Source organism: Listeria sp. MAN/IMW/UF555 (assembly GCF_058684075.1).
The window spans coordinates 748,661-806,331 of record NZ_JBZWZS010000001.1 but is presented as its reverse complement, the minus strand read 5'-3'; the positions used below and the strand labels follow the sequence as shown (position 1 = coordinate 806,331).

The 57,671-nt window shown below is 36.6% G+C and carries 60 protein-coding genes, 3 tRNA genes and 2 pseudogenes (1 of these 65 cut by a window edge); 59 read left to right on the top strand and 6 right to left on the bottom strand.

Features of this window, described 5'->3' with window-relative positions; all coding sequences use genetic code 11:
- The first annotated feature begins 144 nt into the window (after positions 1-144).
- The 7 genes from AC4PG8_RS04080 to AC4PG8_RS04050 all read left to right on the top strand — a co-directional run bounded on the left by AC4PG8_RS04080 (position 145) and on the right by AC4PG8_RS04050 (position 5,700).
- Positions 145-903: a hypothetical protein gene (locus AC4PG8_RS04080; RefSeq protein ID WP_003766067.1), complete on the top strand. Its 759-nt coding sequence runs from the start codon at positions 145-147 to the stop codon at positions 901-903.
- An 81-nt stretch (positions 904-984) separates the two neighbouring features.
- Positions 985-1,539 carry a TetR/AcrR family transcriptional regulator gene (locus AC4PG8_RS04075; protein ID WP_160464058.1) on the top strand — a complete coding sequence of 185 codons (555 nt, stop codon included), beginning with the start codon at positions 985-987 and terminating at the stop codon, positions 1,537-1,539.
- 16 nt (positions 1,540-1,555) lie between these two features.
- Positions 1,556-1,897 carry a quaternary ammonium compound efflux SMR transporter SugE1 gene (sugE1, locus tag AC4PG8_RS04070; RefSeq protein WP_003736027.1) on the top strand — a complete coding sequence of 114 codons (342 nt, stop codon included), beginning with the start codon at positions 1,556-1,558 and terminating at the stop codon, positions 1,895-1,897.
- 2 nt (positions 1,898-1,899) lie between these two features.
- Complete coding sequence (sugE2, locus tag AC4PG8_RS04065) at positions 1,900-2,220, top strand: quaternary ammonium compound efflux SMR transporter SugE2 (protein WP_003771065.1); 321 nt, start codon at positions 1,900-1,902, stop codon at positions 2,218-2,220.
- 150 nt (positions 2,221-2,370) lie between these two features.
- Positions 2,371-3,483, top strand: coding sequence for a D-alanine--D-alanine ligase (locus AC4PG8_RS04060; protein WP_003771067.1), 1,113 nt, complete (start codon positions 2,371-2,373; stop codon positions 3,481-3,483).
- Between the two features lie 63 nt (positions 3,484-3,546).
- Positions 3,547-4,920 (top strand): UDP-N-acetylmuramoyl-tripeptide--D-alanyl-D-alanine ligase, encoded by a 1,374-nt coding sequence (locus AC4PG8_RS04055; protein WP_492170054.1) that lies wholly within the window; start codon positions 3,547-3,549, stop codon positions 4,918-4,920.
- 66 nt (positions 4,921-4,986) lie between these two features.
- Entirely contained in the window at positions 4,987-5,700 is a 714-nt protein-coding gene (locus AC4PG8_RS04050; protein WP_003761230.1) for an alpha/beta hydrolase, read from the top strand.
- A 10-nt stretch (positions 5,701-5,710) separates the two neighbouring features.
- On the opposite strand, the gene AC4PG8_RS04045 is transcribed toward AC4PG8_RS04050, so the two are convergent.
- Positions 5,711-6,736: a substrate-binding domain-containing protein gene (locus AC4PG8_RS04045; RefSeq protein ID WP_492170053.1), complete on the bottom strand. Its 1,026-nt coding sequence runs from the start codon at positions 6,734-6,736 to the stop codon at positions 5,711-5,713.
- 244 nt (positions 6,737-6,980) lie between these two features.
- Here AC4PG8_RS04045 and AC4PG8_RS04040 point away from each other — a divergent pair, with 244 nt between their 5' ends.
- The 10 genes from AC4PG8_RS04040 to AC4PG8_RS03995 all read left to right on the top strand — a co-directional run bounded on the left by AC4PG8_RS04040 (position 6,981) and on the right by AC4PG8_RS03995 (position 18,153).
- Positions 6,981-8,303, top strand: coding sequence for an ABC transporter substrate-binding protein (locus AC4PG8_RS04040; RefSeq protein WP_160465227.1), 1,323 nt, complete (start codon positions 6,981-6,983; stop codon positions 8,301-8,303).
- Complete coding sequence (locus AC4PG8_RS04035) at positions 8,300-9,178, top strand: carbohydrate ABC transporter permease (RefSeq protein ID WP_033533234.1); 879 nt, start codon at positions 8,300-8,302, stop codon at positions 9,176-9,178. Before AC4PG8_RS04040 ends, AC4PG8_RS04035 begins: the two co-directional genes overlap by 4 nt.
- Entirely contained in the window at positions 9,165-9,998 is an 834-nt protein-coding gene (locus AC4PG8_RS04030) for a carbohydrate ABC transporter permease (RefSeq protein WP_003724791.1), read from the top strand. The genes AC4PG8_RS04035 and AC4PG8_RS04030 overlap by 14 nt, the downstream gene beginning before the upstream one ends.
- Positions 9,999-10,013: 15 nt before the next feature.
- Entirely contained in the window at positions 10,014-11,546 is a 1,533-nt protein-coding gene (locus tag AC4PG8_RS04025) for an alpha-glucosidase (protein WP_185512771.1), read from the top strand.
- A 1-nt stretch (position 11,547) separates the two neighbouring features.
- Positions 11,548-12,462, top strand: a complete 915-nt coding sequence (locus AC4PG8_RS04020; RefSeq protein ID WP_492170052.1) for an MTP-1 family protein — start codon at positions 11,548-11,550, stop codon at positions 12,460-12,462.
- Positions 12,463-12,483: 21 nt separating this feature from the next.
- The gene (locus tag AC4PG8_RS04015) at positions 12,484-13,551 is read left to right on the top strand and encodes a BtaManbiosPhlase (RefSeq protein WP_185547140.1); all 1,068 of its coding nucleotides are present in this window, start codon (positions 12,484-12,486) and stop codon (positions 13,549-13,551) included.
- Entirely contained in the window at positions 13,548-15,221 is a 1,674-nt protein-coding gene (locus AC4PG8_RS04010) for a phospho-sugar mutase (protein ID WP_492170051.1), read from the top strand. Before AC4PG8_RS04015 ends, AC4PG8_RS04010 begins: the two co-directional genes overlap by 4 nt.
- 451 nt (positions 15,222-15,672) lie before the next feature.
- A complete protein-coding gene (cshA, locus tag AC4PG8_RS04005; RefSeq protein WP_003729443.1) occupies positions 15,673-17,223 on the top strand; it encodes a degradosome RNA helicase CshA in 1,551 nt (516 codons plus the stop codon).
- Positions 17,224-17,340: 117 nt separating this feature from the next.
- Positions 17,341-17,517, top strand: coding sequence for a hypothetical protein (locus AC4PG8_RS04000; RefSeq protein WP_492170050.1), 177 nt, complete (start codon positions 17,341-17,343; stop codon positions 17,515-17,517).
- Between the two features lie 147 nt (positions 17,518-17,664).
- Positions 17,665-18,153 (top strand): QueT transporter family protein, encoded by a 489-nt coding sequence (locus AC4PG8_RS03995; protein WP_003724800.1) that lies wholly within the window; start codon positions 17,665-17,667, stop codon positions 18,151-18,153.
- A gap of 31 nt (positions 18,154-18,184) precedes the next feature.
- Here AC4PG8_RS03995 and AC4PG8_RS03990 read toward each other — a convergent pair whose 3' ends face one another.
- The gene (locus AC4PG8_RS03990) at positions 18,185-18,742 is read right to left on the bottom strand and encodes a TetR/AcrR family transcriptional regulator (protein WP_185562507.1); all 558 of its coding nucleotides are present in this window, start codon (positions 18,740-18,742) and stop codon (positions 18,185-18,187) included.
- Positions 18,743-18,843: 101 nt separating this feature from the next.
- On the opposite strand from AC4PG8_RS03990, the gene AC4PG8_RS03985 reads away from it, so the two are divergent.
- A complete protein-coding gene (locus AC4PG8_RS03985; protein ID WP_185561170.1) occupies positions 18,844-19,842 on the top strand; it encodes an amidohydrolase family protein in 999 nt (332 codons plus the stop codon).
- A 16-nt stretch (positions 19,843-19,858) separates the two neighbouring features.
- The gene (locus AC4PG8_RS03980) at positions 19,859-20,170 is read left to right on the top strand and encodes a DUF2316 family protein (RefSeq protein WP_112119704.1); all 312 of its coding nucleotides are present in this window, start codon (positions 19,859-19,861) and stop codon (positions 20,168-20,170) included.
- A gap of 235 nt (positions 20,171-20,405) precedes the next feature.
- Here the strand turns inward: AC4PG8_RS03980 and AC4PG8_RS03975 are convergent, their stop codons facing one another.
- Positions 20,406-20,894, bottom strand: a complete 489-nt coding sequence (locus AC4PG8_RS03975) for an Rgg family transcriptional regulator (protein ID WP_041918369.1) — start codon at positions 20,892-20,894, stop codon at positions 20,406-20,408.
- Between the two features lie 180 nt (positions 20,895-21,074).
- A pseudogene (locus AC4PG8_RS03970) lies at positions 21,075-21,215 on the bottom strand (helix-turn-helix domain-containing protein); the annotation flags it as partial.
- Positions 21,216-21,701: 486 nt separating this feature from the next.
- Here AC4PG8_RS03970 and AC4PG8_RS03965 point away from each other — a divergent pair.
- The 4 genes from AC4PG8_RS03965 to AC4PG8_RS03950 are packed head-to-tail and all read left to right on the top strand — an operon-like array spanning position 21,702 to position 25,221.
- A complete protein-coding gene (locus AC4PG8_RS03965; protein ID WP_010990652.1) occupies positions 21,702-22,097 on the top strand; it encodes a hypothetical protein in 396 nt (131 codons plus the stop codon).
- Positions 22,098-22,140: 43 nt separating this feature from the next.
- Positions 22,141-22,812, top strand: a complete 672-nt coding sequence (locus AC4PG8_RS03960; RefSeq protein ID WP_492170049.1) for an ABC transporter ATP-binding protein — start codon at positions 22,141-22,143, stop codon at positions 22,810-22,812.
- Positions 22,805-24,070 carry an FtsX-like permease family protein gene (locus AC4PG8_RS03955; protein ID WP_112119705.1) on the top strand — a complete coding sequence of 422 codons (1,266 nt, stop codon included), beginning with the start codon at positions 22,805-22,807 and terminating at the stop codon, positions 24,068-24,070. The genes AC4PG8_RS03960 and AC4PG8_RS03955 overlap by 8 nt, the downstream gene beginning before the upstream one ends.
- A gap of 14 nt (positions 24,071-24,084) precedes the next feature.
- Entirely contained in the window at positions 24,085-25,221 is a 1,137-nt protein-coding gene (locus AC4PG8_RS03950) for a hypothetical protein (protein WP_492170048.1), read from the top strand.
- 107 nt (positions 25,222-25,328) lie between these two features.
- Here the strand turns inward: AC4PG8_RS03950 and AC4PG8_RS03945 are convergent, their stop codons facing one another.
- Complete coding sequence (locus AC4PG8_RS03945) at positions 25,329-25,682, bottom strand: winged helix-turn-helix transcriptional regulator (protein WP_003727117.1); 354 nt, start codon at positions 25,680-25,682, stop codon at positions 25,329-25,331.
- A gap of 127 nt (positions 25,683-25,809) precedes the next feature.
- Here AC4PG8_RS03945 and AC4PG8_RS03940 point away from each other — a divergent pair, with 127 nt between their 5' ends.
- From AC4PG8_RS03940 to AC4PG8_RS03900, 9 genes are all read left to right on the top strand, one after another.
- Positions 25,810-26,976 carry an MFS transporter gene (locus AC4PG8_RS03940; protein WP_492170047.1) on the top strand — a complete coding sequence of 389 codons (1,167 nt, stop codon included), beginning with the start codon at positions 25,810-25,812 and terminating at the stop codon, positions 26,974-26,976.
- Between the two features lie 207 nt (positions 26,977-27,183).
- The gene (locus AC4PG8_RS03935; protein ID WP_492170046.1) at positions 27,184-29,202 is read left to right on the top strand and encodes a BglG family transcription antiterminator; all 2,019 of its coding nucleotides are present in this window, start codon (positions 27,184-27,186) and stop codon (positions 29,200-29,202) included.
- Between the two features lie 14 nt (positions 29,203-29,216).
- Positions 29,217-29,546, top strand: coding sequence for a PTS lactose/cellobiose transporter subunit IIA (locus tag AC4PG8_RS03930; RefSeq protein WP_003766105.1), 330 nt, complete (start codon positions 29,217-29,219; stop codon positions 29,544-29,546).
- Positions 29,547-29,882, top strand: coding sequence for a PTS sugar transporter subunit IIB (locus AC4PG8_RS03925; RefSeq protein WP_003766106.1), 336 nt, complete (start codon positions 29,547-29,549; stop codon positions 29,880-29,882). It begins immediately after the preceding gene.
- A gap of 19 nt (positions 29,883-29,901) precedes the next feature.
- Positions 29,902-31,227 carry a PTS sugar transporter subunit IIC gene (locus tag AC4PG8_RS03920; RefSeq protein ID WP_003771099.1) on the top strand — a complete coding sequence of 442 codons (1,326 nt, stop codon included), beginning with the start codon at positions 29,902-29,904 and terminating at the stop codon, positions 31,225-31,227.
- A gap of 22 nt (positions 31,228-31,249) precedes the next feature.
- Entirely contained in the window at positions 31,250-31,978 is a 729-nt protein-coding gene (locus tag AC4PG8_RS03915; protein ID WP_185504727.1) for a glucosamine-6-phosphate deaminase, read from the top strand.
- A complete protein-coding gene (locus tag AC4PG8_RS03910; protein ID WP_492170045.1) occupies positions 31,978-32,931 on the top strand; it encodes an aldo/keto reductase in 954 nt (317 codons plus the stop codon). Before AC4PG8_RS03915 ends, AC4PG8_RS03910 begins: the two co-directional genes overlap by 1 nt.
- A gap of 17 nt (positions 32,932-32,948) precedes the next feature.
- Complete coding sequence (locus AC4PG8_RS03905) at positions 32,949-33,716, top strand: sugar phosphate isomerase/epimerase family protein (RefSeq protein ID WP_492170044.1); 768 nt, start codon at positions 32,949-32,951, stop codon at positions 33,714-33,716.
- A gap of 113 nt (positions 33,717-33,829) precedes the next feature.
- Positions 33,830-35,221 carry a collagen binding domain-containing protein gene (locus tag AC4PG8_RS03900; protein WP_160464036.1) on the top strand — a complete coding sequence of 464 codons (1,392 nt, stop codon included), beginning with the start codon at positions 33,830-33,832 and terminating at the stop codon, positions 35,219-35,221.
- A 40-nt stretch (positions 35,222-35,261) separates the two neighbouring features.
- Here AC4PG8_RS03900 and AC4PG8_RS03895 read toward each other — a convergent pair whose 3' ends face one another.
- Positions 35,262-35,738 carry a hypothetical protein gene (locus tag AC4PG8_RS03895; RefSeq protein ID WP_492170204.1) on the bottom strand — a complete coding sequence of 159 codons (477 nt, stop codon included), beginning with the start codon at positions 35,736-35,738 and terminating at the stop codon, positions 35,262-35,264.
- Between the two features lie 133 nt (positions 35,739-35,871).
- Between AC4PG8_RS03895 and AC4PG8_RS03890 the strand changes: the two genes are divergently transcribed.
- From AC4PG8_RS03890 to AC4PG8_RS03760, 27 genes and pseudogenes are all read left to right on the top strand, one after another.
- Positions 35,872-36,354, top strand: coding sequence for a PH domain-containing protein (locus tag AC4PG8_RS03890; RefSeq protein WP_003761286.1), 483 nt, complete (start codon positions 35,872-35,874; stop codon positions 36,352-36,354).
- The gene (locus AC4PG8_RS03885; protein WP_492170043.1) at positions 36,347-37,831 is read left to right on the top strand and encodes a PH domain-containing protein; all 1,485 of its coding nucleotides are present in this window, start codon (positions 36,347-36,349) and stop codon (positions 37,829-37,831) included. Before AC4PG8_RS03890 ends, AC4PG8_RS03885 begins: the two co-directional genes overlap by 8 nt.
- Positions 37,832-37,981: 150 nt before the next feature.
- A complete protein-coding gene (gene hemG, locus AC4PG8_RS03880; RefSeq protein WP_070753404.1) occupies positions 37,982-39,361 on the top strand; it encodes a protoporphyrinogen oxidase in 1,380 nt (459 codons plus the stop codon).
- 1 nt (position 39,362) lies between these two features.
- Positions 39,363-39,719, top strand: coding sequence for a holo-ACP synthase (gene acpS, locus AC4PG8_RS03875; RefSeq protein WP_003761296.1), 357 nt, complete (start codon positions 39,363-39,365; stop codon positions 39,717-39,719).
- A gap of 18 nt (positions 39,720-39,737) precedes the next feature.
- Positions 39,738-40,844 carry an alanine racemase gene (gene alr, locus AC4PG8_RS03870; protein ID WP_492170042.1) on the top strand — a complete coding sequence of 369 codons (1,107 nt, stop codon included), beginning with the start codon at positions 39,738-39,740 and terminating at the stop codon, positions 40,842-40,844.
- A gap of 205 nt (positions 40,845-41,049) precedes the next feature.
- Positions 41,050-41,328 (top strand): CopG family ribbon-helix-helix protein, encoded by a 279-nt coding sequence (locus AC4PG8_RS03865; protein ID WP_003761302.1) that lies wholly within the window; start codon positions 41,050-41,052, stop codon positions 41,326-41,328.
- 3 nt (positions 41,329-41,331) lie between these two features.
- Complete coding sequence (locus tag AC4PG8_RS03860; protein ID WP_010990666.1) at positions 41,332-41,679, top strand: type II toxin-antitoxin system PemK/MazF family toxin; 348 nt, start codon at positions 41,332-41,334, stop codon at positions 41,677-41,679.
- A gap of 251 nt (positions 41,680-41,930) precedes the next feature.
- Complete coding sequence (locus AC4PG8_RS03855) at positions 41,931-42,767, top strand: RsbT co-antagonist protein RsbRA (protein WP_003771126.1); 837 nt, start codon at positions 41,931-41,933, stop codon at positions 42,765-42,767.
- Between the two features lie 5 nt (positions 42,768-42,772).
- A complete protein-coding gene (locus AC4PG8_RS03850; RefSeq protein WP_003721457.1) occupies positions 42,773-43,129 on the top strand; it encodes an STAS domain-containing protein in 357 nt (118 codons plus the stop codon).
- Between the two features lie 2 nt (positions 43,130-43,131).
- The gene (locus tag AC4PG8_RS03845) at positions 43,132-43,542 is read left to right on the top strand and encodes an anti-sigma regulatory factor (RefSeq protein ID WP_010990667.1); all 411 of its coding nucleotides are present in this window, start codon (positions 43,132-43,134) and stop codon (positions 43,540-43,542) included.
- A gap of 16 nt (positions 43,543-43,558) precedes the next feature.
- Positions 43,559-44,562 (top strand): annotated as a pseudogene (locus AC4PG8_RS03840) (PP2C family protein-serine/threonine phosphatase).
- Between the two features lie 149 nt (positions 44,563-44,711).
- Positions 44,712-45,056, top strand: a complete 345-nt coding sequence (gene rsbV / locus AC4PG8_RS03835; RefSeq protein ID WP_003721460.1) for an anti sigma b factor antagonist RsbV — start codon at positions 44,712-44,714, stop codon at positions 45,054-45,056.
- Positions 45,040-45,513 carry an anti-sigma B factor RsbW gene (rsbW, locus tag AC4PG8_RS03830; RefSeq protein WP_003761314.1) on the top strand — a complete coding sequence of 158 codons (474 nt, stop codon included), beginning with the start codon at positions 45,040-45,042 and terminating at the stop codon, positions 45,511-45,513. The genes rsbV and rsbW overlap by 17 nt, the downstream gene beginning before the upstream one ends.
- On the top strand, positions 45,491-46,270 hold the full coding sequence (gene sigB / locus AC4PG8_RS03825) for an RNA polymerase sigma factor SigB (RefSeq protein ID WP_003761316.1): 780 nt from the start codon (positions 45,491-45,493) through the stop codon (positions 46,268-46,270). The genes rsbW and sigB overlap by 23 nt, the downstream gene beginning before the upstream one ends.
- Complete coding sequence (locus tag AC4PG8_RS03820) at positions 46,271-46,870, top strand: PP2C family serine/threonine-protein phosphatase (RefSeq protein ID WP_070753400.1); 600 nt, start codon at positions 46,271-46,273, stop codon at positions 46,868-46,870.
- 204 nt (positions 46,871-47,074) lie between these two features.
- Positions 47,075-48,709 carry a SulP family inorganic anion transporter gene (locus AC4PG8_RS03815; protein WP_492170041.1) on the top strand — a complete coding sequence of 545 codons (1,635 nt, stop codon included), beginning with the start codon at positions 47,075-47,077 and terminating at the stop codon, positions 48,707-48,709.
- 67 nt (positions 48,710-48,776) lie between these two features.
- Complete coding sequence (locus AC4PG8_RS03810) at positions 48,777-50,954, top strand: Tex family protein (RefSeq protein ID WP_070753398.1); 2,178 nt, start codon at positions 48,777-48,779, stop codon at positions 50,952-50,954.
- Entirely contained in the window at positions 50,954-51,421 is a 468-nt protein-coding gene (locus AC4PG8_RS03805) for a SprT family protein (RefSeq protein WP_003761323.1), read from the top strand. The genes AC4PG8_RS03810 and AC4PG8_RS03805 overlap by 1 nt, the downstream gene beginning before the upstream one ends.
- Before the next feature lie 130 nt (positions 51,422-51,551).
- Positions 51,552-51,639 (top strand) — tRNA-Ser (locus AC4PG8_RS03800).
- Between the two features lie 113 nt (positions 51,640-51,752).
- Positions 51,753-52,145: an iron chaperone gene (locus AC4PG8_RS03795; RefSeq protein WP_003761325.1), complete on the top strand. Its 393-nt coding sequence runs from the start codon at positions 51,753-51,755 to the stop codon at positions 52,143-52,145.
- A gap of 142 nt (positions 52,146-52,287) precedes the next feature.
- Positions 52,288-53,574, top strand: coding sequence for a PTS cellobiose transporter subunit IIC (gene celB / locus AC4PG8_RS03790; RefSeq protein ID WP_010990670.1), 1,287 nt, complete (start codon positions 52,288-52,290; stop codon positions 53,572-53,574).
- 80 nt (positions 53,575-53,654) lie between these two features.
- On the top strand, positions 53,655-54,368 hold the full coding sequence (locus AC4PG8_RS03785) for a GntR family transcriptional regulator (protein ID WP_185482538.1): 714 nt from the start codon (positions 53,655-53,657) through the stop codon (positions 54,366-54,368).
- Positions 54,369-54,568: 200 nt separating this feature from the next.
- Positions 54,569-54,640: transfer RNA gene (locus tag AC4PG8_RS03780), tRNA-Glu, on the top strand.
- Positions 54,641-54,666: 26 nt separating this feature from the next.
- Positions 54,667-54,739: transfer RNA gene (locus AC4PG8_RS03775), tRNA-Asp, on the top strand.
- A 127-nt stretch (positions 54,740-54,866) separates the two neighbouring features.
- Positions 54,867-55,247 (top strand): OsmC family protein, encoded by a 381-nt coding sequence (locus AC4PG8_RS03770; RefSeq protein ID WP_033533221.1) that lies wholly within the window; start codon positions 54,867-54,869, stop codon positions 55,245-55,247.
- Between the two features lie 379 nt (positions 55,248-55,626).
- A complete protein-coding gene (locus AC4PG8_RS03765) occupies positions 55,627-56,829 on the top strand; it encodes a DUF4238 domain-containing protein (RefSeq protein ID WP_492170040.1) in 1,203 nt (400 codons plus the stop codon).
- A gap of 420 nt (positions 56,830-57,249) precedes the next feature.
- Positions 57,250-57,671 carry the 5' portion of a YdeI/OmpD-associated family protein gene (locus tag AC4PG8_RS03760; RefSeq protein WP_185547157.1) on the top strand. Its footprint extends 253 nt past the window's final position, so the window shows 422 of its 675 coding nt (coding positions 1-422); its start codon is at positions 57,250-57,252; the stop codon falls past the right edge of the window.

Genomic DNA, 57,671 nt, shown 5'->3' with positions numbered 1-57,671 from the left:
GTAAAATTACTCCACTTTTTTTCTTTGTCATAAATTAGTCATTAAGTTTTGATGTTTCTGTTATCCTTTTTAAGCGAAAATGTTGTATGATGGTATGGAAGACTTCTGTGAATGAAGAAAATAGAAATAGAGTGAGGCAAATACATGAAAAAAGAAGCAGTTAATCAACAATCTATTTATGTTCATATTGATCATGTTATTAACAATGTGGCGACAAGCGGCATTTCTTTTTGTGATTTTTTAAATGGCGTTGGGCAACCGCCTGAAAATATATTGTTAATCAAACATAATATGGAAGATGCGTCTTATAATGCACACACGGCTTTTCATTACTTAGAGCCAGGCGATTTGGCAAATATATCTAAAGAAAATTTCAGTCCACTTTGTTGGATTGATTTTGAAGATGTGGAACTTTTAAACCAACTTACACCGCAAGAAGTGGCTGAGATGCTTTATCTTGCGCATACGGGACGCCACCTTCGTTCTCCTTTTTACTATAAATTACAAAATAATTTTGTTTATTTAACGAGAGAAGACGGTCGCTACAATAAAGTATATTATCGAAATTTAAATCATTTTTATATGTTGCTAAGTTATGTCATTGCCCGGAAAACATCGGAACTCGTTAATGAGAAGGGCATTTTTTCGTTTGGAAAGAAAAAATATGTTTCTGAACCACCAGTTGAGCTACTCAAAAAAATGTCCGATCATTTCAAAGACGGTGCTTGTATCGCAATGGATGATGTCGTTAGAACTAGAACCCAAATCGAAGTACCAATTGGCCTCGGTCTTACGGAAGAAATGACTGAACTAGAAATAACTTCAAAAATTTACTACGAAGAAGAAGTTGCAAAATTGGTCTATGATTTAAAACAAAATGAATGGAAATATATCGAAAAATAAAAAATCAAACCTTTTCCTTTACGTTTGGTTTTTTATTTGATAGAATTTAACTAATGAACGTTAGTTAGGAGGATTGTTCTAATGACGAAAAAACTTATTAAAGAAGTAGCATTAACCCTTTTTGCAGAAAAAGGATATGATGGGACGGCTCTTTCTGAAATTGCAAAAGCTGTAGGGATTAAAACACCTTCGTTATATGCGCACTTCCCATCTAAAGAAGCGCTTTTTATGGAAGTGTATCAAGATAGCATTCACACAGAACTAAGCGAATTAAGTAAAGTAGCTGATGAAGAGACGCTAGTAGGAGAAGAAAAACTGCGGACAATCTTTTTTGTTGCGACTGATTTTTCAAGAAGTCCTGATGAGAAGAAATTTTTCCAACGAGCGGTATTTTATCCACCAAAGTCTCTTTTTGAAGAGTTAAAAGAAGAGACGAGAACTTATGAGCAGTTAACAAATGATATTTTACGAAAAACGCTTGAGCCGGCTCTCTCTGAAGATGCTTTAATAAGATGGATGCATGTGTTCTATGCGTTACTCGATGGGCTTAGCGTGGAGCACGGAATCTATGATGAAACGGAATTTGAGTTGCGTAGAAAATCCGCTTGGGAAGTTCTCGCAAGTTTACTCGGATAAATTGGAGGTAAGGAAAATGGCTTGGTTTTATTTAATAATGGCAGGATTATCAGAAATTGTTTGGGCTTTTGGGCTGAAAGAATCTCATGGCTTTACGATGTTAGGGTGGAGCCTTTTAACGATAGCGTTTCTAATAGTTAGTTTCGGTTTGTTTTCGATTTCCATGAAGTCGATTCCAATTGGGACGGCGTATGCAGTGTTTACCGGAATTGGGGCTGCTGGTACGGCGATTATTGGAATGATATTTCTTTCAGAAGGTGTTTCTTTTTGGAAAATTGTTTCCCTAATCGTACTATTAACAGGAATTATTGGCCTTAAGTTAGTGGATGGCAATGAGTCTGAGAAGGAGGCTAAATAACGATGGATTGGATATTTTTACTCGTAGCAGGTTTGTGTGAAATGGTCTTTGTTGTCATGCTGAAATTATCAGACGGATTTAAACGTCTCGGATTTGCGATACTCACCGTTATCTTTATGTCAGCGAGCTTCTTCTTATTATCTCTCGCACTTAAAACAATTCCGATTGGTACGGGTTATGCGATTTGGACCGGAATTGGGGCTGTTGGTAGTGTCACACTCGGAATGATTGTCTTCAAAGAGCGTAAGAGTGTTGGGAAACTGCTCTTCATTACGATGATTATTGCAGGCGTTGTCGGTCTAAAATTAACATCTGGTGTTTAAATAAAATAGGTTGAAAAAGATCTTTTTGGAATAAGAGCACGTCATTCTTATTCGAAAATGAAGATTTTTTCAACCTATTTTTTAGTTATGTCTTTTCATCTTGCTAAAACATGGTAAAATAGATAAAGCGAATAATGACGGAGGGGTATTATGAAAACCAAGTTAATTTTATTATACGGTGGAAAATCTGCTGAACACGAGGTTTCCTTACAAACAGCATTTTCAGTAATCAATGCTTTAGATTTAGAAAAATTTGAAGCTGAACCAATATATATTACAAACGAAGGTGAGTGGGTTCAAGGACCGCTACTTTCTGGAAAATTAGATTTTGTCGAGCAATTACGTTTCTCGGCTACAGATAGAGTGAAACTTGCTACAGCTGAATCAGAAAAATCAGAAGGGGAAGCAATTAGCCCAGCTGTTTTAGAAGCTGACGGACAAGAAACAGTCGTATTCCCACTTTTACATGGTCCAAACGGAGAAGATGGAACTGTTCAAGGCTTGTTCGAAGTTTTAAATATTCCTTACGTTGGCAATGGTGTCCTAGCTTCATCAGCAGCAATGGATAAAATCGTAATGAAGAAAATTTTTGCAGATGCTGGTATTCCACAAGTTCCAGCAGTTGCGGTGCGTTTAATTGATTGGAAAAACTATCAAGAGGAAATGGTTACTGAAATGGAAGAAGTACTTACATATCCAGTCTTCGTAAAACCAGCTAATCTTGGTTCGAGTGTTGGTATTAGTAAAGCAACGAACAAAACAGAGTTAATTGAAGCGATGACTGAAGCATTTTTATACGACCGTCGTGTTGTCGTTGAACAAGGTGTGGTTGCTCGTGAGATCGAAATGGGCGTGCTTGGAAATGATACGCCGGTGTGCTCGGTTCCCGGTGAGATCTTGCCAGAAGGTGCAGTTGCTAAGTTCTATGATTACAAAGCAAAATATCAAGACAACAACACGGCATTAATTATTCCAACAGAAGTAGAACCGGAAATTTTAGAACAAATGAAAGAATATGCAGTTCAAGCTTTCTTAGGACTTGATGCAAGCGGGCTCGTGCGTGCTGACTTTTTCTTAACAGAAGATAATCAGTTGTTCTTAAATGAAGTAAATACAATGCCTGGTTTCACACCATATAGCATGTATCCACTACTTTGGCAGGAAACTGGCTTACCATACGGAGCGCTAATTGAACGATTAGTTGATTTGGCAAAAGAACGCCACGCAGCTAAAAATGCACTTAAATATAAATTAGAAGACTAAAATAAACAAGAAAGCAGTTTTCAGATGCGGAAGCTGCTTTTTTATGGAAGAGAGCGATTTAATTTGAAAAAAACAGTAGGCGAAGTAGTAGCAATGTTAGATAGTTCCATCCATGTAGATACATTTCGCGATGTCGTCATTACTGGCATTTGTTTTGACACAAGGCAAATAAAGTCAGGAGATTTATTTGTTCCGTTTGTAGGGAATTTACGCGATGGGCACGAATTCGTAAGTCAGGCACGAGAAATGGGAGCGGTAGCGACTTTTTGGCAAAAAGATGTACCCAATCCACCAACTGATTTCCCGGTTATTTTAGTAGAAAATACTTTGCTGGCACTTCAAGAGCTGGCAGCGAAATATATTCAGCAAGTAAAACCTAAAGTAATTGCAATCACTGGCAGCAATGGGAAAACGACCACAAAAGATATTATGGCAGCAATTGTTGAAACGACTTATAAAGTGCACTATACGGGCGGGAATTTTAATAATCATATTGGTTTACCTTATACTATTTTAACGATGCCGGAAGATACAGAAGTGGCTGTACTTGAAATGGGGATGAATCATCGTCATGAAATCGAAGTGCTGTCAAAAATTGCAAAACCTGATATTGCGATTATTACTAATATCGGCGAGGCTCATATTGAATACCTTGGTTCGCGTGAAGAAATCGCCAAAGCAAAACTCGAAATTACAGCAGGCTTAAATCCAAGCGGTATTTTAATTTATCCACATGAAGAAAACCTTCTTTTAGGAAACGTAGATGGCGACTTTAGACAACTGACTTTTGGTAAATCAGATGCAGCGGAAATTTATCCGTTAGAAATTCGCGCTGAAGCAGAAGGGACCTCTTTTATAACAAACTGGGAGCCAGATTTAGAAATTTTTGTTCCGATTATTGGCGAGCATAATGTTTTCAATACAATGGCGGCGATGCTTGCGGCAAGAGAAATTGGTATTGAAGGAGAAAAAATACAATCAGCGCTTAAAAATATGGAACGTTCTAAAAGTCGTTTAGAATGGATAACGACCAAAAGCGGCGCACGTATTTTAAATGATGCTTACAATTCCAGCCCAACAGCGTTAAAAACAGTTTTAAAAACTTTTATGCATATGGACTCAAAAGGTAAACCAAAATATTTAGTACTTGCAGATATGCTTGAATTAGGCGATTTGTCGACAAAACTACACCAAGAATCTGCTGAAGTACTAGAAAATGATACGATTGAGAAGATTTTCTTATACGGTGAAGCGATGAAAGCTTTCAAATCAGTCTCTGAGGCAAAAATTGGTCAGGGAAAAGTTCAACATTTTGACACAAAGGAATCGCTTGAGACGGCGCTTCTTTCAGAAATAAATGGAAATGAATGGATACTGGTCAAAGGTTCTTACGGAATGGGCTTGAAAGATGTGGTAGAAAATCTTATTATTAAGTAACGAATAAAATTGGACATATGATATTACCGATTAATTGGTAATAATTTGGACAGGAGGAAAGGCATAATGGTTGCTTGTTTGTGTATTCATGGTTTTACTGGTTCGCCGTCCGAGGTGAAGCCGCTCGCTGATTATTTGCGAGAGCATACAGATTGGGATGTTTTAGCACCCACATTACCTGGCCATGATCACCTGCGCCACTTAAAAAATGTGACGTATAAAGATTGGATTGTTTTTGTAGATAGCATTTTAAGTCAAATGTTAAAAGAAGACGATGAAGTATATATTATTGGTTTTTCTATGGGCGGTTTGCTCGCGGGATGGCTAGCTAGGCATTATCCGGAAGTGAAAAAGCTGGTACTTCTAAGCACTGCTGTAAATGCGATGGAATGGCCGCAAATTATCGAAAATTCCAAGCAAGTAATTACCGAAGCAAAAGAAGTCACACTTAAAAACAGCCCGATGTTCAAACGCTATCAAAAGAAAGTAACTGAAACCCCGTGGACATCCACGCTTCAATTTAAAAAAATGGTCGCTCTTGCAAAACCAGTATTTGAACATATTGAAATTCCAACTTTTATTGCACAAGGCAGTGCCGATCCTATTGTTCCTGCTGAAAAAAGTGTCAATTTTTTAATGGAAAGTATACCAGGACCGAAAGAATTATTTATTCTAGAAGGTTCAAAACATGTGATTTGTCAGGATGAACAAGCAGATAAATTATTTGCAGCTGTTTTAACATTTTTACAAAAAGATGTAGCTGTACTAAATGCAAATTAAAAAAACCGATTCAGCTCTCAGTTGCTGAATCGGTTTTTTTGTTTTCGCCAACAGAATCTCGGGCTATTAAATTAGTCGCAAGTGCCAGATGAACAAAGCCTTCATCTGGTTTTCTTACGCGATTATACATAAGTTCCACTGCTTTTTCGCCCATAAACGAAAGATTGGTACACATTGTCGTAAGCGGGGGATTGCTAAGTACCGTAAATTCGGTGTTATCAAAACAAATAATCGATAAGTCTTTCGGAATATTGTATCCTTTTGATTGCAAATAAGTATTTAAAATAAATCCAAGACCTGAATTGACGCAAAACCAAGCAGTTGGAAGTTCATCTAGCTCGTCTAACGTCCGGTATAGTGTCGTTTGTTCTTCTTTAATTCGTGTAATGGCATATTTTTCATTAAAAGGAATCTGATGATACTGCAATGCTTTTTTGTATCCTTCAAAGCGTTCCTCATAACTTGGAGAAAAAGTAGTATCACCAAGAAAACCGATTTTTTGATGTTTATTTTCGATTAAAAATTCGACTGCCGTGAAAGCACCGTCTTTATTTTGGCTAATAACGGCATCGGCTTTTAAATGTGGATCGTGATGATCAATTAGTACCACTGGCATACCAAGTTCAATCACTTTCTTACTGTAAGCTGTATTAATATGCGATAGCAAGAAAATCCCTGTCCAGTTTTCCTTTGTTAGTTGCTCAGGAAGTTGATTCTTTTCTGCCTCCGCATCCGTCACTGGAAAAATAATTAATTCCGCTTGATGAGCAATGATGCTTTGTTTCATATTATCAATAATTTCACCAAAAAAACTACGTTGTGATAAGGCGAATGAAGTTGCTAAAAGTGCGAATTTTTCTTTCACGACTTCTCGTGCGATTTCTTTTTTATATTTATAACCTAATTCATCAGCCATTTTAAAAACAGCCAATTTAGTTTGCTCGCTGACCCCGTTTTTATTACCTAAAGCTTGTGAAACTGAATTTTTCGTTATATTTAGCCTGTCAGCAATATCTTGCATTGTAACTTTCTTCATGCTTCCCCCTCCGTTTTCCTCTGTTTATTCTATTATAGAAGTTAATTCACAAAATAGCAAAAATTTTATAATTAAAAAGTAATGTTAAAAGTAATTTTTATGATTTTTGATAGTAAATGCTTAAAACGTTTATAATAAAAGAATTTATAAAAGTAATTATTGACATTACAAAAATGTAATGTGATAATGTAATCGTAATCAAGCGCTTACAATTACAAAAAGTGGAATTAGGAGGATTATTGATATGAAGATTAGAAAAATTGCTATTGCGGCTCTTAGTGTTGCGGTTGCTGGCTCATTACTAACTGCTTGTGGCGGTGGAGGAAACAAAAGTGGAGACGATAACGGTAAAACAAAAGTAACGTTTTGGGCAGCTCCAAATCCAACTCAAGTAAAATATTGGGATGAAATGGCAAAAGCATATGAAAAAGAAAACCCAGATGTAACGGTTGAAGTTTCCCAAATGAAAGAAAGCCCATCATCAGAAGCGACAATTCAATCAGCTATCGCCTCTAAAACGGCACCAACTATGTCTGAAAATATCAATCGTAGTTTCGCTGCACAATTAGCAGATAGTAAAGCTATTGTACCTTTGAACGATGTAAAAGGTCTTGATGATGTTGTAAAAGAAAGAAAAATGAGCGAAACAATGGATTCTTGGAAATTCTCTGATGGCAATCAATATGTGCTACCTGTATACTCCAATCCAATTCTTTTTGCTTGGCGTTTAGATACATTAAAAGAACTTGGCTATGATGCTCCACCAAAAACATATAGTGAAGCACTTGAAGTTGGTAAAAAATTAAAAGCGAAATATCCAGATAAAGTACTTTGGGCTAAAGGTGATTTATCTGACCCAACAGCATGGATGCGCTGGTTTGATTTCTTCCCACTGTATGATGCAGCTTCAAAAGGAAATGCATTTGTAGAAGATGGCAAATTAGTTGCAGATGATAAAGCTGGAACAGAACTATTAACCTTCATGTCCGAATTGCAAAAAAATAAATTACTCCTTGCAAGTAAAGCAACAGATCCATTTGAAACAGGAACAAGTATCATGGCAGACAATGGCCCGTGGACTTTCCCTAACTGGGACGAAAAATTCCCAGAACTTAAATATAACGAAAACTACGCGATAACTGCACCACTTGTACCAGACAGCATGGCAAATGAAAAAAATATTGCTACTTATGCTGATTCAAAAGGGGTTGTAATGTACGCTCAAGCAACAGATAAAGAAAAAGAAGCGGCAATGGACTTCTTGAAATTCGTTTATAACGACGATAAAAATGATTTGAAATTCCTTGAAACTACTAATTTAATTCCAGCACGTGACGATGCAACTGAAAATGAAGCTTTCACAGCATTCTTTAAAGAAAATCCAGAATTAGAAGTGTACGCAGCAAATGTACCTTATAGCATTCCAGCGATGGACGATGCGAAATACAATGATATTCAACAAGTTCTTGGAGAAGAAGCTTGGAATCCGATTGTGCGCGGGGAGAAAAAACCTGCTAAAGCTTGGTCTGACATGAAGAAAGCTGAGGACGGGGTGCTTCAAAAATGAAGCGGCGAAATAACAAATTGGGCTGGTCATTTACCAGCCCGTATCTCATATTCACAGCGGTATTTTTCTTAGTACCGCTAATTTGGTCAATTTGGTTATCCGTGACTGATTGGAACATGATGAGCCCAGAAATCAATTTTGTTGGTTTTGATAATTTTATTAAAGCTTTTACTAGTCCGGCAGTTCGAGCGGCATTTTTCGTCACTTATAAATTTTTAATTGTGTTTGTTCCGATGGCGTTAATTATTTCGATGATTGTCGCAGTACTTGTGAATGGGCTACCGAAGTTTAAAGGACTATATTTAGTGGCGTTTTTCCTACCATACTTGTCCTCAGGTGTTGTTACTTCACTAATTGTGCAAGGTTTACTTTCGTATAACAGTGCTCTAAATGTGTTTTTACGTGGGCATTTTGGTTGGGATATTGATTGGCTTGGGACGCCGATGTCGGCACTTGTCATTATTTCGCTAATGATTGCATGGAAAATGTCTGGTTATTATGCGCTTATTTTAATTTCTGGACTCGCTAGTATTAACCATGAAATTTATGAAGCAGCAGCGATGGACGGTTCTGGTCGCTTTAGAACTTTTTGGAAAGTTACCGTTCCGATGCTCTATCCAGCTTTATTTACCGTAATTGTTTTAGCGGTCGGTGTTAGTTTTGGGATTTTCACCGAAGTATACCAACTAACTGGCGGTGGTCCAAATTTTGCAACGAACACATGGCAAATGGAGATTTTCAACCAAGCATTCGTTAACTTGAATTCTGGTTATGCTTCAGCGATTTCTCTAATGGCTGCTACTGTAACGTTCGCATCAATTGGTGTTATTAAGAAAATGCTTGAGAAATGGGGTCAAAGAAATGGTTGGACATAATAGTAAAGCAGGAAAAATTGTTCGCTATATACTGACAACATTGCTCATGTTAGTTATGATTTATCCGTTTATTTATCTCGTATTAAATTCATTTGCAGCTTGGGATCAAGTAGATAAAAAGCTCATTCCGACTGAATTTACCACTCGTTCTTGGGATTGGCTGTTTGGGAATTCAGTGGTTGCGGCGCCTGCTCCGTGGATTCACGCCTTTATTAATACCATCATTGTGTCCACGATTGCGACAGGGTTAATGTTACTTTTTGGCTTAATGGTCGGCTATGCACTCGCAAAAGTTGATTTTAAGGGTAAAAAAATTGTTAATAATGCGATTTTATTCCAAATGTTTTTCCCGGCGATTATTTTGCTGATTCCGCAATTTTTAATGATTACGGACTTTGGGTTACTTGATACGTACGCTGGAATGATTATTCCGACCATGCTTAGTTTATGGGCTGTATTTATGTATACCAACTTTTTTAAAGCGATTCCAGATACTTTAATTGAAGCGGCCAAATTGGATGGTGCGAGTGATTTGAAAATTCTATTTCGGGTTGTACTTCCGATGTCCAAATCAATCACAACAGTTATCTTTTTATTCCTGTTCACAGACAGATGGACGAATTTACTTTGGGATATGCTTGTAACGAAGAGTGATGGAACGGTAACGCTGAATGTACTAATTTCGCAAATGTTCGGACCGTATGCAACTTATCCAGGTCCAATGTATGCAGCTTCTGTACTACTCACACTACCACTAATTATTCTATTCTTATTCTTCTCAAAGAAATTCCAAGAAGGAATGCAATTTACTTTGAAATAAAAGGAGCGACTGAACTTGGAATTTTGGCGAGGTAGTGTTTTTTATGAAATTTATATGAAATCATTTCAAGATAGTGATGGTGATGGTTTAGGTGATTTTAAAGGATTGACTAGTAGGTTAGATTATTTGGTAGATTTAGGGGTTGATGGCATTTGGCTCACTCCATTTTATCCTTCACCACAAGTGGATAATGGCTACGATGTTTCGGATTACTGTGATATAAATCCAGATTACGGCAGCATGGCTGATTTTCGAGAATTTATGAAAGCAGCAGATGCGCGAGGCATAAAAGTGATTATTGACTTAGTTTTAAATCATTCTTCGACGGAGCACGCGTGGTTTAAGGAGTCGCGGAGTAGCAACACAAATCCTAAACGAGATTATTATATTTGGCGTCAAAAACCAAATAATTGGGAGTCGTTTTTTGGTGGCTCAGCTTGGGAGCTCGATAAACTTACTGGTGAATATTATTATCATAGTTTTGCAAAGGAACAAGCTGATCTTAACTGGGCGAATCCGGCTGTTCGCGCTGAAATCGAGCAAGTTTTAGCATTTTGGTTAAATGAAGGCGTGGCAGGATTCAGGTTAGACGTGATTAATAATTTAACGCTTGTACTTGAGTTCCCAGATAATCCAGTTGTAGATAATGAAATGGAGCATGTTTATGATCGAAATCAACAAGGACTCGAACAAGCTTTAGAGCAGATTGCTGCTTTTTGTCGCAAAGAGCGAGAGGTATTTTTAGTAGGTGAAATTAGTTCTGATAAATTGCCAGAAATTGCGAAATATAGTTCGAAAACAATGCTTGATGTTACCTTTAATTTTAACTTTGGAAGTGTCGAACTGCTTGATGCGCAATCGGTATTTACCACTTTAAATGAAATGGAAACGGCATTACAAGAGGGACAATGGCCAACGCTTTTCTTTGGTAGCCACGATATGAGTCGATTTACAACACGACTTTCAAACGGAAACTTGTCCAAAACGAAACTGTTAGCGTTTTTAATGTTAACTGCTAAAGGGATACCGTTTATTTATTATGGTGAGGAAGTGGGGATGCCAGATTTAACCTTTTCCTCTGTGGAAGAAATGCGTGATATTCAAGGGACTGCAGCTTATTATCAAGCGTTACAAGCAGGTTCAGATGAACAAAGTGCACTTGAACTTGCGATAAATAAAACGCGCGATAAAGCACGTGGCCCGATGGTGTTTCCGGATGGGAAGCCGTTTACGACCGGGCAACCATGGATTAAAATGGCTAGTTTAAATGAGGAAGAAGCATTATCAATGTGGCATTTTTACCAAGCTTTACTCGCTTTTCGAAAAGGTCATGATTTTAAAGAAAAAGAATACGCGTCATTAACGTTAGATGGTGAAACACTTAGCTATCAGCGCGGGGAATTCTTATTTTTACTGCATTTTGGTGAGACAGAGGTGACATATCCACTTCAAGAGAAATCAGAGCTTGTTTTTGGAGAAGCTGTGATGTTAGAAGCTGGCATTAAGATGGGAGCGTATACTGGAATTGCGCTCAGAGTGGAGGATTAACATGAAATCAATTGAAACCATATTGCAAGTTTATCGTGAAACAAAGACTGCTTCTTACACCCGTCTTGAGTTAAGTGGCGCTTTTGACAAGGATGTCTATAACATTACTGCGCCTTTTACGTGGTTTGGAAAAGAATATATTGCTGGGCGAGTGGAAGCACGGGATAGTGAGTTTGCAGAAGTGCGCTTTTTTGAAAATACGGCAAAGGATACGTATCAATTAGTTGAAAATACGACTATCCTAGCCCTGCAAGATCCATTTGTAACGTTTGTACAAGGAGAACTTATTATCGGTGGCGTGGAAGTTTTTCCTAAAGAAACGGACCAGACAATGTTAGATTGGCGCACTAATTTATATCGCGCAACTTCGCTTACCGACTTTGAGCAAATTTTTACAGGTCCAATTGGAATGAAAGATTTACGAGTGAAGGAGCTAACAGACGGCCGGATTTTAGTACTAACAAGACCACAAGGCGAAAAAGGCGGTCGTGGGAAAATTGGCGCAATCGTCATTAATTCACTAGCGGATTTAACAATTGAACAAATTGAGAAAGCGCCCCTTTTAAAACGAAACTTTTCAGGTGATGAATGGGGCGGTGGCAATGAGATTCATTTGCTAGAAGATGGTCGAATTGGCGTTCTTGGTCATATTGCTTGTTTTGATGAATCTGGTGATCGTCATTATTACGCGTGCTCTTTTTGTTTAAATGAAGATTTTACACAAATCGACCAAGAAAAAATTATTGCAGAACGTGCTGATTTTGCTCCAAGTGAGCCGAAAAGACCTGATTTAGCAGATGTTGTATTTAGCGGCGGTTTAATCAGAAATTCGGACGGTACTGCTGAACTTTATGCAGGAATTGGTGATTCTGATGCACAAAAATTAACCATTCCTGATCCATTTAAAAATAACTAATAGTAGGAGTTTTGAATAGAAATGAACATTTATCGTTATGAAGAAAACCCATTAATTACACCTTTAGACGTGAAACCAATCCATAAAGGTTTTGAAGTGATTGGCGCTTTCAACGGCGGTGTTGCCGAGTATAATGGCGAAGTGCTTTTACTTCTTCGTGTGGCAGAAAAACCAGTTAGTGAAGATCCAGAAATAGTTCTTGCACCAGTTTATAATGCGAAAAACAAAGAATTAGAATTACAATCTTTCCGTTTAGATGATGAAAATTATGATTTTGAAGATCCGCGAATGATTCGCAGTAAAGCAAAACTAGAAGGATTTTCTTATTTAACTTCTCTTTCTTATATTCGAATCGCTCGCAGTAAAGATGGTCATCATTTTACCTTAGATGAAAAGCCGTTTTTATACCCATTTAATGAATATCAGACATTTGGGATTGAAGATGCTCGCGTGACACAAATTGGAGATACTTATCATGTGAATTTCAGTGCGGTATCTGAGTTTGGTGTAGCAGACGCATTAGTTACAACAAAAGACTTTGAAAATTTGGAGTATCAAGGCAATATTTTTGCTCCTGAAAATAAAGATGTACTTATTTTCCCGGAAAAAATTAATGGGAAATATTATGCACTACATCGCCCAAGTTTAAAAAGTATCGGTAACTTAGATATTTGGATTGCTTCTTCACCGGATTTGCGTAGTTTTGGAGATCATCGTCATTTACTTGGCATCCGTCCTGGTGAATATGACAGTGGTCGCGTTGGTGGCGGTTGTGTGCCAATCAAAACAGAAGAAGGCTGGCTGATTTTATATCACGGTGCAACTGAAGAGAATCGTTACGTAATGGGCGCGGCTTTGCTTGATTTAAATGACCCAACAATTGTACTGAAAAGAACGAAAACCCCGATTTTAGAACCAGTGGCTGATTATGAAAAAAATGGTTTCTTTGGCGATGTTGTTTTTGCTTGTGGAGCCATTCAAGAAGGCGACACGTTACACATGTATTACGGGGTAGCTGATACTTCCATGGCAGGTTGCGATATGAAAATCAGTGAAATTTTACATCAGTTAGAAGTGGAAGCTAAATGACTTGGCAAAACTATTTGAATGCTTGGAAAAATGCCGATTTATCTGATGAGTGGCGAAGTGAATTAAAGCGAGTGGAACATGAACAGGAGCGTTTTGAAGGATACTTAACATTTGGAACAGGCGGAATGCGTGGCAAAATGGGGCTTGGCTCGAATCGCATCAACCTTTTTACAATCAGACGGGTGGCAAGTGGATTAGGCGAGTATGTGGCAGCAAATGGAGGTAAAGAGAAGGGTGTCGCGATCTTTTACGATTCTAGAAATAATTCAGACGTTTTTGCAGCTGAAACAGCAAAAGTATTATCAGCACTGGGCATTCGAGTTTATTTATCAGATACGATTCGTCCAACGCCAGCACTTTCTTTTTGCGTTCGGGAAACGAAATCCTTTGCTGGAGTAGTGATTACCGCGAGCCATAATCCTTCTATTTATAATGGATTTAAAGTGTATGATGAAAATGGATGCCAAATCACATTAGGTGCGGCACAGGAAATTACCAGCTATTTAAATAAAATAACGGATATTTTTCGTATACCAGTACGAGAATTACCGAATTTGCTCGTTACTACCATTGGAAAAGAAATGGACGATGCCTATTTACAGGTTTTAACAAAAGTAATTTCTCGTCCGGAATTGGTTGCTGATTATGGAAATGAATTAGGGATTTGCTACACACCACTTCACGGAGCTGGTAAAGAACTAGTTATGCGAGGCTTAGTGGAAAATGGCTTTGCAAATACTTTACTTGTTCAAGAGCAAAGTGAGCCAGACGGAGATTTTCCAACGGTTGTTTCACCTAATCCAGAAGAAGAAAATAGTTTTGAATTAGCCAAATTGCAAGCGAAAAAAATGCGAGCAGATATAATTTTGGCAACTGATCCTGATGCTGACAGACTCGGAGTAGCAGTTTTAACCAATCAAAACGAGTATCAAATTTTAACAGGAAATCAACTTGGTGCTTTGTTATTAGATTATATTTTGTCTGCAAAAGAGCGTGTAACGAAAGAGGACACAATGATTAATACGATTGTCACCGGAGATTTAGGTGGCAAAATAGCAAGTCAATTTGGTATTCGTCACGTCCAAACACTCACAGGTTTCAAATTTATTGGTGAAAAAATAGCCGAAATGGAAGGGACGCAAGCTAATTTTATTTTTGGCTACGAGGAGAGTTACGGTTACTTAATAGCACCTTTTGTACGCGATAAAGATGCGGTACAAGCGGCATTACTTACAGCAGAAATGGCTCTTTTCTATAAAAAAGAAGGAACTACCCTGCTTGGAAAACTAACTTCTTTATATGAACAATTTGGCTATCATAAAGAATATTTGCACACTATTACCCTCGAAAACAACGATGGCGCTGCAAAAATGAACCAAATGATAGGTAATTTACGAAAAGCACCCCATTTTTTACCAGAAATAGTGATTGTAGAAGATTTTCTCACTAGCGAACGAACAAATCTTCTCACAAAAGAAATAACAAACATCAAGCTACCTCAAGAAAATGTATTGAAATTTTACTTAAAAGACAAATCATGGTTCGCTGTCCGACCTTCTGGGACTGAACCAAAATGCAAAATCTATCTCCAAACCATTGCTGAAACAGAAGAAAACGCAGAAAAAGCAATGAATGACTTAAAAGAACGCGTATTAGCTGTATGGGACTAATAAAAAGCTGGAAATCGTTTTCGGATGATTTCCAGCTTTTTTAAAATTAAAAATAACTAAAAACAGCTGATAAACGTACATTTAAAACGAAATAACTTTTTTTATTCGATAATAGCATGGAAAGATAAGGTTTTGACATTGAAAAGAAATTGTTATTGTGTTATGATGTTAGATGGAAGTTTATTAGGTTTATATTTAGCCTAGTGATTAATGAGGGCTTTTTTATTTGATGCGTTAGAACTGCTATAATGGCAGAGAAATTTTCTGATGCCGTGAATCATTTTGCTTGGTGCGCCCAGGCTTTTCTATTGCAGAAAAATGAAAATGAAAGATAGCAGTTTTCATAAAAACAACTGCAAATGAACAGACAAACAATCGTAATAAGCGTATTGTGATGAATTATAAAAGTAGCTCTCCTACCAAACTTTAAACAGGTAAAGGAGAAATGACATTGACAAAATTTTCGGAGTTCGGACTGGACGAAAAAATTGTAAAATCAGTAAATCGGATGGGGTTTGAAGAAGCAACGCCAATCCAAGAAAAAACAATTCCACTAGGACTAGCAGGTAAAGACTTAATCGGACAAGCACAAACAGGTACTGGTAAAACAGCCGCTTTTGGTCTTCCAATGATCCACAAAATCGACCAAAAGAGCAACAACGTACAAGCTTTAATTATTGCTCCAACACGTGAACTTGCAATCCAAGTTTCAGAAGAGCTTTATAAACTTAGCTATGACAAACATGTGCGTGTGCTAGCGGTTTACGGTGGTAGTGATATTAGCCGTCAAATCCGTTCACTTAAGAAAAACCCACAAATCGTAGTTGGTACGCCAGGACGTATTTTGGATCATATTAACCGTCGCACACTCAAACTAGACCACGTGGAAACACTTGTACTAGATGAAGCAGACGAAATGCTAAACATGGGCTTCATTGATGATATTGAAACTATCTTAAAAGAAGTACCAGCAGAACGTCAAACATTACTATTTTCTGCAACAATGCCTGATCCGATTCGCCGTATTGGTGAACGTTTCATGCACAGCCCAGAACTTATTCGTATTAAAGCGAAAGAAATGACTGCACTATTAATCGAACAATTCTTCGTAAAAGTGCACGAAAAAGAAAAATTTGACGTATTATCTCGTTTATTAGACGTTCAAGCACCAGAACTAGCAATTGTTTTTGGTCGTACGAAACGTCGTGTAGACGAACTATCTCGCGCGCTTGATATGCGTGGTTACGTGGCTGAAGGTATCCACGGTGACTTAACGCAAGCAAAACGTATGAGCGTACTACGCAAATTTAAAGAAGGAAAAATTGATGTTCTAGTTGCAACAGACGTAGCAGCACGTGGACTTGATATTTCCGGCGTAACACATGTATATAACTATGATATTCCACAAGATCCAGAAAGCTATGTTCACCGTATCGGTCGTACTGGTCGTGCTGGTAAAGAAGGTATGGCGATTACTTTCGTACAACCTCGTGAAATGGGTTATCTACGTATTGTTGAAGAAACTACGAAAAAACGTATGCAACCACTTCAAGCTCCTACTTGGGACGAAGCATTTGCAGGCCAATTACGCGTAGCAACTGAAAAAATTCAAGAAGCAATTACAGAAGAAAACTTAGCTGACTATAAAACGTTTGCTAACGAACTTCTTGAAAAATACGATGCAACTGACATCGCAGCAGCAATGCTTAAAATGTTAGCGAAAGAGCCAGACAAAACTCCTGTCCATATTACTGAAGAGCGTCCATTACCATCCCGTGGTGGCGGTGGCTACAAAGGTAAAAATGGTAAAGGCGGTAAAGGTGGCGGCTATCGCGGCGGAAGCGGTAAAGGCGGAAGCTACCGTGATCGTAACAACAGCGGCAAAGGTCGTCGTAGCGGCGGCGGAAGCGGTTCTGGCGGTGGCGGCAATCGTGATCGTCGTGGCGGCGGAGAACAACGCAGCGGCGGCAACAAAGGCAACTACTCACAAAAATCTAAATAAGATTATTAGACAAATAGTTACCATATAGATAGACTGTAGATAAAGAAGTTTTAACTTTATCTACAGTCTATTTTTTTATAAATACTAATGTTAGGGAACGGGTGTGTGGCGCTAGTCATGAAGATAAATAAAATTGTCGAATATATTATAGTAGCAATCATCGTTTTAGTGTGGACTTACTTCATTGTCATTAAAGAAATTCTTCCTAAAAATATAGGATTTATTTCATTAGTAATTCTATCAATAGTTCTTTATTTTGTAGGTAAAAGGTTGAATGGGGAACATAGCAGATAAAAAACGGCTATACTCTAAGTAGCCGTTTTTTTATGTGCAATAATTCATTTACATTAACTTCCAAATATGAGAAAATAGCATGTTGGCAAAATTGCCACACGTGGTTCATTCATACCATCCCACGTAAAAAAACTAGGAGGAAAAATAATGAAAATGAAAATTTTGACGGTGAATGCAATTATCGCCGCACTGTATGTAGTGCTCGGGATGATTGTCGCACCAATTGGGTTTATGGCATTACAATTTAGAATACCAGAAATCTTTAACCACCTAATCGTCTTTAATAAAAAATACTTCTGGGGCATTATCGTAGGTGTTTTTATTACGAATTTATTCTTTTCCGGATTAGGTTGGATTGATTTAGTTTTTGGCGTAGCACAATCGGCTATTTCCCTTTTACTAATGATTGGAATTTCTAAATACGTTAAAGGAATTATTCCGCGGATGATTATTAATACGATTCTTTTCTCGCTAACGATGGCAATTATCGCTTGGGAGCTAGTGATTGTTTTTGACTTACCGTTCCTAATTACTTGGGCAACAACTGCGGCAAGTGAATTCATCGTAATGGGTGTCGGGATTCCGCTAATGTATCTATTAAATAAACGGTTGAATTTCCGTAAAATGATTGATTAAATGAGAGAGTCTAAGGGAACTTAGGCTCTTTTTATTTTTGTAAATAGCGGGCTGCCTCCTGTATCAATTCAACTAATTGGTCATTCGTATAGTCTTTATTCGATTGTTGAATTTCTGCTGCTAAACTTAAAATCATCCTAGCAAAACAATTAGGCATAAATTTACTATCTGAAAAGGAAACTTCTTTTAACAAACTAATTCGAAGTATTTCTCCAGACACTACATCAATAAAAATATTTTCTGCGCGGCTCCAAAAAATCACTTGAAATAAAAACGGATTTTTTTGAATAGTTCGGAGGATTAAGCGTTGGATATTTTCTTTTGTTAAAATAATTTGGTCGAATTCCAAAGAGAAGTACTGCATGGTTCGCAAAATCTGGACTTCAATCACTTGAATAATCTCCTCATGATGACGATAAAAAGTGGCTCGTGATACTCGCGCTTGTTCGCATAAATCTTTTATAGATATTGATTCAAATGTTCTATCTTCCACATAAAACCTCTCCAAAATAGTATATAGTTTAGTTTGTGTTTTTTGTGTACGCAAATCAACATTCAACGGTTGATGCACTTTTACGTAGTTATTCATAAAACTCTCCTTTTTATGATACATAATTGTTATTAGTGTATCGAAATGTGGCTATTTTAGCAACTTAAAAAGGGGTATTGTTTACTTAAGGAGGAATGAACATGAAAATTATAACAATAGAAGAACATTTTGAATCCGAAGTCATTACGAATGAAATCAACAAAGCCACTGGAAATTTAGTAAGTGGACAGGTTAGTCCGGAAATGTTTCAATATATGCAAAAGGAACTTCCTTCAGCAACGGAAATGCAAGATACAGAAAAACGTTTAGCATTTATGGATCAACATGGTATTGATATGCAAGTACTTTCTTATGGAAATAGTTCTCCGCAAAACTTAGGTCCAAAAATTTCGGTAGCTCTGTGTAAGCGAGCAAATGATGAACTAGCGAAGGTGATTCAACAAAATCCTACCCGATTTGCTGGTTTTGCTGTCTTACCAGTAGGCTCACCAGAAGATGCTGCTATTGAATTAAAAAGAGCCGTAGAAGAACTTGGTTTCAAAGGTGCACTTGTAAAAGGGCAGTTTGAAAATAAATATTTTGATAATAGCTTTTATTATCCGATTTTCGAAATGGCGGAAAAACTAGATGTACCGATTTCGTTTCATCCATCGTTTATCCCAGAACCTATTACAGAACAATATTTTGCCAGTGATGCTTGGTCTGATGTGGTGACCGGGGTATTTTCATCTGCTGGTTTTGGCTGGCATATGGATGTTGGTATTCAAGTCGTGCGGATGATTCTTTCAGGTATATTTGATAAATTACCGAATTTAAAAATCATTACAGGGCATTTAGGGGAAATGGTGCCAATGTTTTTAAACAGAATGGACGATACACTCGGCCACTGGACAACGTTAGAACGGAAAATCTCTGACTACTACCGGACAAATGTGTATGTGACACCAAGCGGTTTATTGTATAAAAACGAATGGAAATTTTTATTAAATGAATTAGATGAAAATCATCTTATTTATGCGCTAGATTATCCTTTTGTAAAACCAGAAAATGCTGGGACTTTCCTAGATACGCTTGATTTAACGGATGAAGTAAAAGCAAAAATCGCTCACGAAAATGCTGAAAAATTATTACATTTATAAAAGGTGGAATTCAAAAATGACTTTATCAAAAGAACAAATCAAAGCAACGAAAAGTGAGTTTGCAGAGAATTTGGCGCTTGCGAATTTAACGATTGCCGAAGTAGCGAAAGAACTAAATACAAGTGAAGTAAAAATAGAACGGATTTTGAATTTAAAGCAGCGTTCTTTAAATGATGGTTGGATATTGCGAAATTACTTACTTAGAAAGGTAGCGGAAGTAGGGAAGACACCAGTTCCATTTACAGCGCTCAGTGGGGATTATCATGGGTATTGGTTTTTAGATGGAGAAGAAATTGATTCTGGGGTGTTAAGTGAAGGAGCTTGTTAAATAATGCATTTTTAAAGAAAAAAATTCATTTGGAGAAGGTATGTTTGCATCAATTGAAGAATAAGAAATAAGTATAAAAAGTTAGAAGGTACAGGCATTAATGTACTTTCTAACTTTTTTTAGTTTAAATAATGACTACTATTAATAGCAAATATATTTTCGCAGAGAAACACTAGTGTTACCATAATACTATAGTGATTATTGAATAATAAAATCAAATTAATCTAGGATTTCCTCAACGTAAATCTGGGAAATATTCTTTTTCAAATTGTAATAGAATAGCTTCTTTATCGATAGTAAGGAGAATATTTTTCGCCTTAGTTATTAAGCTATAATCATTAGTGTTAACACCTTGTAAATAATATGCGCTAGCTAATAAATCAAAGCGGTTAATTTCTTTAGCAATAATAATAGCAGCGTTTAAACTACTTGTTGTAATGGTAGAATTATGTTGCATAAAAATAGTGGCAGTATTGATAAGCAGAGCTAATTTTAGCGGATTTAAAGATTTATCTAAAGCATTATATTTATCAATCATTGTTAATAATCGGGGGACAAATTTTTCGATTACATCCAGCGGGAAATAAAATAGAATATTACACACGAGGCGTATCTCAATCAGTGAGAAATTATCAATTTTTTCTAATCGCTTCCAGATTGGCTTAACAAGCTTTTGTGCTTTTTCAACTTCATTGTTTGTTAAAAGAAGTGATGCCTTTAACACGATTCTAATATCTTCTAATAAATTGTCTTTAAAATGATTATCTAAATAATTATCGCATCTATTTATAATTTTCAATATTAGTTCTGTTTGTGTATTAGAAACGAGTTTGAAAAAGTCTGCAATAATATCTTCTCGAGTGTTTAATTTATAATCATTTTTAATATACCGAAGTTCATCTATGGTTACATCTAATTTAATGACGATATTCTCTATTGTAGTGATGGTTGGTATAATATTGTTATTTTCGATTTTCGAGATAGTAGTGCGAGCAAGAATGTTATTAGATACATACGATTGAGAAAGTGATTTATTTTTTCTGATTTGACGAATAGCAGCTCCATATGTTTTTATAATAGCTCTCCTCCAATGTAGTAAAATAATTATAATGTTTTTTGGGGGTGAATATAGTGAACATAAAACTGAAATTATGTATTTTCATTGTAACATAGTGAATATACAAATAATAGAATTTGTGAAAGGAGTATCAAATTATGATGCAAATGATTAATTGGTTTTTTGGTTCATCAAATTATTTAAGATAGTTTTAGTCAATTTAAATAATACTAAGAAAGGAAACTAATTTAGCCAGAAGATAGAAATATTTAGTTCGCTTTGATGCGAGATTAATATTTTGATTAATCTGAAAATAAAGAATTAATGTAAGGTGGTGATTAAAATATAAGTTAGTATTAGAAAGAAGTATATGAACTTTATGCAATATGGCGCTGAAGTATATATTGTTGAAGATTATATAAACAAGTGGGGTGCTTGTTTGGTTTATACTTTTAAAATTTAGGAGGAAATTAAATGATGAAAAAAATTGTAATTGCGATTGCTATAATCTTTGGTGTACTAGGAGCAAGTGGCGCTACAGAGCAAAGTGTAGAAGCCGCTTCAACATATAATGCGACAGGAATGTATAACGGATTGCTCAAGGCGGAGTTGAGCTTAAATTATGGATCATGGTCTTCAGCAGCTAGGTATACCGGAACCAAGCCATATAATCTTCCTAGAATAGCTATCCAAACTCGAATTCAAAGAAAAGATGGTGTAGTAAGGACATATTGGGAAGAAACAAGTAATAATTATGTGAAATATGATGGTGGATCTAATACAGTTGGTCCAAATGGAAATAATTATGCTCGTGCATATGGATATTATTATGGTGGTGGTGAAACTCGAGTAGCCACTAGATGGATGTAATACATTAACTTTAACAAGCACCCCAAATATAGGAGGAACTTCAATGTCTGTATTAATGTGTTGTGAAAATGTATCTAAAACTTATTCAGGAAATTTACAGCCTACATTAGTTAATATTAATTTAACAATTAAAAAAAATAATTTATATTTTATAAAAGGACCATCTGGAAGTGGAAAATCAACATTACTTAATATGCTGAGTCTTATAGATGCACACTCTTCTGGAATAATGAAGTTCAATAATTTTGATATTAGTTCTATGAATGCAAAAGAAAAAAACCAAATACATTTAAATGACATAGGAATGATTTTTCAGAAATACAATTTATTATCACCGTTAAATGTGATTGAAAATATCATGATGTCCAGACTATATGCAGATTTTTCTAAAAAAGATTGTATTATAAGTAAAGCAAAGCAAGTGATAAAGTTATTACATTTAGACGGTTTAGAGAAACGAAAAATCAATCAACTATCTGGTGGACAACAACAACGTGTGGCAATAGCTCGAGTTTTAATGCAAGAGCCAGAACTCTTGCTAGCCGATGAACCGACAGCAAATGTTGACAAGGAAACAGAAGCAATCATAATGGATATTTTTAGTCAGTATCGAGAAAAGGGAGCGTTAATAATAGTTTCTCATAATGATAGTTATGCTGATATTGTGGATGCATCCTACGAGTTAAATAAAGGTAGGATATCGAGCTATGAATAATAACAAATTCGTTTTTTGGAATTTTTGGAAAAATTATAAAAAAACTAGTAAGCAATGGTTGTCAACGGGAGTTGTTACTTTTTGCGGGCTTTTACTAATAAACGTGACTATTTTAATTGTTTTTATTGGAAATACATATATTAATGTAAATTTTACTGAAAATAATTCTCTAAAATGGATAGAGGTTCAGAGTGATGGGCCTTCGATTCCATTAAGACAAATATCAAGAAATAGAGATAATACGATTACACTATTACCAAAGTATGAACCCTTTATGAGTGGTGTAACGTTCGAAAATTATGATGAAAAAGGAAATGTTAAAATGTCTATGGATGTTAATAGTATTTTTGTTCCTTATGAATCTCTTGAATTTTTTGGCATAAACATAAAAGATATTGATAAAATACAGTGGGATGAGGGAAAAGTAATTTTAGTTTCCCCAATTGATGCAAAAAGTAATGGGCTGTTAGATGGACAGAAATTGTCTGTTCCGTTTGATAAAACAGCATTCAATAATGAATTTGATTTAAGTGATACTGAATTAGAAGATTATATAGCTAAAATAAATGAAAATAAAATTGAGGTGACAGTTAAAATTCGAGAAATTACAACTTTGCCTCAATATGAAAATTATTCTTTACTTCCTATTCAATTATTAGTCAACCAACACAGTAAGGTTAATTCTATAAGTGAAGACGAATTTATTTCGAATGCTAAATTAACAGATGGGTTTTACATCATAGTAAAGAAGTTCGAAGATGTAGATAAAATTGCTAATGAATACAAAGCAAGAGGTTATTCTCTTAAATATGCATTAGAGTCGTTTCAAAATCTATCCGAAATATTATCCAATGTAAAGTTAGTAAGTAATTATTTTATATTACTAGTGACAATTATAATTAGTATAACTTTTATTAATAATTGCTCTCAAATATTATATCATCGAAAACATGAAATAGGATTACAGCAAGCGCTAGGAATTAGTAAAAGGAGTTTGATTTGGAGTACTCTAATAGAATTCGTTTTTCAAAGTATTATAGTAATGATTATCATTCTTCCAACGATTGTTTTTGAATGGTTTGTTGTTAAAAGTATGTTAACTAATAACATAGTGGAGATTAATGGTTTAGAAACAGTACTTGTTGTTTGGGGAATAAATTGGATTATTATATTAGCAATTTCTTTAATAGGAGCTACGTTCCCATTAATGGGAACGTTTAAATTAAAAATTGTAAATCTATTGAATTCCATAGACTAGTTTGGAGGAAAAATATGAAAAAATATTATTGTATGTATTTGATTGTTTTAGTATTGCTATCTGGCTGTACAACAATTCCAGTAAAGGAAAATACGAGTAATCAATCAATCAGTAATATAAAAGTAGAAAATATAAAAGACATTATTCCAATCAGCAAAGAAATAGTCAAGGATCAAAAAATTAAAGTAAAGTCCTATATTCTTAATGCCCAAACTGGAGAGCGTATTAATACAGATATTTTATTTGATGAAGTTCCGAATCTTTTCCAAATGCATGGATATGATATTTACTCTTCAGCATATCAATATTATAAAGATCGTCTTGTTATTGGCTGTCAATCTGGCGGAGGGAAAAGTTATGTTTATAAAATATCTGACGACGGGCAGTTGACTGTAGATACAGTCAGCTATAATATACTTTATTATGATGAAAATAAAAGATTATATATAGCACAAACAGATGAAGGATATGTAACATTAAATGAAAAATATGCAGTGAATGAAGAATTTCCAGTACTGAAAGATAGCAATATTACTACTAAAGACCAGAGGTTTATATTGCAAGCCTATGGTGTTAATGAAATTTACTATTTAGGAAGATATGGTGAAAAGACTTACCAATTAATGAAATATAATTCAAATGAAAAGAAGTTAGTTAAAGTTTATGATTTGGTAGAAGAATTAAAACAACAGGGCATTGATTTTAAGGAAGGATCAGAAATTAATCCAAAAATGACTCTGTATAAAGAAGGTCAAAAATCATATATTTCTATCTCAGTAGATCGAATATGGAATGGAAAAGATGACTTTAAAGAAATTAATAAAAATATCCTAATAAATACTACTAATAATGTAGCCATATTTGATAATGCTTTTGAGGAGAATGATTCTGCATATCCTGAACTAGATTTTTCAAGAAATGTAATGCAAAGTTCTGATAAAATATCTATTTTCAAATTAAATGAAGGAAAAATAATAAGAGTGAATGACTACAATGCAGAAGATATAATTAATGATGGAGATAATCATATTAACTATATCTATCGTATGGATGATAAGGAAATTATAATGAATGTCCCATCAGGAGTTGTTAAATATAATATTGCTGAAGATAAAAGTGAACAGCTATATGTAGATAGGCTTGAAGAATGATTCTATTATATTTTAGTCTTAAGATTAAATTGTGTTTGTGACTGACTATCCTCAAAATCACTAGTAACTTTAGAGTTCTAATTCTAAGGTTGCTAGTGATTTGTTGCCTAATCTCGTTTCAACAAAACAATATCTTCATTCTTAGTGAGCAAAAGATCAACATGATTCTCGCCCCATAAGCAAAGTTTGTTCAAAATCTCCGACAACGATTCGCCGTATTCACTCAATGAATACTCGACTTTTGGTGGGATTTGCTCATATACTTTACGAACAATAACTCCAGATTTTTCCAGCTCGCGCAATTGTTGTGTGAGCATTTTTTGTGTGATGTTGGGGATGAGTCGTTTTAATTCGCCAGTTCGTTTTTTGCCTTCGCGTAAATGGCAAAGGATGACTGGCTTCCACTTACCGCCTATAACTTCAAGTGTAGCTTCGACACCAATATTATATACTTTGGTCATAATTATCCTCCTATAGGCACTTTTTAGTATCTATATGACTTTTAAGTACCTTCTTGTTATTTTGTACGGTATATAAGATACTGTATAACAGAACGAAACAATTTGCAATTTTTTAGGGGGAAATAACGTGGATATGAAAAAAGTAAATCCTAATTTGACACTTTTGGCGCTGGCGATTAGTGCGTTTGGGATTGGTTCAACAGAATTTATTAGTGTAGGGCTTCTTCCACTGATTTCTTCTAGTATGGGTGTGTCGATTAGTTCAGCGGGATTAACTGTATCTATTTATGCGCTTGGTGTGATGGTTGGAGCGCCGGTTTTAACAACTATGACGACGAAGATGAATCGTAAAAATTTGTTATTATTAGTCATGCTCGTTTTTCTGATAGGGAATCTTGTCTCGGCATTTGCTGTGAGTTTTGGAATGCTCCTTACTGGGCGGGTAGTTGCGGCGTTTGCGCATGGGGTGTTTATGTCGATTGCTTCGGTTATCGCGGCAGATGTCGTTCATCCGAGTAAACGAGCTAGTGCGATTGCGGTGATGTTTACGGGGCTAACAGTGGCAACAGTGACTGGGGTGCCACTTGGAACCTTTATCGGGCAACTATTTGGCTGGCGGATGTCGTTTCTGTTTATTGTTGTGATAGGCGTGATTGCGATTATTGCCAACTTCTTTTTAGTTCCAAAAAATTTATCTAATGCAAGTAGTATTTCATTTAAATCGATTGGGCAATTATTAGTTAATAAAAAAATCGTGATGGTATTACTCATGACGGCGTTTGGTTACGGGGGCACATTTGTTGTTTATACGTATTTATCGCCAATGTTTAGCAATATGGGTTATTCGACAAGTATGATAGTTATTTTACTGATTATTTATGGTGTGATGGTTGCGATTGGGAATACGATTGGTGGGCATTTTGCGAATGAGCGCCCAGCTAAAGCACTTTTCGTGATGTTTAGTTTGCAAGGGATTACGTTATTATTGCTTCAATTTACATCGACCAATGCTATTTTAGGTTTAATTACTATTATGCTAATGGGATTTTTCGCGTTTATGAATGTGTCTGGATTGCAGCTTTATGTGGTGCAATTAGCAGAACGGTATTTGCCAGAAACGGTGAGCATGGCTTCTGCGCTTAATATTTCTGCGTTTAATATTGGAATCGCGCTCGGAGCATTTATTGGTGGATTAGTAACGGAATATATTGGTTTAAGTTATACACCAATTGTCGGATTTTTGATGGTTTTCATCGCAATTATTTTAACTTTCTATATGAAAAAAGATAAATAGTTCAAATAATAGGCCTTTTACAGTGAATGTAGAGGGCTTTTTTTGTGCTTTCGGTAGGTCTGACCTATTCCGGCAAGGTTTTTTTCCAGTTATAGTAAAATGGATAGTTTTTTTGTCCCGACAGGTCTGACAAAAATAGCTATATAGCTTATTGTAAGCCCTATCATGAAAATGATAAATTGAATTTAGAAAGAGGAGTGATACCTGATGAAACTAAATCAGCAGTGTATTCAAATTTTAGATTTTCTTATGGAGCAGGAAGATTTTAAAAATATTGGTTATATTTCTAACGCGCTTGGTTGTTCGGAGCGCAGTGTTCGTTATAGTTTGGAAAAAATCGATGTTTTTCTCCATGAGCAAACGTTGCCAGCTCTTATCAGACATACGAGGAAAGGGGTGCTACTTCCAGAAAAGAACATCATAAATCCGGTGGTGAGTAAGTTCAAACAGCAAATCACGCCGAAAAAATATCGTTACAGCCAAGAAGAAGTACAGCAATTTTTACTATTAAAGCTTCTTTTAAGTGAAGAAGTGCTCCCAGTTACATATTTTGAAGAAGTTCTTTTTATTTCAAGATCTTCTGTGCTAAATCATCTACGCGCAATTGAAGGTGAACTTTTTTTAAATAACTTGGATTTGTCTCACCAACCGCGTCATGGATTTCTAGTGACTGGAAATTTAATTACGAAAACATCCCTTTTTGCGAGGAGTTTCTTGCGTTTTATTAACATCCGAGAATTTTATCAGTTTTTAGATTCAGAAAATAGCTTATCTAAAAAAGGAGAGTTATTTTTTTATAACCTTTTTGAGATGGAAGTTTTGCAGGAAGTGAATCGTGAGGCGCATTCGGTTGAAGAGAATATGACGCGTGCGATGGATGAACAACTTTATTTAACCTTAATTGCTATTTTACTAAAACAACATGAAACGAAAGTAGATTTTAAGTTTACAGCGGATTTTGTGGTGACAGATGAGCTAGATAAAGCGCTAGAAACGATTATTGGCTCGCTCAAGCAGTACCAATATGGGAGTGAAGATGAAGCTATCATTGAAGCTTTTGTAAGAGGTATTTGCGAAAAAATGGGTGAAATTTATCAAGTGGATTTTGTGCATGGAGATACGGATTTTTTTACACAAATGAAGGCGCATATTAAGTTAATGATTCGGCGCGTTCGAGCAGGGGTTATTATTGAAAATCCGATTTTTAATGAATTTATGCGTGATAATCGCGAAATTTTTATGCGGGTGAAGGAAAGTTTGGAAGCATTAAAGCCGGTGTTGCCGATTTCTGTTAGTTCTCAAGAAATTTCATTTTTAGCGATTTACTTTGCATCTGAGGTACAGCGAAATAAACAAACCGTTGAAATGAAGCCAAACTTATTGATTATTTGTCCAGAAGGGGTCGCGGTGTCAAATATGATTGCGATTCAGTTAAAACGAATGTTTGAGTTTGAATCGGTTCAGACGATTGGTCTTAGAAAATTTAAGCGTGATATGATGAAAGATTTTGACTTTGTTATTAGTACAGTGGATTTACCAGATATGCAAGATGCTAAAGTGCTCAGAATTAATAGCTATTTGCAAAAAGAAGATATGGAATTACTGCAAAAGCATTTACGAATGAAGTTGGTTAAAAGTGATAAGCAGATTATTAACAAATTTAGTAAGATTTTAGCGATTATAGCGGAAAATACGCAAATTAATAATTTAAGTAAGTTAGAATTCGACTTATTGGAAGCGCTTATATCTGATGAAGGAGAGGCGCCAAGGAAAATTATCCCGCCATTTCAATTTACAGAAGAGGCCATCATTATGGAAGAAAATTGTCCTACTTGGCGAAAAGCAATTAAACTCGGAACAAAATGTATGGAGCAGCTTGGGGTAATTGAGCCTAGTTATCATGAAAAAATCATCCATAATTTAAAAGTTTATGGGCCGTATATGGTTGTTGCGCCAGGTGTTGCGATTGCGCACGCGGGAGCAAGTGATGGTGTTTTGATGGATGGTATCGGGGTGACGATAATTGAGGACGGGATTATGTTTTTTGATAGATACGAAAAGCCGGTTCATGTCATTTTCACCTTGGCCTTAAAAACAAAAGAGGCACATTTAATCGTCGAACAATTAATGAAATTAGCGCTGAATGAAGAAAAAATGCAAAAAATTAAAATGGCTAGCTCAAAACGTGATATTTATCATTACGTTAAGTCAGCTATCTTTGAATGAGAGAGGGTTTCATAATGGACATAGAAAAAATATCGTTTTCACTAATATCGCTAGCGGGGGATTCATTTTCTAAATTAATTGAAGCATTACAAGCCGCAAAAGAATCGAACACAGAACTAGTAGATCAGCTTTTGAAAGAGGCGGATGATTTAATGATTGAAGCGCACAAAGTACAAACTGAAATGCTTATTCAAGAAACGAGAGGCGAACAAGCCAGTTTTTCTGTTTTACTCGTACATGCGCAAGATACCTTGATGAATACTATTTTAGCATCGACGTTAATTCGTGAAATGATTGAAATGCATCAAGAAATGAAAGCATTAAAAAAAGAGGAGGAAAAGTAAATGGAAATAAATCAATTACATGTACTTCTAGTGTGTAATCTAGGTGCATCAACCGGAGTAATGGTAACAAAAATGAAAGAAATTGCTCAAAATAGTGAAAAACTAAAGAATACAGATGTGAAAATCGAGGCACATCCTGCTGGAGAATTACGGGAGCATATTGAAGACTTCGATGTTATTTTAGTCGGGCCACAAATTAAACACCAACTAAAACATTTAAGTGAAATCGCAGCTGAATATAATAAACCAATCCAAGTCATCGATACGAAAGATTACGGCACAGTCAACGGCGCAAACATTTTAAAAGACGCGATTATCCTTAAAATGAACAAATAAAAAAGTGGAGGGAAACAACATGTCGAGTAAAAACAAACAATCTTTTATGAACCGTTTTATCGCTTTTATGGAGAAGTATTTTGAGCCAGTTGCAGCTAGAATTGAAAAACAACGCCATATTTCCTCAATAAAAAATGGGATGATTGCTTTGATCTCGGTTTTAATTATTGGATCATTTTCGCTGATTATTTCAGCAATCGGAAATATGTTTCCAGCGGGTTCTGTTGTGAAAGAATTCTTTGTTCAAAACGCAGCAGCACTTAACTTACCGTTTCAATTTACGTTTGGATTACTATCGATTTATGCTGCCATAACTATTTCCTACAGCCATGCAAAACAAATGAAAGTACCCGTGTTACATAGTGTGATGGCCGCTGTCATGGTAACACTCATCCTCAATACGAAAATGGTTGACGGGGTTCTAAATACAGAATTTCTAGATTCAAGAGGACTCTTTATCGCAATATTTGCAGCACTTATTTCTGTTGAACTTATTGGTTTGTTTATTAGAAAAAATATTACGATTCAAATTAAAGGATTACCAGCGGGGATTGCGACTACTTTTGAAGCGATTATTCCACTCGTAGTACTGCTATTCAGTGCTGTTGGACTTAGTATTCTAATGCAAAGTGTGACGAGCGGGCAAATTATTCCAGAAGCTTTCACGACGATGCTAGCTCCGGCGATTAATAGCATTGATACACCTTATGCAGTGTTCCTTATCTGTTTCCTTGAAATGCTATTTTGGTTTATCGGTCTAAATGGTTATGCGATTTTGATTGGTTTTGTGCTTCCATTTATGACACAATATTTAGGAGCGAACGCAGCTGCTTATGCGGCAGGAGAACCAATTCCGTACGTATTTGCGCCAAACTTCTGGGATTACTTCATGGGATTCTCAGGTTCTGGTATTACAGGAGCATTAGTTATTCTGGCTTTATTTAGTAAATCAAGAGAATTAAAAGCAGTCGGAAAAGTGTCTGTCGTTCCAGCGATTTTTACAATTTCCGAGCCAGTGGTATTTGGACTTCCAATCTGTTTTAACCCATATTTATTTATCCCATTCGTACTTGGAACACCTATTTTAGCAGTAGGTCAGTGGTTTGTGTTCCACTTTGGTTGGGTTCGTCCACCGATTGCAAATGTAGGCGGGACACCGATTCCACTCGCACAGTATTTAGCGACCATGGACTGGCGCGCGATTATTTTAATCATCTTCGTTCTCGCAGTAGCAGTTTGTATGTATTATCCATTCTTTAAAATGTATGAAAAGAGCTTAATCAAAGAAGAAACAGTGGTATCAGAACGTCAAGCGGCGCACGATGCACTGGACTTAGATTTCTAATACAGGAAGGTTGATTTAAAAAATGAAATTAATTATTAATGAAAATGAACAACTCGTCGCGGAAACGGTAAGCCAAAGAATCATCGAATTGGTAAAGGCGAAACCAGCAAGCCTCATTTGTATTGCTGGTGGGGATACGCCGTTACTTACGATTGAAGCCCTAATAAAAGCTAGTCAAGCTGGTGAAGTAGATTTCAGTCAAACGCAATTTGTTGGTTTGGATGAGTGGGTTGGCTTAGGGCGCGAAACCAAAGGCAGTTGTATCCAAACGTTGTATGATGCGTTTTTTGACCGTTTAGAAGATGTTTCTAATGAACAAATTTGCTTTTTTGACGGGAAGGCGGAGGATTTAGCTGCCGAATGTGCTCGGGTAGATGCCTTTATTGATGAGCGAGGCGGGATGGATTTTATTTTGTTAGGGATTGGACTTAACGGGCATATTGGCTTTAATGAACCTTTTGTGCCGGTGGATGTGAACTGCCACGTGGTAGAGCTGGATGATGTAACGAAACGTGTAATGAGCAAATATTTCGATACAGACTTACCGTTAACACACGGAATTTCCCTTGGAATGAAGCAAATTTTAGCGGCGAAAGAAATTTATTTAGTAGCTACAGGAGCGAAAAAAGTCGACATCGTTAAACAAGTAATTGAAAAAGCGCCAACAGTTGCGATTCCTGCGACGCTCGTAAAAGAAGCAAATACAACCCTTGTAATTGATAAAGTAGCGGCTAGTGGGGTGATGGCATAATGGAAAAAATTATTGTTCAAGGAAGAAAAAATGGCAAACAAATCGAGATAGCTTGTTCGAATTTAGTCATGGGAGCTGGAGATTTTTTACGCGCTGATAATATGGATTTTGCTGGTCCGGTATTGGATCAATATTTTGAAATGGGCGGAAATATATTTGATACCGCGCGCCATTATCGTCATAGCGAAAAAGCAATCGGCACGTGGATGAAAGCTCGTGGTAATCGCGATAGTGTAATTATCCAAACAAAAGGCGGACATCCGGTACGAGAAGCAAGCGATGTACCACGGGTTACGGCAGAAGCAATCCATGAAGATATTTCCGTTAGTTTAGATACGCTACAAACAGATCATGTCGAATTATTTGCACTTCACCGTGATAATCCAGAAGTAGAAGTGGGTGAGGTCATGGAAGCAATGCATCAAGAAGTGGAAGATGGCCGGGTATATGCTATTGGACTATCTAACTGGGAATTGCCGCGGATTATCGAAGCAAACGAATATGCAGTAAGCCATGGTTTAACCCCACTAAGTTTCAATAGCCCTAATTTTAGTTTGGCAAAAGTGAATCGACCACGCTGGGAAAATTGTGTTTCAGCAAACGAAGCAATGATTCACTGGCATGAAAAAACGGGCTTGCCGCTATTTTCTTGGTCGTCACAAGCTGGCGGGTTTTTCTCCGGTCGATTTTCTAAAGAAGATAGAAGTGATACGGAAATGGTAGAAGTTTATTATAGTGAAGCAAACTGGGAACGATTCAGTCGCGCCAAACAACTCGCTAAACAAAAGGGCTGTACACCAATTCAAATTTCGCTCGCGTATGTTTTAACACAATCTTTCCCAACAGCCGCAGTTATCGGACCGGAAAATGCTGCTGAACTTAAGTCGTCTGTTTTGGCAGCCGAAATTACATTAACGCAAGCAGAAGTTGACTGGCTTGATTTAAAGGCATAAGGAAAGGCGGAGAGAAAATGGATATTCAAGCTAAAATAGCAGTCCAACTATATTCAGTACGAAAAGAAATGGAACGCGATTTAGAAGGTACGCTGCAGAAAATTCACGAAATCGGCTTTCGTTATGTGCAACTTGATGGTATGCGAGGCAATGATCCGGCAGAGGTTTTACATTTACTTCAAAAATATGAGTTGAAAGTTATCGGGATGCACATTAAACACGACCGCTTTATGAATGATTTAGACGGCATTATTGAAGAAGCTTATTACTTCGATTGTAAAACAGTTTTTGATAAATATATTGAAGAGGAAGACCAAACAACTGAGGGTTACATTGCTACAAAAGAAGCACTCATAGAAGCGGCAGGAAAGTTACACGCACTCGGTTTTCGCATCGGCCTTCACAATCCAGAATACGATTTTAATGAATGCATCAATGGCCGCCGAGTGATGGATTTTATCACAGATCCAGTTAATGGAATTTGCATTTACGCAGAACCAGATACGTACTGGATTAAAGCAGCCGGACATGATGAAACGGAATTTATTAAACGATACAGTGGACGGGCGCCAATTGTTCATATGAAAGACTTTATAAGTGGTTTTGAGCTAGAAGATATGGATAATAATCTCGTTGAAATGGGCGAGGGCGAAGTAGATTTCCGCGCTATCATCGAGTGGGGCGAAACAAATGGAGTGGAATATTATTGTATCGAGCAGGATAGATCAAAACGAAATATGTTCGAAACTTTAGAAGCAAGTTACAATTATTTATTAGAATTATAGTAAAAACGCCAGAGATTTTCTCTGGCGTTTTCTTATGTGAAAATAGTAGCAACGTTTACAACGAGTAAGGTTTGGGAATGTACATGTAGATGTTTTAAGGGGGAATGAAACAAATGAAAAAAAAGTGGCTAATTTTCGCAATCATTTTTTTAATTGCAAGTGGATTTTTGAGCCCAAAAGCAGAGGCTGCAACAGATTACGGTAGCAGCTTTTTTACTAATGTAGCTTTGCAAAATCAAAACGGGGATCCAGTTACTAATTTTAAAGAAAATAGCAAAGTGCGGGTAGCGTATGATTTTGTTATTACGCAACCTGTTGTAAGTGGAGAGACAATGACATTAACGATTCCGGATCAGCTAAAATTAATCAATTTCGGTGGTTTTCCAGTGAATGATGCATCAGGAAATACTATTGCGAATGCGACAATTGATCCAGCAACAGGAACGATTACCTTAACTTTTACAGATTACGTCAATACACATACAAACTTAAGTGGTAGCTTGTTTTATAATGCCACTTTTAACAGCAAGAATATCCAAACAGACCAAGTGAATCCAATCCAGTTTCCAGTAAATAACACCACGCAAACCATTAATACTTATATAAGCAAAGTAACAACAGGTGGCGGTACTGGCTCACCTACTATCGTTTTTAAACAAGGGCGAATGGATGATAAGGACACGAGTATTATTCATTGGACTGTTACACTAAACAATGCACTTACACCAATTGATAATGCGATTTACACCGATACACTTGGAACTGGCCAAAATCTTCTTGGAAATGCAACAATCAAATACCGCGACGCAAATAAAAAAGTTCTATCAACCAGCGTCCAACCAATTGCACTCGATAGTAATCGTAATTTTGAATTAACAATCGGTACACTGAACAATCAATCAGTCGTCATTACTTACGATACTAAAATCACCACGAAACAAAAAAGTTATACAAATAAAGCCACTTTATCAGGTGACAATTTGGATGCAGTTTCAAGAAATGCAACCGTTAATGATTACGGAAGCGGCGGACAAGGGACAGGAACACCGCCACCAACACCGCCAGTTAAAGAAGAACCACCATTTATCCCGGCAGATAAACAACCAATTGAAAAAATCGTTGAAACAGACTTTGGACCAATTGAAGTTGTCAAAGATTCCGAACAAGATGGTAAAATCAAAGTCATTTATAAAGTGAAAAGTGGCGATACTTTACCAGGCGTTGCTAAAAAATTCGATGTGACTGTTGCAGAAATCAAAGACTGGAACAATTTAAGCTCGGATAATTTACAAACGGGACAAAAACTACAATTAACTATCGAAAAAACACTACTATCAAAAATTACCGTCCCAACTCCGCAAAAAGTAACCAGTACAACGAGAGTGGATGGGGCAGTAAACGCATCTGGCACTTTGCCACATACAGGTGACGAAAGCCCACTAATTCCATTTTTGGCTGGAGTAAGTTTGGTTGCAATCGGTTTAACTTTTGGACGTAAAAACTAAAAAAAGGAAGCGCTGAATTTCTCGAGCGCTTCCTTTTATATTATAGAAGGTGACTTTTTTTTCGATGTGTCACGGTTTGATTTTTTGATTTATCATGAAACGATTTGGAATTTTTGTTTGGCTTATCGGGAAGATTGATAGTTATCGTTTTGCTTTCTGTTGTTCCATCAGCCATTTTTGCGATAATAGTCACTAAATTATTTCCGGGCTCCAAGTTTTCTAATGTAAATTGGTGATTTTCAGTATTACCGGCAATTTGTTGGGTCTGATTATTTGTTTTAATCGAAATTGTTGCAGCGGTATCTGTTTGAAACATTAATTCTGCGCTATTTTTCGTCGTTTCGATATAAGGGTTTTGAATGGAATAAGTTAGGAACATTTCCATTAATTCGCCTGTTGTTGCAGTTGTATAGGTGACTCCCGTTGATTCTTTTTTCGCATGGGCAATTTCTGGAAGCCAGTTTAAAGTTAGCGACAAAAGCGCAACTATTAATAGAACGTAACCTTTTTTCTTCATCATTCTCACCTCTTCTTTTTCCATTATAAAAAAGAAATATGAACAAATTATGAATAAAATATGATAGTTTTAAAAAATCGCTACCAATTTGGATGGTTTTAACGTAAGATAAAAAGAAAAAAGGAGTAGAGCAATGGAACTTGAAAATTTAGAAAAGAAATTACCGAAGAAAATTAAAACTGTATGGCGGCAAACTGAGGGAATTGCTGTTTTTGTTTTTCTTGTTTGTTCGGTGGCCGCGGCAATTATTTTATATTATGCTGGAGCCTCGGTTTGGTGGAGTGCTATTGGATTTGGTTTCACTCTTTTATATGCCGCTTTTATTTACTTATTCATTATTCCGTTTCGTTTTGCGAGGTGGAGCTATCAAATTAAACCTGATGAAATGGAAATTCAGCACGGTATTATTTTTAGAAGTCGTGTATTAATTCCAATGATTCGCATCCAACACGTGGAAACAGAGCAAGGCCCACTACTTAGAAGACAAAAATTAGTTTCCTTATCAATTACAACAGCTGCAAGGACACATAAGATTGAAGCGGTAAACGCATCCGAGTCAGATGAACTTAGACATCATATCCTTGAGCTTGTGAAGGTGGCGAAAGAAGATGTTTGAAGAAAGACGCCTCCATCCAATTGCTCTAATTAAAGAAATTATCACAAACGTAAGGCGCAATATTGTTCCTATCGTCGTCGGTTTGTTTTCTGTTTTTCGCGCAATTAATAGCAACGGTTACTTACCGAACTGGGCTGTATATCTTATTATTGTCATCGTTATATTGCTCGTTTTAACCCCCGCGGTTTTAAAATACATTACATATAAATACACACTGGAAGACCAAGGGATTCGTATTAAATACGGTTTGATTTTCCGGAAAAATACTTACATACCTTATGAACGCATTCAAACCGTCCAAAAGAAACAATGGTTTTTCTTTATTCCATTTAACGTCTGCCAAATTTTAATTGAAACAGCAGGTGGTAATGGTAAAGCGGAGGCCGACTTAGTTGCTGTTCCTGTGAGCGTGGTCGACGAATTGAAGGATTTACGTGACGGGAAAAAAGCAGCCATACAAGATGAAGTGAAAGAAACGGAAGAGCCTGAAGTAGAAGTGCTTGAGACAGAAGAAGCTCCAGAAAAAACGGTGATGTTACAAACAAAACAACTCATATTAATGGCCGTAACATCAGGTGGAGTTTTCGGAACGCTCCTAATCGTCCTCGCATTCATGCAACAATTCCGTGAAGTCATTCCGACAGATTGGATGGAAGCTCAAGCAGAAGAATTATGGAAAATGGGAATAATCGTATTGATCGTCTTAATCGTTTTGATTCTCCTAGTATTATGGGGCATCTCGATTGTTACGACCCTTTTCAAATATTTCCAGTTCAAATTAATGAAATACCCCAATTCTCTTGTCGTGGAAAAAGGATTATTAGAGCGAAATCATACAACTATATCGCTTGCCCGGATTCAAGGAATTACCATAATTGAATCTCCACTACGACAAATGCTTGGACTAGTTGCTGTCAAAGTAATTACTGCCGGCAACTCAGGCGATGAAAAACAATCAGGCGATATTTTACTCTTACCAATTATGAAAAAAGAGTTAGCCTTAAAAACATTAAAAGAAATGCTACCCGATTATTTATTTGAAATAGAAGAAATGGAACGTGCTCCAAAAGCAAGTTTGCGCAGATTTTTGCAGATTTACCTCATTTGGACAATTATTCCAGCTATTATAGCAAGTATATTATTCTTCCCACTGGGCTTAATTAGTATTATTTTACCAATTTTAGCGGGAATAAAAGCGATAGCAAGTTACCGGGCGACAGGGATTTTCATGGATAAACACACACTACTCGTCCAGTCACGACCAATTTTCTCTAAGTTAACCCATATTATCCGTAAAGAACGAATCCAAGGTTTAAGCTTAAGACAAAGCATTTGGATGGAAAAAGGGGATTCCCGCCATTTAAACGTCTGGCTTAAATCAGGCAGTACGAGCGCTGAGGCATATGTGCGCTATTTAAATCAAGACCAAGCAATAAGCGTATACAACTGGTACAGCCCATCAAAAACGATTAATTAATAAATAGAACATTCAATTCCTAAAAAATCTATCGAGGTAAACGCATAGGTTTTTGGAAGCGAATGTTCTATTATTTTTTTTCAATTAGGTGGAAATCTGGTAAAATAGAAAGAATAAACGACACAAGAGATAGAGAGGATTGGTTAAGTAGTGAAACACATAGTGATTATCGGAGGCGGCTTATCGGGGCTTGCAGCAGCTTATGAACTACAAAAAACACATCCGAATTATACGTGGGAATTAGTTGAAAAAGACGAGAAATTAGGCGGGAAATTTGAAACAGTAAAACGGGACGGATTTTTAATTGAAAAAGGCCCAGATTCCTTTTTAGCTAGAAAGCCTGCTGGAGTGGGCTTAGTGAAGGACTTAGGGCTCGAAGATAAATTAATTGCAAATGCGACAGGACGGTCTTACATTTACCATCAAAAAGCGCTTCATCCAATTCCAGAAGGTTCTGTGATGGGAATTCCAACTGATAGAGAAGCACTTCTAGCTAGCACACTTGTCTCTGAAATAGGCAAAGCACGCGCACTCCAAGAACCGACAATCGAACCAAATAATCAAGAAACAGATCAGCCACTTGGTGAATTCTTTGAAGCACGTTTCGGCAAGGAATTAGTGAAAACAATCATTGAACCTCTTTTATCAGGAATTTACGCGGGTGATATATACAAAATGAGTTTGCGTGCTACATTTCCGCAATTTGAACAAACCGTCAGAAAGTATGGAAATCTAATGGACGGGTTGAAGGAAAGTACTATGCAAACAACTGGCACAAAAGGAACCATTGGCGCCTTTCGAACGTTAGAAGGAGGCTTAGACCGTTTACCAAAAGCAATTGCCGACGCCCTGCCAGCTGAAAACTTGCATACAGCGAAACAAGCAACACAAATCACGAAAAAAAATACTTCTTATGAAATTTCTTTTGCTGATGGAGATAAAAAAGAAGCAGATGGCGTTATTATTGCAGCTACACATGATGCGCTGATTCATTTGTTAGCAGAAACGACCACAGCACCTTTTGCAGGACAACCATTAACGACACTCGCGACCGTTTCATTAGCTTACGACGAAAAAGATGTACCCATTTTGCCGGATGGAACAGGTTATTTAGTTGCTCGAACCGCGCCGTATAAAACAACTGCTTGTACTTGGGTGCAAAAAAAATGGCCTCACATGGTACCAAAAGATAAAATGTTATTACGGGGCTTTGTTGGTAAAGCTGGTGAATCTTGGTTAGAGCAAGCAAGTGATGAAGCAATCGTCACTGCTGTACTAACGGACTATGCGGAAATAATGGATTTACATGCCGCACCACTTTTTTATGAAGTAAGTCGAATGAAATCAGCTATGCCGCAGTATTTAGTAGATCACCAAGATCGTCTTAAACAATTGAAAAAAAACATCCAGACAGACTATCCAGGCGTTTATTTTGCAGGGATGAGTTACGAAGGTGTAGGAATTCCTGACTGTATAGCTGGAGCACAAACTGCGGTTACTGAATTAGCAGATTTCTTGGAAGAGGTGTAACATGATTAAAGGAATTGGACTCGATATGATCGATTTAGACCGTGTAAAACAAGCGGTCGAAAAGAACCCTCGCTTTATCGAACGAATTTTAACAGAAAAAGAAACTAAACAATATGAAAAATACGAAGGTAGCCGTAAAATTGAGTTTTTAGCAGGACGTTTCGCAGCGAAAGAAGCTTATGCGAAAGCCAATGGAACCGGATTTGGTAAACATTTAAGTTTTACTGATGTAGAAATTTTGCAAGTAGAAGATGGGCGACCTCACGTAACGATGCCGATAAAACAAGGTGAAACTGTTTTTGTGAGTATCACCCATACAGCCAGATCAGCCGCAGCTCAAGTGATAATTGAACAATAGAAAGGAAAGTGAACGATAGTGGTAACAGGCTGGCACCGTCCGACATGGATTGAAATTGACCGCGCAGCAATTCGCGAAAATATAAAAAATGAACAAAATAAACTACCAGATAAGGTGGCACTTTGGGCCGTAGTAAAAGCAAATGCATACGGTCACGGAATTATTGAAACAGCAAAAATAGCAAAAGAAGCCGGAGCAAAAGGTTTTTGTGTCGCTATTTTAGATGAAGCTCTTGCATTAAGAGAAGCTGGGTTTCGAAATGAATTTATTCTCGTCTTAGGGGCAACTAGAAAAGAAGACGCCAACCTTGCTGCTAAAAATAATATCTCGGTTACTGTTTTTAGAGAAGATTGGCTGGACGATTTAACTTTAGAGGCGCCACTCCGGATTCATTTAAAAGTAGATAGTGGCATGGGACGCCTTGGTATTCGTAGTAGAGAAGAAGCACAGCGAATCGAAACAACGATAGCGATAGATCATCAAATGATTTTAGAAGGTATTTATACACATTTTGCGACAGCCGATCAATTAGAAACAAGTTATTTTGAAAAACAGTTAGCAAAATTCCAAGCAATTTTAAGAAGTTTAACAACACGCCCAACATTCGTTCATACAGCAAATTCAGCAGCTTCATTGCTACAACCGCAAATTGATTTCGATGCTATTCGCTTTGGTATTTCGATGTATGGTTTAACACCTTCCACGGAAATTAAAAATAGTTTGCCCTTTGAACTTAAGCCTGCACTTGCACTTTATACGGAAATGGTTCATGTGAAAGAACTAGCGCCAGGTGACAGTGTTAGCTACGGCGCAACTTATACAGCAACCGAAAAAGAATGGGTTGCGACATTACCAATTGGTTATGCAGATGGCCTTATTCGCCATTATAGTGGCTTTCATGTTTTAGTAGAAGGCGAGCGGGCACCAATTATCGGAAGGATTTGTATGGATCAAACCATCATAAAACTTCCTCGTGAATTTCAAACTGGTACAAAAGTAACGATAATCGGTTCAGATCATGGAAATAAGGTAACAGCAGATGATGCAGCAGAATATTTAGGCACAATTAATTATGAAGTTACTTGTTTGTTAACGGAGCGCATACCAAGGAAATACATCGATTAGAAGGTAATATTCGTGCTTTTTTTGAGAGAAGCGTTTATAATCTAACATATGAAACTTTATAGCTATATATAGGACTTAAGGGAGTTCCTAAGCTGAAACTGTAACATTCTTAACAATAAAATGCGAAATAACTCTTTTCTTCATGGCGTGATAATGGTACGATATAGTTGTTACTTACAGGTACGAGGCTTTGGGGGTGTGACACGTGTTAGAGAAAGAAAAACGGATGATAATATCCGTAGAACTGACACAGGAAATGGTACAAGAACTCGACGTAGTTGTAGAAAAAGAAAAAATGGGGCGGAGTGAAGTTATAATGGAAGCAACGCAACAATTTTTACAGGAGAAAAGAGCTCGTGAATTAAGAGACGAGATGGAACGCGGCTATGCAGAAATGGCGACGATTAATTTCGCTATCGCGTGCGAGTGTACTCATGTCGAAGCAGAGGCAGAAGACAGGAATATTAGTATTTTAGGAGGTTAATGGCTGATGGTGAAGCGTGGTGACGTTTACTACGCGGACCTTTCCCCCGTGGTCGGAAGCGAGCAAGGGGGAATAAGGCCTGTTCTCATCATTCAAAATGATATTGGTAATAGATTCAGTCCAACTGTGATCGTGGCAGCAATAACTGCAAAAATTCAAAAAGCGAAGTTGCCAACACATGTGGAAGCTACTCGTAAAGACGGCTTTGAAAGAGATTCTGTCATTCTATTAGAACAAATTAGAACGATAGATAAACAACGCCTGACAGATAAGATTACACATTTGGACGAGGAACTAATGGCCAAGGTAAATCAGGCACTTGAAGTCAGTCTAGGAGTAGTAGAATTCTAAACAATCCTAAAGAAATAACATACAATGATGAATGCAGGCAAAGGGTCTGACGTAAAAAAAGATAATTAATACATAAGAAAATAATTAACTAGTCTGGCTAAGCAAAAAGGGCATCAGAAACCTACAAACAACGCGTAATCAACCTATTCGCTAAATTTGTTTCTAATGTCTTTTTTTAAAGAATAGTTAATCAAACCGCATAATAATAGAGAAAATTTTGTTAACAATGGAGAAAGGTTGGAAAATAACTGATGTATAAAGATTTTGCAAACTTCATCCGTACAAATAAAAAAGACTTACTAAATAATTGGATGAATGAAATGGAGAAACAATCAGATCCGCTTATTAACGACATCGCTAAAGAACCGATGTACGAAGAAACAAGCATTGAATTTGTTGATTTGATTGTCTCGAATATTACTGAAAATGGCTCTAAGTTTAATGAAAAACTTGATGATTTTGCAGAGAAAGTGGTCCACCTAGGTTGGCCGATTCATTTTGTCACCACTGGCCTACGAGTTTTCGGGCTTTTAGTATATACAGCGATGAGAGATGAAGATTTATTCTTAAAAAGAGAAGAAAAACCAGAAGATGATGCCTATTATCGCTTTGAAACATGGCTTTCCTCCATGTATAACAAAGTGGTCACTGCCTACGCGGATACGTGGGAAAAGACAGTTTCTATCCAAAAAAGTGCTTTACAGGAATTATCTGCACCACTTTTACCAATATTTGAAAAAATTTCTGTAATGCCGCTAATTGGAACGATTGACACAGAAAGAGCTAAGTTAATCATAGAAAACTTACTAATAGGCGTTGTAAAAAATCGGTCAGAAGTGGTTTTGATTGATATTACGGGAGTTCCTGTTGTTGATACAATGGTTGCGCACCATATCATTCAAGCATCAGAAGCAGTTAGACTTGTCGGCTGTCAGGCAATGCTTGTAGGTATTAGACCAGAAATCGCGCAAACTATCGTTAACCTAGGAATTGAATTAGATCAAATTATCACGACCAACACAATGAAAAAAGGCATGGAGCGTGCGCTAGCCTTGACGAACAGAGAGATAGTAGAAAAAGAGGGGTGAATACTGTGGGGATACCAATCTTAAAGTTAGGTGAATGTTTATTAATTTCTATCCAGAGTGAATTAGATGATCATACTGCGGTAGAGTTCCAGGAAGATTTACTTGCAAAAATCCATGAAACGTCGGCCAGAGGAGTAGTCATTGATATAACTTCGATCGATTTTATTGATTCATTTATTGCAAAGATTCTTGGAGATGTAGTAAGTATGTCTAAATTGATGGGTGCAAAAGTGGTTGTAACTGGAATACAGCCAGCAGTTGCGATTACACTAATTGAACTCGGAATTACGTTTAGTGGAGTGCTTTCGGCGATGGATCTTGAAAGTGGTCTTGAAAAACTTAAACAGGAATTGGGGGAATGAACATGACATTCCAATCCTGTGTAAAGATAATTAATGAATGGGACATTGTGGCTGCACGACAATTAGGTAGAAAAATATCCAAAGAAATTGGCTTTGGAACGGTTGACCAAGCAAGAATTACAACAGCCATCAGTGAACTAGCAAGAAACATTTTCCTTTATGCTGGAAGAGGAGAGATTTGCATTGAAAAAGTAAGCGAATCCGGTAAACAAGGAATGATTATTGTGGCCAAAGATAAAGGCCCAGGAATTGTAGATATTAGAAAAGTAATGCAAGATGGTTATACAACATCTGGCGGTCTTGGAGCAGGTCTTCCAGGAGTTAAACGCTTAATGGACAGTTTTGATATTGAATCCAGCATTGAAGGCGACACAAGAGGAACGGTAATTACAACAACGAAATGGGTTCGGTAAGGAGAGCTAGAAAAAAATGGAAAAAGCTTTTGAAGGAAAATACCGTGATATTCTTATTCAATATTTAGAACATCAAGATGAAGAAATTCTTTATACTTGCGAAAAATTATCCAGAGAAGCTATGGAAGAGCGAGTTTCACCAGAAGAAATTGTCCATTTACATCGCTCAGTTCTTGAATTATACGGAAAAGAGTTGCCAGATTTTGTACGATTATCATTTGATGTATTACTCGAAATAATGGTAGGTTACGGCTTAGCTTATATGGAACATCTGAGTCTAAGAACCGAACAAAAAGCATTACGTAGCGAAATTTCTCAAGCAGAAGATATGCAAAAAACCTTAATGAAAACAGATGTGCCAGAACATGATGCACTTGATTTTGGCGTTATAAGTGTCGCAGCAAGACAAATGAGTGGCGACTATTATAGCTTTACAGAAGAAGGCGATAAGCAAATTGGTATCGCGCTCGCTGACGTTATTGGTAAAGGAATCCCGGCTGCATTTAGTATCTCGATGATAAAATATGCTCTAGCAGGAATGACTGGTGACGACCGAAAACCATCCATCGTCCTAGAAACACTGAACCAAGTAGCGGAAGAGAACATTAATGATAATATGTTTATCACGATGTTTTACGGGCTTTATCATGAAGATACGCATTTGTTTGAATATGGTTCTGCTGGACACGAACTAGGTTTATATTACCAACATAAAGAAAACAGCTTTTCTGATTTATATGCCAAAGGTTTACCTCTTGGTGTTGATAAAAATGCTGTTTATCGTCAATTTGATAAGAAAATTGAAGTTGGAGACGCTATTTTTATTATGTCAGATGGTGTTACTGAAACTAGAACAGCAAATGGATTTATCGAACGAGAAGAGTTAACAGAAATTATAGCAGCGCATATTTCATTATCAGCTGAAAAAATGGTACATGCAATTTATGATCAATTAGTTAAATGCAAAACTTTGAATTGCATGATGACTTTACACTTATTTGTATTAAACGAACTAAATAAGTCCAAAGTAGAGACGTACCTCATTCTTTAAAGAGCATTTACTGGTGAGTAAACGTATTTAAAGAGTGGAACGTTTTTATTTTTTAATGTTTTAATTTTATTTGTTAGGGTAAAATCGACAGTATACTTAAATTAGATGGGGTGAAGTGATGAATATTAGTATAGAAATAAAAGAACGTGATACTGACCACATAGACATATTTGTTGCTGGGGAGATCGATGCTTATACAGCGCCAAAGGTAAAAGAAGCACTTGAAGTATATCAAGTAAAAGAGGGTATTGTACTTAGAATTGATTTAACAGAAGTAAGTTATATGGATAGCACCGGTTTAGGCGTATTTGTAGGGGCTTTCAAAAGCTTACGACAACGCCAAAGTGAACTTGTCTTGTTTGGTTTAAGCGACCGACTTTTCCGATTGTTTGAAATCACAGGATTGTCAGATATCATTGAAATCAAAAATGTAGAGGGTGAAATGAATGGCAACAATGCATGACAAAATTACATTACAACTTCCTGCCAAACCTGAATATGTTAGTCTAGGTAGACTGTCATTATCAGGAATTGCAAGTCGCGCAGGATTTTCTTATGAAGCAATTGAAGATTTGAAAATAGCTGTAAGTGAAGCCATCACTAATTCCGTAAAACATGCATTTAAAGGTGAAGAAGATGGTGAAATTACTGTAGAATATCATATTTATGAAGACAAATTAGAAGTTCGTGTTTCTGATAATGGAACAAGCTTCGACCTAGAAACCCGTAAACAAGAAATTGGTCCTTATGAAGTGGGTGAAGATGCGGAGATGATGCGTATCGGAGGGCTAGGTTTATTTTTAATTGAAACATTAATGGATGACGTGAAACTTTATTACGATGAAGGGGTTTCTGTCGTAATGACCAAATATATTAATGAAAAGCAGGTGGAGGAGAATGCCAAAAGTATCTCAACCTGATAAAGAAGCAAAAGAAAAAGTGTATATTTGGATTGCCGCTTATCAAGAAAACGGTGACGAAGATGCCCAGTATAATTTAGTCGTTCATTATAAAAACTTAGTAGAATCAATTGCCCGTAAATATTCCCAAGGTAAATCTTTTCACGAAGATTTAGTTCAAGTTGGAAATATCGGTTTGCTTGGTGCTATTAGACGTTATGATGCGACTTTTGGGAAAAGCTTTGAAGCATTTGCTGTGCCGACAATTGTTGGCGAAATTAAACGTTTTTTACGTGATAAAACATGGAGCGTTCATGTACCACGTCGAATTAAAGAATTAGGTCCGAAAATTAAAAATGCCGTGGAAGAGCTAACAAGAGAACTACAAAGCTCACCGCAAATTAGCGATATTGCAGATTTTATCGGTGTCACGGAAGAAGAAGTTTTAGAAGCAATGGAAATGGGAAAAAGTTACCAAGCACTTTCTGTAGATCATTCGATTGAAGCAGATTCGGATGGAAGTACCATTACGTTACTTGATGTTGTTGGTGGTACGGATGATGGATTTGAACGTGTGAATCAACGTATGCTTTTAGAGAAAGTTCTCCCTGTTTTAGATGAGCGAGAACAGAAAATATTGCAATATACATTCATTGAAAATCGTAGTCAAAAAGAAACTGGTGAACTACTCGATATATCACAAATGCATGTGTCTAGAATCCAACGTCAAGCTATTAAAAAACTTCGAGAGGCGTTGCAGAATGAGGAAGTGGAGTAAATGAACAAGGCGGTTGAATCAAATAATTTATTTGTATTTCAACGTTCTAAAGCATTACAACAATACTGCGGGGATGTTTATTTTACCCATGAAGACAAAAATGGTTTTTTGTATGTTCTTTCTGATGGACTCGGAAGTGGGCTTGAGGCGAATAGAGCCGCCAAAGCGACCGTTGAAGCCATAAAGGAAGATATTCATGCGGATATTACTGATATGCTTGAAAAAGCTAACCAGGCCGTTTCTGGACTTCGTGGTGCTGCGATAGCAATTATTAAAGGTGACTACTTAACGAAAACACTTTACTATACTGGTATGGGTAATATCCGATTTTATATGATTGGTATAGAAGATAAGCTTATTTTTCCGCTTTCTGGCTCTGGATTTTTATCCGGAAGAAAACAGAAGTACCGGATGCAATCTTTTAAATACAAACCAGGCAGTAAGTTTTTGATGCATTCAGATGGGCTTGTTCTTTCTCGTGTTCGAAAAAGTCTCGAATCACCACTTTGTGTAGTAAAAATAGGACATTTAATCGAGCGAAATATACTTGATATTCCGACAGATGATGTAACTTTCTTGATTGGTAAATTTCCAGAATAACGCAAACACCTTTTAAACGAGCGATGGTTTAAAAGGTGTTTTTTTAAAATCGGGTGTGAGAACTTAGTCTATTTATGGTATATTAGAATAGAGCGCTAGTTTTTATACTTAATCATGTGATAAAAATCACTTAGTAAGCGTGAAGCGATATTGCTTTGCGTTTTTTTGCGCGGATTAAAATATAAATAAGAGAGAAGGAGCAAATTGAAGAAAGTTTTATCGAATAGTGTAAAAGGTTATACGTGGGCGAGGTTCAGAAAAGACTTGCTTGCGGGGATTATCGTGGGCATCATTGCTTTACCACTGGGGATGTCATTTGCGATTGCTTCAGGAGTAAAGCCTGAATACGGGATTTATTCAAGTTTTGTTGCTGGTATTATTGTTTCCATTTTTGGTGGTTCTAGATTTCAAATAGCGGGGCCGACTGGGGCGTTTATTCCTGTATTACTTGGAATCGTCTTAACTTATGGTTATCAGGATTTACTTGTAGCTGGGATGATGGCTGGGGTTTTACTTTGTTTAATGGGGATTTTCAAACTTGGAACGTTAATTAAATTTATTCCCCGCCCGGTAACTATCGGTTTTACAGCGGGAATTGCCGTAACGATTTTTATGGGGCAAGTGGGGAATTTCCTTGGATTAACTGGAATGGAAAAGCATGAATCATTTATAGCAAATATGAAAGAGATCTGGCTACACTTAGATTCATGGAATTTCTATAGCGTGTTGATTTCCTGTATTTGTATGTTTGTATTATTTGTTTTTCCAAAAATTTTACCACGAATTCCAGCACCACTCATTGGTCTTGTGATTACGACCGGGATTGCCATGCTGTTTTTCAAAGACGCGCTTCCAACAATTGGATCGGCATACGGAGAAATCCCGAGTACTTTTCCACCGTTCCAATTTCCTGATATGACATTTGCTAATATGAGTAAATTGATTGGGCCGGCTTTTGTTATTGCAATGCTCGGCGGGATTGAATCGCTTCTTTCGGCTGTTGTAGCGGATGGGATGACGAATACAAAACATAATAGTAACCGTGAATTGATTGGGCAGGGTATTGCAAACATAGTGACGCCAATGTTTGGTGGTATTCCAGCAACTGGCGCAATTGCAAGAACAGCGACCAATATTAATAATGGTGCCACTAGTCGTGTTTCAGGAGTTATTCATGGGATTTTTGTATTGCTTACGTTACTTGTCCTTGCACCAGTCGCTATTAATATTCCGATTGCAGCAATGGCGCCGATTTTGATGTTAGTTGCTTGGAATATGAGCGAACGAAAAACATTTCAACATATTATCAAATTAAAATCAGGCGATACTTTAGTGCTTGTTATTACCTTTTTATTAACGGTTTTTGCAAGTTTAACAGTAGCAGTTGAAGTGGGATTATTGCTTGCGGTCGTGCTATTCGCTAAACAAATGGGCAGCTCGATGCAAATTGAAGGAATTGAACTAGAAGGCGCCGAAATAGCTCCTCATTTACATGATAAAATTAGCATATTTACGATTCGCGGTCCGCTTTTCTTTGGTGCAGCACAAATTTTTCAACAAAATATTATTAAAGCAATCCATGTGAAACCAGAATTTCTTATTTTGCGAATGGGAAAAGTGCCAATTATCGATGCTACGGCAGAAGGTTATTTCCATCAAATTGAAAAAGAATTTTCGAAGCAAGGTGGGCAAATCTTGATTACGGGCCTAACAGACAAAGCGAAAGAAAGTCTGAAAGGTAGCGGACTTTATGACCGAATTGGGGAAGAACACTTCTTTTTACACACAGAAGACGCGGTCCATTACGCGGAAAATGCTTTAAGTGAGCTTAGCAGATAGCTTTTGTCAGTTGAAACGTAATTATGTTACACTTAATAGATAATGAAATAATTGGAGGCTATCAAGTATGGAACAAATGCAAGAAAAAATAATGAAATTAGTCCAAAAATCGCTAACTTATAAACCAGCGCAAATTAATGCCGTAATTAAACTAATGGAAGAAGGCAACACTGTTCCATTTATCGCACGTTACCGTAAAGAAATGACTGGTAGTCTAGATGAAGTTGAAATTCGCGATATTGAAGAAACGTTTGAATACGTTACTAAATTAGAAAATCGTAAAGAAGAAATTATTCGCTTAATAGATGAACAAGGAAAATTAACAGATGAACTAAAAGCTGCAATTATAAAAGCGGAAAAGCATCAAGCATTAGAAGACTTATACCGTCCTTATAAACAAAAGAAACGCACTAAAGCAACCATTGCCAAAGAAAAAGGCTTAGAACCTCTAGCCGATTGGTTAATGAGCTTTCCGGGTGAAGCAAATCCACTTGAAGAAGCTGCCAAATACATCTCTGAAGAAAAAGAAGTGACGTCAGCAGAAGACGCTTTACTAGGCGCGCATGAAATAATTGCCGAACAAATCAGTGATGAACCTACTTTCCGTGAATGGATTCGTAACTTCACTAGAAAATTCGGTATGATTGAATCACGAGCAAAAAACGCTGAAGCAGACGAAAAAGGCGTTTACGAAATGTACTACGAATTTAATGAAATGATTGGAAAGGTTGCTAGTCACCGGATACTTGCTTTTAATCGTGGTGAAAAAGAAGATATTTTACGCGTACAAGTCCAAGTAGACACAACAAAAATCTTCCAATATCTTTTTGAAAAAGTAATCCAAAACCGTAATTCTGCAACACGAACATACGTAGAAGAAGCGATTTTAGATGCCTATAAACGATTTATCGGTCCGGCAATTGAACGTGAAATTCGCGGTGAACTGACTGATAAAGCAGAAGAACAAGCAATCCATATTTTCTCCGAGAACTTGCGCAAACTGCTATTACAACCACCTTTAAAAGGAAAAATCATCCTTGGCGTTGACCCCGCTTTTAGAACAGGTTGTAAATTTTCTGTATTAGATCAAACGGGGAAAGTGCTAGAAATCGGTGTTGTTTATCCGCATACTGCTAAGGCAAGGCGTCCAGAAGCAAAACAAAAGATAGCTGAGATTTTATCCACTTATCAAGTAGAAGTTATCGCGATTGGTAACGGAACAGCTTCTCGTGAAACAGAGCAATTTATCGTAGAAGTTATTCGCGAATCAAAATCAAATGCTTATTATTGTATTGTTAATGAAGCAGGCGCAAGTGTTTATTCTGCAAGTGAAACAGCTCGTGAAGAATTCCCGGATTATCAAGTAGAAGAACGTAGCGCAGTTTCCATCGGACGCCGCTTACAAGATCCATTAGCAGAACTTGTAAAAATTGATCCAAAATCAGTAGGAGTAGGACAATATCAACACGATGTTGCCCAAAAACGCTTAAATGAAACCCTAACTTTTGTCGTTGAAACAGCCGTTAACCAAGTAGGCGTCAACGTAAATACAGCATCTGCTTCACTTTTACAATATGTTGCCGGTTTAAACAAAACAGTTGCAAATAACATTCGTAAATATCGCGAAGAAAACGGTTCTTTCACTTCTCGTAAAGAGTTGAAAAAAGTTCCTCGTCTCGGCGCGAAATCATATGAACAAAGTATCGGTTTCTTACGTATTTTAGAGGGCGAAAATCCTCTTGATAAAACAGCTATTCATCCTGAGAGCTATAAAGCAGCAGAGCAAATTGTAAAAGCAGCTGGTTTTGGCTTGAATGATATTGGTAGCGAGGATTTAAAAGTAGCATTACAAGCTCTTAGTATCCCAGAAGAAGCAGAAAAACTAGGCATTGGTAAAGAAACGATGCGCGACATTATTGATAACTTAATTGCTCCAGGACGCGACCTTCGTGATGAACTACCAGCGCCACTATTAAAACAAGATGTTATTTCGATGGAAGATTTAAAACAAGGAATGGAGTTACAAGGAACTGTTCGTAACGTTGTTGACTTTGGCGCTTTTGTTGATATTGGCGTGAAACAAGACGGACTTGTGCACATTTCAAAACTAAGTAATTCCTTTGTTAAAAACCCGATGGATGTCGTTTCAGTAGGAGACGTTGTAACGGTTTGGGTTGATGAAGTAGACACGAAGAAAAATCGAATTGCTTTAACAATGCGTAATCCAGATGGAAGTGTCAAATAATGAATCAAACAGAATTGCAGCAGCACATGGAAGAAGTGTCGCTGCAATTTTTCCAAAAAGAATTCCGTCACCAAGCTGTTTTTAACACGCGTTTACGAACAACTGGCGGAAGATATTTACTCAAAAGCCACAATATCGAAATGAACCCTAAGTACTTAGAAAACTTTGGCTTAGAGTACTTTTTCGGCATTATGAAACATGAATTATGTCATTATCACCTTCATTTAGAGAAAAAAGGCTATCAACATCGCGACAAGGATTTTCGTGAATTATTAAAAAAAGTAGACGCCCCAAGGTTTTGTGCTGCGATTCCGCGTGAAATTACAATGCATGAATATACATGTAAAAGTTGCGGGAAGTCATTTTTAAGACAACGTAGATTTAATGTAAACCGTTATCGCTGTGGCAGTTGCGGCGGAAGATTAAAGCAAACTGGTTCAAAAAAAGTTTATACAGAATCCCCCTAAAAAGCCTTGCATTTTTGCTTAATTCTGCGTATACTAATGGAAGTCAGATAATTCAACAGTAGCTCCGTTGATAGCGTAATTGGCTGTTAACCGAGTGGGCGCAGGAACAATAATCCTGCCTGTGGAGTTTGGGGAAGTACTCAAGTGGCTGAAGAGGTGCCCCTGCTAAGGGTATAGGTCGCTCACGCGGCGCGAGGGTTCAAATCCCTCCTTCTCCGTAATTAAGAAAGGTTACCTTATAAATGTTAAGGTAACCTTTTTTGCGCGCTAAAATTGGCATTTAAGAAGAGAGTTGCTATAATAAGAAAAACGTTTCAGAAAGGAATGGACTATGGATAATAAACTAGAATTTACAACGATTGATGAATATATTACCCAAGCGCCACCAGAAACAAAAGAAGTGTTGCAAAAAATAAGAGAGACAATTCAAGCTGCTGCCCCAGAAGCAACTGAGAAAATCAGCTATCAAATGCCAACTTTTTATTTTGAAGGAAATCTAGTGCATTTTGCGGTTGCGAAAAATCATTACGGGTTTTATCCAGCGCCTAGTGGCATTTCGGCCTTTGAGAAACAATTAGGAAAGTATAAGTATTCAAAAGGTGCGGTTCAATTTCCTATCAAAGAAGAAGTTCCTTATGAATTAATTAAAGAAATGACACTTTTCCGATTAGCAGAAAATAAACAAAAAGCAGCAGAAAAGCTAGCAAAGAAAAAGAAAAAATAAGTTTGAGGCTTTCATCAATATGATGGAAGCTTTTTTTGTTTGGTCTTTTATTTTAAAAAGACTAGACATTTAAAAATAAATGAGTATAATAATAAATAGAAAACGTTTTCTTGTAGAAAAAAATACGTTTGGGGGAAGAAAAGTGAATAAATTTATGGAGTTGCTTGGGGATAAATTAATGCCTCTTGCTGCAAAGTTAGGGGAGAATCGTTACTTAACGACTTTACGAGATGCTTTTATGTTAGCGTTTCCACTGACAATGTTTGGTTCTATTGCTGTAGTTTTGATGAATCTGCCATTTTGGAGTGATGAAACGAAAGCTACTTTACAACTTTATTTAGGAAATGCCCAAAATGCGACGATGAGTATTATGACGGTTTTTGTCGTTTTTGGTATTGGTTATTCGTTATCGAAGTATTATAAAGTAGAAGCTATATATGGTGGTGCTGTAGCGCTCGCTAGTTTCTTGATTTTAACGCCATTTTTCTTTAATAGTGCCAATGGGGAATTAGTTACTGGAGCACTTTCTTTAGACAGACTTGGTGCAAAAGGTATGTTTATTGGGATGATTACTGGTTTTATTGCGGGAGAATTATATCGTTTCTTCGTGCAACGTGATTGGACGATTAAAATGCCTGATGGGGTGCCTCCAGCAGTTGCTAAATCATTTGCTGCATTAATACCAGCAGTTTTGACATTAAGTATCTTTTTAGTAATTAATATTATTGTTCAATTCTTCTTCAATACCAACTTACATGATGTCGTGTACACGGTTATTCAAAAACCGCTTGTTGGTTTAGGATCGGGAATTATACCAACTCTGATTGCACTTTTCTTTGTCCAAGTATTGTGGTTCTTCGGTTTACATGGTCAAATTATTGTAAACTCGGTAATGGACCCAATTTGGAATACGTTAATGCTTGAAAATCTGGATGCCTATAAAGCTGGGTCTCCGTTACCACATATTATTACAAAACCATTCATGGAAGTATTTACTGTCGGCATGGGTGGATCTGGGATGACACTTGCTGTAGTAATCGCGCTCGCTTTTCTAATGAAGAGCAAACAAAGCAAGGAAATCGGTCGTTTAGCGCTCGGACCTGGTATTTTTAATGTAAACGAACCGGTATTATTCGGGATGCCAATCGTGCTAAATGCAACGATTTTAATTCCGTGGATACTTGCACCTTTAGTTGTCACTACACTTAATTACTTTGTGATGGCTGCTGGAATTGTACCAGCTCCAACTGGGGTATCTGTACCTTGGACAGTGCCAATTATCATCAATGGAATTTTAGCAACAAACTCATGGCTCGGCGGGGCACTTCAAGTGGTGGATTTCTTCATCGTCTTAATCATCTGGTATCCATTCCTTAAACTTGTTGACCGCACGAATATAGCAAGAGAATCCGAAGCAGCTATCAAATAAGTTATGTTTTCCTTTTCGATATGCTATAATTTGATTGGAAATGGCTAGACATTTTTAATTCAAACGAAGGAGCGATCGACTTGGTTAAGTATGAACTGATTGCCGCAGAAATCCGTGAAAAAATAAACAACGGTACTTATCCACCAGAATCCATTCTTCCTGATCAAGTGAGCTTATCTAAAGCGTATGATTGTAGCAGAATGACAATAAAAAAAGCCTTTGACGTACTTGCGCTTGAAGGACTTGTTTACAGACAACGTGGTGCAGGAACTTTTGTTATGAAAAATGCCTTAGCTAATAAACAAGATGCGAGTTTGCGAGATTATGACGGTTTAACAAAAATGATGGGAGACAATCGAATCAGAAGTAAAATTATTGCATTTGATATTGCTTTCCCAGATGAAAAAACGCAAGAACAACTCTTGATTAAAGCAGACCAACCGGTGTATAAATTGATTCGTTTGCGCCTGTTAGATGGTGAGCCGTATGTATTAGAGCATACAACCATGCCAGCAGATTTAGTTCCAGGTTTAACGAGAGAGATTTTGCATCATTCTATTTATGCATACTTACAAGACACATTAGGGCTCGTTTTAAGTGGTGCATTTCGAAAAATTAATGCCGATAAGCCATCTGAATATGACCAAGAATATTTAGCGTGCGGGGAACACGATCCAGTTTTAGAAGTAGAGCAAGTAGTGTATTTAAAAGACGGTAGACCAGTCGAATATTCCCGTTCAAGACATCGCTATGATACGAGAAGTTTCATTATGGTTGATCACCGAGAAAAGTAAAATAAAGTCAGCGTGCCTTTTTATAAGCATAGCTGACTTTGTTTTATACTAGCAAAAATGCATAAAAAACATGAGATAAAAATTTTGTAAATAAAATTAGAAAAAGCCGTTGACAGTCACTGAGATTATGTTATAATAAAAAAGCTGGTGTAAGAGAAATGAATTCAATTGAATATATATTCATTTTTCGTTTTTTATCTGGCCCGTTGGTCAAGCGGTTAAGACACCGCCCTTTCACGGCGGTAACACGGGTTCGAATCCCGTACGGGTCACTTTTTTATTCATTTTCTATACATATGGTTCCGTGGTGTAGGGGTTAACATGCCTGCCTGTCACGCAGGAGATCGCGGGTTCAAATCCCGTCGGGACCGCTCAAAAAGAATCCAAGTTTAAATTGGATTCTTTTTTTCGTATCGGAAATTGGACATGGCTTTTTATTTGAGCTATAATCTTATTATTCATATAAGAATTGTAAGAATTAAATTGGAGGAATTAATCATGGATTTAGTGAAAAATGGGAAAGTATTAGAACTTGTACATCCAAATGGAAACTGGACATTAATTAAAGAAGAAGGTTTTTCTCCAGTTCAAATAACAGTGGCTGCGGTTGCGGCTTGTAGCGGATATGTATATCAAACATTACTTGAGAAAAAACGAATTGAGATAAATGATTTAAGCATTCATACCGATTATGAGCAAGATCAAGAAAGTGCCGTGCATGTTTTAACGAAAATTAACGTTACTTTCACAGTTGATTTAGTGGATAAAAGTAACGAAGCGAAAGCCGAAAAAGCCGTGCATTTAGTGAAAGATGCCTGCCCGGTTGCGAAAAGTTTAGACCCTTCGATTGAAATTAACGAGATTGTTGTTTTTAAATAAAAGATTCAAATACCAAGCCACGTCGCTTGGTATTTTTTTACCTTTAGTTCGGCTTGATTACTTGGAGGAAAGGCTATATACTGAAAGCTGTACAGGTAAAATCTTTTTACTTACAGGGATATTGATTTATCATTGTTACTAGTTCTTCTTTTCGGGAGAGCAGATAAACTACAATTTATTTAGAAAGTACTCTCTTTATGTTTAATAAACTGTTCGAATTTAAGTCACTTACCTAATTGAGTCAATAGAATTTTCTTCATCAGATTATAATAATTTTTTGATTAGCGGTAATCATGAGAAAACAATAATGATGCTAAAAAAATAAAAAATGATAAATGTGTTTGGTTAAGACTATTTATAAATGTTAGAAGGTGCAAAAATGCAAGTAACAAAAAAACAACATTATATTCCGCAAGGTATATTGAAACATTTTTCTGATGATAGAAAAAAAGTTTTTGAACTATATAATAACTTATATTTAAGTAAAAAAGAAATTAGAGATACTATGTTTCAAAATTTTGTTTATGAACATGGAGACTTACCCAAAAATACAATTGAGAATTCATTTGCACGTATAGAGAATTCATTTATTCCTTACCATGATAAAATAGCTGATACATTAGAAGCGAATTATTTGATTAGTCAAGAAGCTCCTCTAGAGGCAATTAATGAATTAATGATGTTTTATGTGTTGCTATATTTGCGTAGTGGTGCACTACTGGAAGAGTATTCAGCATATAGTGATAATCCCAAAAGTGAAAGAATTGAAAGACTGATAAAGAATCTGGTTGGTAACGTGTATCCAGCTGAACTTACAAATACTATACTAAAAGGATATGAAATTTCAATACTTGTTGATGAAACTGAAATGTTTTGTATGAGTGATCAATTTTTTAGTACAGTATCTTTGAAATTTAAAAATAAATTTTCCAATATGTCTAATCGCCAGATTGGATTTAAGGACACAATGATTTTAATACCTATATCTTCAAAATTCTACTTGTGTTTTTATGATGGAAATAAACCTAAGTATGTCAAACCTAAATCATATTGTATACTTACAGAAGAGCAAACGCATGAGATAAACGTAACTATCTTAAAAAATTCTTATTCCAAGTCAGTTTGCAAGAAAGAATTACCTTTGGAACAAAATAAAGCTAAAGAGCAAGGTATAAGACTCCCTGAACGTAGTATGGTGGTATTTCAAAGTGGAGATATATCTATAAATACAAATAAAAAGGAAATAGAATTTTATAGTTCAGAAGAAAAATTTAGCAAAGATTATTTGGCTAGTTTTAGTGAATATAAAGACAAGTACGAAGGGAAAGTTAAGCGAAATGATTTATGTCTTTGTGGAAGTAGAAAAAAATATAAAAAGTGTTGTATCAAAATACATGAAAGATGTATTGATATTTTTCAAAAAAATAACAGTCAACAAAAGGACTGGTATTCTATTTCTTCAAAATATATAGTGGAAGAAAGCATTGAAGTATTTAGAGGACCTCCAGAAGAAATCAATAATTCTAGAGACCGTGAAATATTTGAATTATTAAAGAAAAGAAAGTTAGAGAGAATGAGATGAATCTATACACTTGAATATGAGTGAACATTAAGAGCGGTTACTCAAAATAAAAGCTTTGAATTGTGTATCTAAGAAAGTAGAAAATAGAGAATACTTGAGTAAAAATGTACATTTATTTGCCAGTAATATTGTAGTTGCTATAGTGAAACTACTTTTTTATTACACTTAATAAAAAAGCATAAAGTTGCATAGTTGATAAAACTAAATGAAAGTGGATAAGTATAAATATAGTATTTGTTTTTTATCAAAATATCTAAAGAATACTTCTTTTTTGAAATTAACGAGATTGTTGTTTTTAAATAAAATGATTAGTAGACCGGGCCCCATTGCTCGGTCTATTTTTTTACATTTAGTTTGGCTTGATTACTTGGAGGGAAGGCTATATACTGAAACCAAACTATACAAACGAGGTGCTGGAATATGGCAGAGAAGACAATAGTAGAAAAATTACAACTGACTAAGTACAAAGAAGCAGTCATCCTAAATCAACCAGTTGGCGCTGATTATTTTCGAAATCTAGCGAATTACGAAGAAAAACTAGCAAATAAGCAATATGACTTAATTTTCGATTTTGTTGAAACGCTAGAAGAATTGGTGTCTTTTACGAAAGAAGTCATTGCTACTAAAAAACTTTCCGCGAATGGTTATTTATTTTTCGCTTATCCGAAAAAAGGCAATAAAAAATTCGCTACATATGTACACCGCGATGAACTCATGCCGGCGCTTAAAACCGATGAAGAAGGTTACGTCGATGGTAGCACCCTCAAATTCACGCGAATGGTTGCGCTTGATGAAACATACACGGTTGTTGGTCTAAAAGAAGCAGCAAAACTAAAAGCGAA

Excerpts from the sequence above, each read along its gene's own strand:
- AC4PG8_RS03920 (WP_003771099.1), top strand. The coding sequence starts at position 29,902 with ATGTCGAGTAAAAACAAACAATCTTTTATGAACCGTTTTATCGCTTTT.
- AC4PG8_RS03950 (WP_492170048.1), top strand. The coding sequence starts at position 24,085 with ATGAAAAAATATTATTGTATGTATTTGATTGTTTTAGTATTGCTATCT.
- AC4PG8_RS03990 (WP_185562507.1), bottom strand. The coding sequence starts at position 18,742 with ATGAATAACTACGTAAAAGTGCATCAACCGTTGAATGTTGATTTGCGT.
- AC4PG8_RS03855 (WP_003771126.1), top strand. The coding sequence starts at position 41,931 with ATGTATAAAGATTTTGCAAACTTCATCCGTACAAATAAAAAAGACTTA.
- AC4PG8_RS03885 (WP_492170043.1), top strand. The coding sequence starts at position 36,347 with ATGTTTGAAGAAAGACGCCTCCATCCAATTGCTCTAATTAAAGAAATT.
- AC4PG8_RS04075 (WP_160464058.1), top strand. The coding sequence starts at position 985 with ATGACGAAAAAACTTATTAAAGAAGTAGCATTAACCCTTTTTGCAGAA.
- AC4PG8_RS03935 (WP_492170046.1), top strand. The coding sequence starts at position 27,184 with ATGAAACTAAATCAGCAGTGTATTCAAATTTTAGATTTTCTTATGGAG.
- AC4PG8_RS04020 (WP_492170052.1), top strand. The coding sequence starts at position 11,548 with ATGAAATCAATTGAAACCATATTGCAAGTTTATCGTGAAACAAAGACT.
- AC4PG8_RS04050 (WP_003761230.1), top strand. The coding sequence starts at position 4,987 with ATGGTTGCTTGTTTGTGTATTCATGGTTTTACTGGTTCGCCGTCCGAG.
- rsbW (WP_003761314.1), top strand. The coding sequence starts at position 45,040 with ATGGCAACAATGCATGACAAAATTACATTACAACTTCCTGCCAAACCT.
- AC4PG8_RS03960 (WP_492170049.1), top strand. The coding sequence starts at position 22,141 with ATGTCTGTATTAATGTGTTGTGAAAATGTATCTAAAACTTATTCAGGA.
- AC4PG8_RS03765 (WP_492170040.1), top strand. The coding sequence starts at position 55,627 with ATGCAAGTAACAAAAAAACAACATTATATTCCGCAAGGTATATTGAAA.
- AC4PG8_RS03965 (WP_010990652.1), top strand. The coding sequence starts at position 21,702 with ATGATGAAAAAAATTGTAATTGCGATTGCTATAATCTTTGGTGTACTA.
- AC4PG8_RS04060 (WP_003771067.1), top strand. The coding sequence starts at position 2,371 with ATGAAAACCAAGTTAATTTTATTATACGGTGGAAAATCTGCTGAACAC.
- acpS (WP_003761296.1), top strand. The coding sequence starts at position 39,363 with ATGATTAAAGGAATTGGACTCGATATGATCGATTTAGACCGTGTAAAA.
- AC4PG8_RS04010 (WP_492170051.1), top strand. The coding sequence starts at position 13,548 with ATGACTTGGCAAAACTATTTGAATGCTTGGAAAAATGCCGATTTATCT.
- AC4PG8_RS04035 (WP_033533234.1), top strand. The coding sequence starts at position 8,300 with ATGAAGCGGCGAAATAACAAATTGGGCTGGTCATTTACCAGCCCGTAT.
- AC4PG8_RS03930 (WP_003766105.1), top strand. The coding sequence starts at position 29,217 with ATGGACATAGAAAAAATATCGTTTTCACTAATATCGCTAGCGGGGGAT.
- AC4PG8_RS03900 (WP_160464036.1), top strand. The coding sequence starts at position 33,830 with ATGAAAAAAAAGTGGCTAATTTTCGCAATCATTTTTTTAATTGCAAGT.
- AC4PG8_RS03910 (WP_492170045.1), top strand. The coding sequence starts at position 31,978 with ATGGAAAAAATTATTGTTCAAGGAAGAAAAAATGGCAAACAAATCGAG.
- AC4PG8_RS03895 (WP_492170204.1), bottom strand. The coding sequence starts at position 35,738 with ATGAAGAAAAAAGGTTACGTTCTATTAATAGTTGCGCTTTTGTCGCTA.
- AC4PG8_RS04030 (WP_003724791.1), top strand. The coding sequence starts at position 9,165 with ATGGTTGGACATAATAGTAAAGCAGGAAAAATTGTTCGCTATATACTG.
- AC4PG8_RS03995 (WP_003724800.1), top strand. The coding sequence starts at position 17,665 with ATGAAAATGAAAATTTTGACGGTGAATGCAATTATCGCCGCACTGTAT.
- AC4PG8_RS04040 (WP_160465227.1), top strand. The coding sequence starts at position 6,981 with ATGAAGATTAGAAAAATTGCTATTGCGGCTCTTAGTGTTGCGGTTGCT.
- AC4PG8_RS03820 (WP_070753400.1), top strand. The coding sequence starts at position 46,271 with ATGAACAAGGCGGTTGAATCAAATAATTTATTTGTATTTCAACGTTCT.
- AC4PG8_RS03980 (WP_112119704.1), top strand. The coding sequence starts at position 19,859 with ATGACTTTATCAAAAGAACAAATCAAAGCAACGAAAAGTGAGTTTGCA.
- AC4PG8_RS03925 (WP_003766106.1), top strand. The coding sequence starts at position 29,547 with ATGGAAATAAATCAATTACATGTACTTCTAGTGTGTAATCTAGGTGCA.
- sugE1 (WP_003736027.1), top strand. The coding sequence starts at position 1,556 with ATGGCTTGGTTTTATTTAATAATGGCAGGATTATCAGAAATTGTTTGG.
- AC4PG8_RS04000 (WP_492170050.1), top strand. The coding sequence starts at position 17,341 with ATGAAGATAAATAAAATTGTCGAATATATTATAGTAGCAATCATCGTT.
- AC4PG8_RS03915 (WP_185504727.1), top strand. The coding sequence starts at position 31,250 with ATGAAATTAATTATTAATGAAAATGAACAACTCGTCGCGGAAACGGTA.
- AC4PG8_RS03985 (WP_185561170.1), top strand. The coding sequence starts at position 18,844 with ATGAAAATTATAACAATAGAAGAACATTTTGAATCCGAAGTCATTACG.
- AC4PG8_RS03905 (WP_492170044.1), top strand. The coding sequence starts at position 32,949 with ATGGATATTCAAGCTAAAATAGCAGTCCAACTATATTCAGTACGAAAA.
- AC4PG8_RS03795 (WP_003761325.1), top strand. The coding sequence starts at position 51,753 with ATGGATAATAAACTAGAATTTACAACGATTGATGAATATATTACCCAA.
- AC4PG8_RS03955 (WP_112119705.1), top strand. The coding sequence starts at position 22,805 with ATGAATAATAACAAATTCGTTTTTTGGAATTTTTGGAAAAATTATAAA.
- sugE2 (WP_003771065.1), top strand. The coding sequence starts at position 1,900 with ATGGATTGGATATTTTTACTCGTAGCAGGTTTGTGTGAAATGGTCTTT.
- AC4PG8_RS04045 (WP_492170053.1), bottom strand. The coding sequence starts at position 6,736 with ATGAAGAAAGTTACAATGCAAGATATTGCTGACAGGCTAAATATAACG.
- AC4PG8_RS03805 (WP_003761323.1), top strand. The coding sequence starts at position 50,954 with ATGAATCAAACAGAATTGCAGCAGCACATGGAAGAAGTGTCGCTGCAA.
- AC4PG8_RS03845 (WP_010990667.1), top strand. The coding sequence starts at position 43,132 with ATGACATTCCAATCCTGTGTAAAGATAATTAATGAATGGGACATTGTG.
- AC4PG8_RS04015 (WP_185547140.1), top strand. The coding sequence starts at position 12,484 with ATGAACATTTATCGTTATGAAGAAAACCCATTAATTACACCTTTAGAC.
- AC4PG8_RS03810 (WP_070753398.1), top strand. The coding sequence starts at position 48,777 with ATGGAACAAATGCAAGAAAAAATAATGAAATTAGTCCAAAAATCGCTA.
- rsbV (WP_003721460.1), top strand. The coding sequence starts at position 44,712 with ATGAATATTAGTATAGAAATAAAAGAACGTGATACTGACCACATAGAC.
- AC4PG8_RS03890 (WP_003761286.1), top strand. The coding sequence starts at position 35,872 with ATGGAACTTGAAAATTTAGAAAAGAAATTACCGAAGAAAATTAAAACT.
- AC4PG8_RS03945 (WP_003727117.1), bottom strand. The coding sequence starts at position 25,682 with ATGACCAAAGTATATAATATTGGTGTCGAAGCTACACTTGAAGTTATA.
- AC4PG8_RS04080 (WP_003766067.1), top strand. The coding sequence starts at position 145 with ATGAAAAAAGAAGCAGTTAATCAACAATCTATTTATGTTCATATTGAT.
- sigB (WP_003761316.1), top strand. The coding sequence starts at position 45,491 with ATGCCAAAAGTATCTCAACCTGATAAAGAAGCAAAAGAAAAAGTGTAT.
- AC4PG8_RS03770 (WP_033533221.1), top strand. The coding sequence starts at position 54,867 with ATGGATTTAGTGAAAAATGGGAAAGTATTAGAACTTGTACATCCAAAT.